The sequence below is a fragment of the Natronorubrum marinum genome, from assembly GCF_052040125.1.
Lineage (GTDB): Archaea > Halobacteriota > Halobacteria > Halobacteriales > Natrialbaceae > Natronorubrum.
Window position 1 is genome coordinate 115,344 of sequence record NZ_JBPPFV010000004.1, and the last position, 57,671, is coordinate 173,014.

Genomic DNA, 57,671 nt, shown 5'->3' on the forward strand with positions numbered 1-57,671 from the left:
CGCTGTTACAGGCGATCATGGCCGCACTGGGGAGCGATCAAGTCAGTCTCAAGGCCGACGCACAAGAGGGGCGCGCGGAGCTCGAGCTCGGTGACGAAACCTACCGACGAACGCTGCAGCGGCGAAACGGAACCATCGTCACCGACGGCGAACCCTACCTCGACGACCCCGAGCTCGCGGACCTCTTTGCGTTCCTGCTCGAATCGAACGAGGCGCGACGCGCCGTCGCTCGCGGCGACGATCTCCGCGAACTGATCATGCGCCCGGTCGATACCGACGCGATCAACGCCGAAATCGAGCAGTGTCAGCGACGGAAGCAGGAGATCGACGACCAGCTCGCGGAGCTGGACGAACTCGAAGGCAAGCTGCCCGACCTCGAAGCAAAGCGAACGCGAGTGACCGACGAGATCGAGACGCTCGAGGACGAACTCGAGGACGCACAGGCGGAGCTCGAAGAGACCAACGTCGACGTCGACGAACGACGGGAAGAGCAGTCCGAACTCGAAGCGAAACTCGAGGAACTCCGCGAGACTCGCTCCGATCTCGAACGCGTCCGAGACCGGATCGAAACCGAACGCGAGAGCATCGACGCGCTCGAGGAGGAGCGCGAGGAGGTCGAGGAGCGCCTCGACTCGCTCTCGACCGGCGACGAGTCCGAAATCAGCCGACTCGAGGCCGAGATCGAGACGCTCCAGGACGAGAAGGCGACGCTCTCGGACGAAATCTCGCAGCTCCAGAGCACGATCCAGTTTAACGAGCAGCTTCTCGACGAGCAGGAGTCGGTGCTTCCGGACGCCGAAGGGGACGACGGCCCAGTGACGGACGAGTTACTCGCCGACTCGGAGACGGTCACCTGCTGGACCTGCGGCTCGTCGGTCGCTCGCGACCAGATCGAAACGACGATCGAGCAGCTTCGAACCGCGCGCCAGGACCGACTCGAGGAACGATCGGGGATCAGCGCCGAACTCGACGAGAAACGGGAAACGCTATCCACGATCAACGAGAACCGCACCGAGTACCGCCAGACGCAGCGACGCCTCGATTCGATCGACGACGAGATCGAGCGGCGACGCGAACGCATCGAAGCGTCGACGGCCGACCGCGAGGAGCTCACCGACGAGGTCGACGACCTCGAGGCTACGATCGACGACCTCGAGACCGACGACTACAGCGGGGTCCTCGACCAGCACAAGGAGGTCAATCAGCTCGAGTTCAAACTGGAGCGGAAGGAACGCGAGCGCGACGATCTGGACGATCAAATGGCGTCGATCGAGGAGCGCCTTGACGAGCGAGAGACGCTCCAGGCCCGTCGCGACGACATCACCGACGAACTGACCGATCTACGCACGCGGATCGATCAGATCGAGGCCGACGCGGTCGAGGCCTTCAACGAGCACATGGAGAACCTCCTCGAGGTGCTCGAGTACGGTAACCTCGATCGGATCTGGATCGATCGGACCACCCGGGAAGTTCGCGAGGGACGACGGAAGGTTTCGCGCTCGTCGTTCGATCTCAAGATCGTCCGCAGCACCGACGACGGCGCGGCCTACGAGGACACGATCGACCACCTCAGCGAGAGCGAGCGAGAAGTAACGGGGCTCGTCTTCGCCCTCGCAGGCTACCTCGTCCACGACGTCTACGAGACGGTGCCGTTCATGGTTCTGGACTCGCTCGAGGCGATCGATTCCGAGCGGATCGCGATGCTCGTCGACTACTTCGAGTCCTACGTGCCGTATCTCGTCGTGGCGCTGCTCGACGAGGACGCACAGGCCGTCGAAGTGGATCACGGCGTAATCACGGAGATCGACTCGGCGTCGGCGGCCCAGTAACGGCGGATTCGGTTCCAGGCTGATTTTCACGTGTCGGCGGTCGGTTGGTGGGAGTGGAAACCGGAACCGTTCGTACCGTCGTCGGTACACCGAATGCGGCGGGTGACAGCTTCAATAGGTAGAATAGCTACAATAGCTACAATAGGTTAATATTTTGCAGTGGTTACAATAGGCGCAATGGAAACGATAGATAGAGGTGTTACGAGGCACTGTTTAGTTGAGCCAGTTTGAGACCTGAGCAGGCCGCTGAGTTACTCTAGAGTAATGCTCGCAGACCTGCTCAGCAAGAGCTACGATGCGGATTTAGAGGAAGCTTGGGAGAACGAACGGACGGCGACGCCCATCACGGGGTTCGCCGTCCGCCTCCATCAGACCGGTTGTTTGCTTCAAGAGACAACGACGATTCCCGCTGAATTAGGCGTCGGACGCTCTCATGGGGTGGTTTGAAATTGGGTACCTCGGCTGGCTGACAGCGTCTCAGACCTGCCGACGTCCACGAGAGCAGAGCTCTCGTGTGGCCCATCAGAACGCGTTGCGTTCTGAGGACGGCGAAGCCGATGCGGGTCGCGGTTGACGAGACCGCTGTCAAGATCAACGGCGAACGGTCTTGCTTGTACGCTGCAATAGATCTCGATACAAAGTTGAGTCTTGACGCCCAGTTATGCAGCCGCCACGGCACTGATCCGGCAGCTGCGTTCCTGTATGGACTCCGCGAGAAACACGATCTCTCCGAAGCAGTGTTTCTCGTCGAGCAATTTGGCTATCGGACTGCCTTTGCTCGGTTAGGACTGAACGGTCGGATTGACTATACCGATCGAAACCTGATCGAAAACTGGTTTCACACCTTCAAAATGCGCGTTGACCGTTTCCAAAACTCGTGAGTGGGCAGTCGGCGGAGTGCCCGTAAGTGGATTGATCAGTTTGTGCATGACTACAACCATCAAAGACCGCATCAATCGCTCGATAGAAAGACAAATGATTGTTTCTATCGTCCTTTATGTGTTCGCCTATAGAGAACAAACGCTCACTGCCGCTGAGACGCGAATGGCGCACATCAGTGACAGATATCCTCACGCGCTACAGCAAGCCGCGCTGGACACGGGTGGTCGGTTCCGCAGTCTCGAGCCACCAAAATTCTCGTCCGTGATTGCTGAACACCACTGGTCGGGACGATACCCTGATACCCGCTCGGATCGAGACTGTTCAGCGAAGAATCTCCCGAGGTCGGCGCGTGACAGGCGGTAATTTCAGTGAAACAATATTCAGCCACCACTTCGGAATCACAAGCGTAGAATCGAATTTCTCGCCGGAAGTGTGTGACAATTGACCCCTTCGTTCAGTATTAGATAACAGGAACCCGCTCGTGGAACACGTGGGTGCGTATCATCGAGTGTCGTCCAGCGGCTGATCACGCCGATTCGCGTGCGCAGCAGATTTCTTTCACCTTCACGGGTCGGCCGTTCAGTCGTCGCCGCTGACGGTAGTTATCTCCGTTCTCTCGCCGACCTGAAATCGGTACTCTCCCGCTTCCAGGACGTGTCCCCGGGCGGGAACGAAGTAGCCGAGCGCGGACGGATCGACCTCGATGTCGACCGACGCCGACTCTCCTGCATCCAGTTCGGTCCGTTCGAACCCGACAAGCGAGCGTTCGGGCCTCACACGCGAGGCGTGCGTCTGTGTCGCGTACACGTCTACGGTCTCCGTTCCGGGGCGGTCCCCGACGTTCGAGAGGGTGACGCTGACCGTCGCCGCCGGTTCGTCGTCGTCGGACGCGGTACCCGGACCGTCCGCGACCTCGACGTCGTCGACGTTGAACTCGGTGTAACTCAACCCGTGGCCGAACGGGAATAGCGGATCGGAGGAGTCGGGGTGTTCGCCTGCGCCGATCGGCGTCGGATGAGCGAGCGCGTCGTGGTGTTGGGGCAGGTCGCCGTGCGATTTCGGCACGGAGATCGGGAGCCGACCGCTCGGGTCGTTCTCACCGAACAGCGTGTCCGAGACGGCGACTCCTCCCTCCGTTCCGGGGAAGTACGCCATGAGGATCGCCGGGACGTGCTCGGCCATCCAGTCGACGATCAGCGGTCGGCCGGTCACGAGCACGCCGACGACGGGCGTCCCGGTCTCGTGAACCCGCCGGACGAGTTCGCGCTGGGCGTCCGACAGCCGGAGGTCGCCCCGCGTCGGCCACTCCCCGGTCTCGACGCCCGCCTCGGCCTGCGGGCCGAACTCGTGAAGGTACCAGCCCTCGCCGAGCGCGAGCACGGCGACGTCGGCGTCCGCCGCCTTCTCGACCGCCGCGTCGATATCGACCGGTTCGTTGAGCGTCGTCCCCGCTGCGTGGGTCACGGTGCCGTCGGTGCCCGCGGCGATCGCATCGCGGATCGTCGCCCCTGGCAGCCCATCATCGCGACTGACCGACCAGCCGCCGAGCTGGTGGACCATGTCGTCGGCGTTCGGCCCGCCGACGAAGACGTCCTCGTCGCCCTCGAGCGGGAGGACTCCCTCGTTTTTCAGCAGCGTCATCGACTCGCTGGCGACCTCACGCGCTGTCTCGCGGTGGTGCTCCGAGCCGAGCGTCTCCGTTACTGCCTCCCCATCGACGTACGGGTCCTCGAACAGTCCGAGTTCGAACTTGGCGCGGAGCACCCGTTTTACGCTCGCGTCGACGACAGATTCTTTGAGCCGCCCGGATTCGACGAGTTTCACGACGCGGTCCGCGTGGTCGACGTGACCGACCGACGCGACGTCGACGCCGGCCTCGCGGGCCTGTCGCACGCCGTCGGCGTGGTCGCGAGCCGTTCGGTGATCCTCGTGGAGGTGGCGGATCCCGTCCCAGTCCGAGACGACGTGGCCCTCGAAGCCGAGGTCGTCGCGGAGGAGGTCCGTGAGGGCGGCGGCCGACCCGTGGGAGGGTTCGCCGTTGATCGAGTTGTACGACGGCATCACGGAGTCCGCGCCGGCGGCGAGCGCCCGTTCGAACGCCGGGAGGAACGTGTTCCGGAGTTTGTATTCGGAGATGTCGACCGGCGACGCGTCCTCGCCGCGTTCGGGCTCCCCGTAGGCGGGGAAGTGTTTGAGGGTCGCAAGCACGCCCTCGGGATCGCCGATCCCGTCACCGCGGTATCCCCGGACTTTCGCGGCGGCTAGTTCGCCGACGAGGTGCGGGCTCTCGCCGAACGTCTCGAACACTCTCCCCCAGCGCGGCTCGCGACCGACGTCGACGGTCGGGCCGTAGTTCTGGTGAGCGCCGGTCGCGCGGATTTCTCGGGCGGTGATCGCGGCGCTGTCCTCGAGCAGCTCCGGGTCCCACGTCGCGGCTGCCCCGAGTCCGTTCGGAAACGACGTCGCACCGGTGATGTAGGCGTGGCCGTGGACCGCGTCGACGTTCAACAGCAGCGGGATGCCGAGTCGACTCTCCTCGACGGCGACGCGCTGGAGGCGATTGGCGATCCGCGCCGACTCGGTCGGATCGCTGGTGAGCGACCCGGCCCAGCCGAACGGCGCGACGGCGCCGACCCCGTCTTGAGCGACGGTCTCGACGAGGTCCTCAACATCGAGGTCCTCCCTGAAACTCCCGCCCCAGGTCCCCGTCACCTGGCCCGCCTTTTCGGCGAGCGTCATTCGCTCGAGCAAGTCCGCTACGCGCTCCGACGTCGGTGCCGACTCCCGGCGGTACGTCGGCGTCTTGGATCGATCGTCCATTGGCTGTGAGGTGTTATCGTAGCGCTATAAACGTTGTCAACCGTCTCACCAATGGTGACGCGGTAGTTTTACCGAGGAGTGTGACAATCCGGAGAGTAGATTGGCACTATGCCAGCGCACCTCACGATAGACGACGTCCCGTCGGGGGAGCTCTCCGAGAAGCTTAACGTGCTCGAGACGGTCGAGGTCTCTGCGCTCTTCTTCTGCGAAGGGCGTCGACTGGCGGAACATCCCGAACACGCACGGTGGGTCGTTGAATCCAGCTCCCATCTCGGCGTCGTTTCGCGCGCCCGCTCGAGCGAGATGATCCCGAGACGGGCGAGCACCGTCCCGATACCGAGCAGGAGCAACTGGAGCGGATTCGTGCGAAGTGCCAGCGTATACTCGCCGTCTTCGAGACCGCTAAAAGCTATCTCTTTCGTTCACCGCCTGACCGCCCGTTCGACGCGCTACTCGAAATCCGGTCCCTCGACGGCTTCGTCTTCGGCCTCGCGCCAGGTGTGTTCGGGTGTCCAGCCAAGGTCGCGTTCGGCCTTTGCGGTGGTGAACGCGGCTGCGTCCCCCTCGAGGTCAGAAGGCGGTGCGTCGTCGAAGAGCGCGTCGATGAGTCGTTCGGTCTCGATACCGAGATAGTTCTCCGCGGCGTGGCAGAGGTACGCGTCGTGGCCCTCGATGTCGGCGTCCAACGCCGCCGAAACCATCGACGCGAGATCGCGCACGTCGATGTACGACCAGAAGTTTCCCGCGCCGCCGCTCGGGGAGGTTCCCTCGGGGCGTTCGGCCAACTCCTCGAGGTTGAAGCGCTCCCGGTTTCCGCTGGTCTGGTACTCGCCGGGGTACTGCACCCACGACGGGCGGATAGAGACGACGGACACGTTGTGTCGTCTGGCGGTCGCCGCGGCGACGGCCTCGCCGGCCTCCTTCGAGGTGCCGTACGGATCTTCGGGGCGAAGCGGATGGACCTCGTCGATGGGGACGTACTCGGGGACGAGACAACTCTCGGCGAAGGGGAACCCGTACGCGGATTCCGAACTCGACCAGACGACGTTCGCGCCGGCCCGGCCGGCCGCCTCGAGGACGTTGTACGTACTCAGAACGTTGTTAGCGAACACCCGCGAACCGGCGTGGCTCGTCGGGTCGGGAATCGCGGCGAGGTGGACGACGGCGTCGGGCTCGGCGGCCGCGATGAGCTCAGCGGTCTCGCCCGAGTCGGTGAGGTCGACCTGAAAGAACTCCGCCCCTGTGGGTCCCCCGTCGGCGGGGAGTCGCCGGTCGAGGCCGACCACGTCGTAGCCGTCGGTGAGTAGTCTCTCTACGATCCACTGTCCGGCGCCACCGAGCGCACCGGTGACGACGATGCTCGCGGAGTCTGTGGTCACGGGCGGACAGTTGGCGGGTGCACTAATGAAACCCACGGAGAGCGTGTTTTCAGTCGGTTGACGTGAGCCACTGTTCAGAGAAGCTTCCCGCCAGCGGGGGTATTCATAGAAATGCATAAACCACCGGCGGCGGAACACGGCGGCATGGTCACTGAAACGGGGACGTCCGTGAGCGTCGACGGAAAGACAGCGGTCGTCATCGGCGGGACGCGAGGGATCGGTCGAGCGATCGCGCTCGGATTCGCCGAGGACGGCGCGGACGTCGTTGCGACGAGCAGGTCGCAGGACGCCGTCGAGGACGTGACGGCGGAACTCCACGAGCGCGGCGCGGCGACGACGGCGGTCACGTGCGACGTGACCGACACCGAATCGATCGAAGCGCTCCGAGACGCCACGATCGAGGCGGTCGGAGACGTCGATATTCTCGTCAACTCGGCGGGGACGGTCGCCCAGTCCGCCGTGACGGAGATGAGCGACGAGGAGTGGCAGCGGGACATTGACGTCTGCCTCACCGGCGTCTTTCGGGCGTGCCGGGCGTTCGGGCGGACGATGGACGACGGCAGCATCATCAACATCTCCTCGATGTCGGCCGATCAGGCCCGCGAGGAACGCGCGGCCTACTGCGCCGCGAAGAGCGGCGTCAACGGGCTGACCCGCGCGGCGTCCGCGGACCTCGCGCCGGACGTCCGCGTGAACGCCATCGCTCCCGGGTTCGTCAAGACGGAGATGGCCGGGCCGAAACTGGACGAGGGGTCGGCGTTCCGCGAGACCGTCGACGAACGGACACCGATGGGCCGCGTCGCCACGCCCGACGAGATGGTCAGCACGGCCATCTACCTCGCGAGCGACGCCACGTCGTTCACGACGGGCGAGGTCGTCACGGTCGACGGCGGCTACGACGACAGCGCACAGTAGCCCCTACCCCTACAGCCCGTAGAGCTTCTTCGGCCGATCGTACGCCACGTGCTCGACTAGCCGCTCGGCATTGCTATAGGGGATCCGTCCCCGCTCGACCAGCTCGCCGACGACGGTCGCGAGCGTTCGACGGAACATCTCGAACCGGGAGCCGTAGGAGACGAGCTTCCGGGAGTCGCTGACCATCCCGGCGTAGTTGGCGAGCAGGTCGACGGCCGCGACCCGCTCGAGTTGGTTCTCGATCCCGAGCGGACTGTCGTTGAACCACCACGCCGGCCCGATGCTCACGTTGGGGTAGGCGCGGGCGACGACCGTCGCGCTCGGGTAGTGGGTCGGATCGAGCGTGTAGAGGACGATCTCCATCTCCCCGTCGAAGGCGTCGAGGAAATGATCGAGTCCCGCGACCAGGTCGACGTCCTGCGTCGAGACGTCGCCGCCCGCGTTCGGCCCGACGTCCTCGGAGAGGGTGTCGCGGTAGTCGCGGACCGCGCCGACGTGGAGCTGGGTCACCCAGCCGGCCTCGCTGTTTAACTCGCCGATGAAGTCGAGCAGAAACGCTTTGTAATCGTGGATCTCGGCCTCCTCGAGGCTCGTTCCGCGCCGCGCTTTCGCGTAAATCTTGCCGGCGCGCTCCTCGCTGACCGGCCTCGAGACCGGATCGGTCCCCATCCCGATGTCGCACGCGACGCAGCCGCGGTCGACGAAGTAGTCGTGACTTTCCTCGAGGGCCTCGAGAAACCCCTCGAAGCGATCCACGCCACCGTCGGTCACCGCGTCGAGTTCCGAGACGAACGTCGCCCACTCGGAAGTCTCGATCTTCAGCGCCCTATCGGGTCGCCACGTAGGGCGGATATCGACGCCGTCGACCGCCGCCTCGGCCCGCTCGTGGTACTCGAGTCGCGAGGTCGGGTCGTCGCTGCTGCAGAGGACCTCGACGTTCATCTCGCGGAGCACCGCCTGCGGCCGCAGTTCCGGTTTGGCGAGTTGGCGCTTCGTCTCCGCCCAGATCTCGTCGGCCGTGTCAGCGTTCAGCGGTTTCTCGATGCCGAATCGTCGCTGCAGGTCGAGGTGGACCCAGTCGTAGGTGGGGTTGCCCGCGAAGTCCGGGAAGACCGCCGCGAGCGCGTTCCACTTCTCGCGGTTGTCGGCGTCGCCGGTGATCTTTTCCTCGGGGACGCCGCGCTTGCGCATGAGCTGCCAGACGTAGTGATCGGTCGCGCCCTCGACTTCCCAGACGTCGCTCCAGGGCTCGTTTTCGACGACTTCCTCGAGGTCGATGTGGTTGTGCGGGTCAACGACCGGGAGATCGGCGACGGCTTCGTAGAGTTCCGCAGCGGACTCCGAGTCGAGCAGATACCGCTCGTCCATGAATCCCATGGACGACTCTGCTTCGAGGGCGGCAATAAAACCTCGGAACGGAACCGCCGCCGGCGCGCTCAGGAGCGCGTCTGCTCCAGTAGCCCCTTCATGTACCCGACGGCGAACAGCCGACCCATGTCGGTGTAGCCGGCCTGGGTCTCCTCGCGATCGCCTTCGCCGAGCATCTTTGGGACGTGATCGGGTCGAATTGGGCCGTCGAATCCGACGTCGCGGTAGGCCGCCATCGCGGCGAGCATGTCGGTCTGTCCCTCCTCGTGCCACGTCTCGACGAACTCCTCGGCGGTCCCCTCCACGTCGCGGAAGTGGACGAAGTGGATCCGGTCGCCGAAGCGCCGGATCGTCTCGGGGACGTCCGCACCCATCGCCGAGAAGTTCCCCTGGCAGAATGTCAGCCCGTGATTCGGACTCTCGTGGAGGTCCAGAATCCGCTGGACGCTCTCGACGGAATTGACGAGTCGGGGGACCCCGCGGACGGACGCTACGGGCGGGTCGTCGGGATGGAGCGCGAGGTCGACGCCGGCCTCCTCGGCGACGGGAACGATCTCGTCGAGGAAGTACTCGAGGTTCTCCCAGAGTTCCGCCTCGGTGACGTCGACCGGGTACTCCGGCGCGCGTTCGGACTGTTCGTGATCGTAGGCGGTGGTCAGGGAGTCGCCCCGCAGCGGGACGGCGTCGGACGTGCGGATCACGCCGACCGGGTTCTCCGTCCACACCCAGGAGTAGACGTCGATACCGACCCGTCCCATGTTCCGGAGCAGCTGTTTGACCGTCTCGATCTCCTCGTCGCGGCCCTCCCGGCCCAGCACCGTCTTCGTCATCGGTGGCCGGTCCTCGACGACCTCGAGCGACAATCCGTGGTCGGCGAACCGGTTTCGCGTCCGGTGGAGCGAGTCGAACGTCCACCACTCGTCTTCGCCCCAGAAGCGGACGACGGCCGTCGACAATCCGAGCTGGTTGGCGAGCGTCCACCGCCGGTCAGGAGACGGCGGGAGCATCAGGGTCGTGTTCACACGTTTCCTTCGGAAAGCTCGATAATAGATGTTGTGCGACGCATCGACGATTATCTTCCGCAAGAAAGGGCGGGAAGGGGTCGAAGGGCCACGACTGGTCGTCACCGACCACGATTCTGCGCCCGCCGCAGCTACGTCGGCTGTCATCCTCCCCGACGTGTCTCGCGACGCGTGTTGTCACGTCCGGCAATCACTGTGAGACACGGCGTCCGGCACCGCCGGTGGGGCGAGCCAGCGGGATCAGTTCATCGATACCGTCACGTAGCCCGGGAAGTTCAGGATGAGCTTCTGGGTCGTGTCGCCGAACACGGCCTTCCCGGTCGGGGACCGCTGCTGTCCGAGCGTGAAGAGATGGTCGCAGCCGTGTTTCTCGGCGAGGTCGATGATGCGATTCGCGTCGAGTTCGTCGGTGACGTCAGTCGCGACGGACCACTCCACGTCGAAATCCTCGAGGGACTCAGCGGCGAGCGAATCGGCACTCTGTTCGGCGACGCCGATCGCTTCCTCGTCGCTGTAATCCTTGTTCTCGATGCGACCGATCTGATCCAGACTCGAGACCGATTCTTCGAACTGCGCCTCGCTGAGGGGAGAGTAGAGGACGAGGTCGGCGTCCGCGCCGGTCGCGTACGCTGCGGCTTCGCGGAGCAAGTCACTATCGCCGTCACGGTCGTTGAGCACGACTAATGCGTCTTCCATAGAGAGGGTCACGTTCTCGTTCCGTATAATACTAGGCTCGTCTGAAGATCAACAGGGGTGCACAGCCGGTCGGCGCCGCCGTTCTGCATCACGGGCAGTTCACTAGACTTTTGCTCATTGCGGCGAACTACCTCCCATGTCGATACGCGAGTACGTACAAACCGTGCGGGAACGCGACTGGGAGCAATTGGAATCGGGGACGCTTCGTCTCGCCGTGATCGGACTCGGCTGGTGGACGCGCGAACAGGCGATCCCCGCCATCGACGCCTCGGACTTCTGCGAGACGACCGTGGTCGTCAGCAGCACCCACGAGAAGGGCGCGGACGTCGCCGCGACGACGCCGAGCGTCGAGGTCGCGCTCACGTACGACGAGTTCACCGACGGCGACTCGGTCGACGAGTACGACGCCGTCTACATCTGTACGCCGAATGCGCTTCACCTGCCGTACGCGGAAGCGGCCGCCGAGCACGGGAAGGCGATCCTCTGTGAGAAACCGCTCGAGGCGACGGCCGAGCGCGCCGAGGAACTCGTCGCGGCAACCGAAGACGTCCCCCTGATGGTCGCCTATCGGATGCAGACCGATCCGGGGGTCCGGCGGATGCGCGAACTCGTCGCCGACGGGGCGATCGGCGATCCGGTGGCCGTCCACGGGCACATGGGTCAGCAGATGCTCGACGTCGTCTCCGGTGACCCCGACCAGTGGCGGCTCGACCCCGACCTCGCGGGGTACGGGGCGACGGTGATGGACCTCGGCATCTACCCGCTCAACACCGCACGGTTCGTCCTCGGCGCCGATCCCGTGAGCGTGACCGCACAGATGCGCTCCGACGACGAGGCGTTCCGGGAGGTTCCCGACCAGCACGCCACCTTCACAATCGAGTTGGACGACGGGACGTACGCCGCCTGCACGGCGAGCCAGCACGCCGCCCTCTCGGGACACCTCCGGATCGTCGGTACCGACGGCGAGTTGCTACTCGAGCCCACGTTCCTCGGCGAGTCGCCCCAGACGTTGACCCTCCGGATGGACGGCCGGGAACTGGAACTCGACGACGGTCGGCGCGACGTGTTCGGCGACGAAATGACCGAGGAGTTCGACTACTTCGCTGACCGCGTTCTCCGAGCAGAACCGATCTCGCCCGACGGCGACCACGCGCTCGTCGATATGCAGGCGCTCGAAGCGATCTACGAGGCGGCCGAGACCGGTCGCGAAGTGTCGGTTCGATAAGTAGAACGGGTCGGACTACTCGACCACAGCAGTCACTGCTATCCGTCGATAGGCGGCTCGTTCTCTCCCTGCTGTTCGAGGATCTCGACGAGCCGGTCCGCGAACTCGACGGTTCGCCTGGGAAGCCCGTAGCGTTCGGTTCCCATATCGTATTCGCGGAGCTCGGACACTGTTTCTTCGGTGTGGGGCAGCGTCGTTACCGTCTCGCGAACGTCTATCTCGAGCACGCCGTCGTCGGTTTCCAGCCACGGCTGCGTCCGCTGTTTCTGGTCGTACTCGATCGAGTGCGTCTCGTCACCGATCGCGTCGACGACGTCGTCGATCGCACCGATTTCGACCCGATCGTTCTCGGCAGTGAGGAAGAGCGTTCCGTCGATGGGATCCGGCTTGTACCGTGTCATAGTGGGGTGTAGAGCGGCTCGCGTAATAATAGTGGTGTCGTCGGTCAGGGCACCCTCGAGAACCGAGGGGATCGATCGCAATCGAACGCGAGGGGGACGGCGCGTCTCAGTGCTCCGCGAGCTCTTCGCGCGTCTCGACGGCCCCGTCGAGGGGTTCGCTGTCCCAGTACTCGTGATTCGGATCCTCGCGGAAGCAGGCGGCCTTCCCGTCCCCGTCAGCAACCGCCTGTAGGTCCGGGTGCTCCTTGCGACAGGCCTCTCGAGCGACGGGACATCGCGTGTGGAATCGGCAGCCAGAGGGCGGATCGACCGGATTCGGGACGTCGACCTCTCTGAGTGGCGGCTCGCTGGCCTCCATCGAATCGAGATCGAGGTCCGGCGTCGCCCACCGGAGCACTTCGGTGTACGGATGGCGCGGGTCGTGGATGAGGCGCTCGGCGGTGCCGATCTCCACGATCTCCCCCAGGTACATGACGGCGATTCGGCCGTCGCCGTGCTCGGCGAAGTACCGCGCGTTCGAGAGGTCGTGGGAGATGAAGAGGAACGAGGTTTCGAACTCCGCTTGCAGTTCCAGCATCAGGTCCATGATCTCGATACGCAACGAGACGTCGACCGCGCTGATGGCCTCGTCGGCGAGGATCGCGTCCGGGTTCATCAGCAGTGCGCGAGCGAGTGCGACGCGTTGCTTCTCGCCGCCCGAAAGCTGGTGGGGGTACCGATCGAGGAACTCGTCGGCCGGAGCCATGCCGATTCGCTCGAGGAGGGAGTGCATCCGACCCCGGCGCTCGGTCTGGTTGATGTTCGGATGCGTGTGCCTGAGCGGCTCCGAGAGGATGTTGACGATGCGTCGGTTGGGGTTGAGCGCACTCCCCGGGTCCTGATGGATAATCTGGAGCGCCGAGCGGATATCGTCGTACGGAATCTCGCCGCCGCCCTTTTTCGCTTCCCAGATATCCTGGCCGCGATACTCGATCGAGCCGCCGGTCGGCTGCTGGAGACCGATCATCGTCTTCCCCAGCGTCGTCTTCCCGCAGCCACTCTCACCGAGGAGACAGACGAGATCCTGTTCTTCGATATCGAGCGAGACGCCGTCGACCGCTCGGACGACGCGGGGATCTTCGGTGAAGCGCTCGAGCAGTCCTTGCTCCTCCTCAAAGTGAACCTCGACGTCGTTGAGCGAGAGGAGCGGCGTCCCGACCGGCTCCTCGTGACGTGTTTTCGCGACCGATTCCGCCGTCTCGGCGGGATCGGGACTCTCGAAGTCGTCGTTCGTCTTGCCGAAATTGAGCTCGATCTCTTCGCGGGCTTGCTCCCAGTGGTGACACGCCGACCGATGATCGCTGTTGTCCTGGTCGACCGAGGCTAACGGCGGATCGTCCGTCCGGCACTCTTCCGTTGCGAGCGGACACCGCGGTTCGAACCGGCAGCCGGACGGGAGGTTCACTGGAGCGGGACCTTCGCCCGGGATGGGCTGCATCTCCGCCAGCGGCGCATCGATGTTCGGCGTCGCGTTCAACAGCTTCCGCGTGTACGGATGTGCCGAGTTGCCGATAATCTCGTCGCGCGGCCCGATCTCGGCGAACTGGAACGCGTAAATAATCGCCATCCGGTCGGCAAGCGACGCGACCAGCGGCAGGTCGTGGGTGATGAAGACGATCGTCAGGTCGTACTCGCTCTGCAAGTCGTCGAGTAACGTCAGAATCGACCGCTGCATCAACAAGTCGAGCGCAGCCGTCGGCTCGTCCATCACCAGCACTTCCGGGTCCAGGACCATACTTAACGCGATCAGGGCCCGCTGTTGCATCCCGCCCGAGAGTTCGTGGGGATATGCATCGAGGACCCGTTCCGGCTCGAGATAGAGGTTCTCGAGGAGTTCGCGAGCGAACTCGAGCCCCTCCGAGACGTTCTTGTCGTGGGCCTTGAGCGTCTCCGTGAAGTGGGCCCCGACCTTCATCGTCGGGTTGAACGAACTCATCGCGCCCTGGAATACCATCGACACCTCCTCCCAGCGGAACTGCCGGAGTTCCTCGTCGCTCAACTCGAGGAGGTCGACCGACGAGCCGTCCTGCCGGTTGTACGTGATCTGCCCGGAAAGGACGCCGGGGTCGGGGATGGCATCGAGCAGTGCGGAGGCGAACATCGACTTGCCGCTTCCGCTCTCGCCGACGATACCGAGGACTTCGTTCCGCTCGATGCTGACGTTGACGTTCTCGAGGACGCGTGTTTTGCCCTCGTTGTAGGTAACGCTCGTGTTTCGGACCTCGAAGATCGGATCTTCGACGGCCTCCTGTGATACGACTCGATTGCTGGATGTGCTGTCGGTAGCCATTATATCATCTCCGTCGTCGTGTCGGTTTCCTCCTCCTCGATGGACTCGGATTCGCCGGTGAGACGGGTTCGGACACGGGGGTTGAAGATCCGGTCCATCCCCTGACTCAGCAGGACGAGGCCGAAGGCCAGTCCGACGATGGCGACGATCGGGACGAGGAGCCAGTGGAAGGCGTCCATCGTGAACAGGCCCCCTTGGCGGTAGCCGTTATTCAATGTAACGCCCCAGTTCTGTCCCGTGTAGGGCAACACGCCGATGAAGTACAATCCGACGGACGCGAAGATCGTGTAGCGTGCGGCGAACACGAAGTTGACCATCACGTACGGCATGATGTTCGGCAGCACGTCCTTGATGATGATGCGTATCGAACCCGTCCCCATCGTCCGGGACGCTTCGATGTAGCTCTCCTCTCGGATCGAGAGGACCTGTGACCGGATCGAACGACCCAGCCCGGCCCAGTAGTTGATCGTCAGAATGACCCCGAGGAGAAGCGGGTTCTCCGGGCTCAGCGCGATCGCCAGGACGATGACGAGCGGGAGTCCCGGAATCGCCATGAAGAAGTCGGAGATCGCCGTGATGACGGTGTCTATCGTGCCGCCCTTGTACCCCGAGACGGTGCCAACGATGACTGCGAGAGTGGTCGCCCACACCCCGCCCGCGAGCACCATCAGGAGGATGAACGGCGTCGAGTCGATGATCAGAGCCAGCAGATCGACCCCCGAGCGGGTCGTCCCGAGCGGATACGCCATGTTCTCGAACGGACCGAGTAATGCCCCGGCCTGATTCGGACTGGCGTCGCGCCAGAGCCCGAGCAGGTCGACGACCGCCATGAGAAGGTAGACGCTCAGGATGAGAACCCCGATTCGAGTTCGTCTGTCGGACCACGCGACGGTGGCGGGCACGTAGATTTTCTGTTCGTAGAACTCGTTCAGTCGGTCGCGGCGACTCATTTCGACGTCTGACGTTTCCGAGCGCCAGTCGATGCCGTCGGCCCTATCGGGTTCAGTACTCATCTGACTCACCTGCACTAATACGCGGATCGATCAGCCCGTACGTCAGGTCAGCGATGTAGACACCGACGACGAGCGTGACCGTGATGACCAGGAAACAACCCATCATCAGTGGGTAATCGTTCGCATTGACCGCTTCGATCATGCGGTAGCCGAGTCCGGGGTACGAGAATATCTCCTCGAGCACGACGGTTCCCCCAAGCCGGAACCCGATTATCAGAATGAACCCCGTATACATCGGGAGGATGGCGTTCTTGGCGACGTACCGAGTAGCGATCCGGCTGTCCGAGAGGCCACGCAGTCTGGCGACTTCGACGTATTCCTCGCCGAGCACCTGAATGCCGTTCCCGCGCATGTTGAGAGCCGTCGATCCAACGCCGCCGATCGTAAACGCCAGAATCGGAAGCGCAGCGTGGTAGAGCACGCTCGAGATGTACTGGATGCTGATCGAGGCGTCGAGGCCTCGAGCGACAGCATTCCCGGTCGGGAACCAACGGAGCTGGAACGCTAGGAAGAACAGGAGGATCACGGCGAAGATGTAGTAGGGGATCGACATCAGGAAGATCGATCCGCCCGATGCGATCTTGTCGAACCGCGAGCCTTCCCAGTACGCCTGGATCGAGCCGAGCAACACGCCGATGACGAACATGAGTATCGTGGACGTCACGACGAGGAAGACGGTCCAGGGGAGCGCTCGGGCGATCACCGCCATGACTGGCTCGTTGAGCGAGATCGACTGTCCCAGATCCAACTGGACGACGCCGATCATGTAGTCGATGTACTGTTGCCAGAGCGGTGCGTCAGGTCTGATGTTCTGCAGTGCTTCGATACGCGCGTCGACCTGCTCGGCGGGGATACCCCGCTGGAGGAGCTGAATCCGTAGCTGCGTGAACGGACCGCCGGGAAGCAGCCGGATCAGGCCAAAGGTAAGCGACGCCACTGCGAGGATAGTCAACGGAATCTGTAACGTCCGTTTGAGGTAGTAATTCATTTTGTCTGATAATAAAAGGACTCGTATTGCTGGCTCAACCGTCGTACTGCAGTTCGCCCTCGTGGGGCCACCAGAACTGTGGCCATTTAACCTGCCGGTTGGGGCTGTCCTCGTCGGCGATCGACCACTCGTCGTCCGTCACCCAGGACTGCTCGTGCTTGGACACGAGTCCGAGGAACGGAAGTTCGATGTGGTTGTGCCACGCCGCCTCTTGGACGTACGGCCGTGCCTCCTCGTCGTTCGGTTGCTGTGCGATCTGATCGACCGTGTCGAGCGGGGTAACCGACATCTCTCCGCCGTCTCTGCCGGGAATCGTTTGTTCGGATTGGGCCTTTTCCCGGTAGTTGTGACCGCCGCCGATCTCTTCGTCCCACAGCTGGTAGCGCAGCGGGAAGTACGGGAACGACGATCGCGATCCGCCAGGCAGCCAGTAGAGGCTCCCCATCGCGAAGTTGCTGTTGGAGTACTGGTTGAACCAGTCGTTCGTCGGTTTCGTGCTGACCGAGAAGTCGAAGCCGAAGTCGTTCAGCTGGCTGACGACGGTCTGGGACATGGTCGTCCAGTCCGTCCAGCCCGCGGGCGAGTAGTACTCCCCGCCGATAGTGTCCCCGCTGGAGTCCTGCCAGGTACCATCTTCCAGCGAGTATCCGGCGTCCTCGAGCAGCTGGGTCGCCTCGTCGGTCTGTTTCTCGTCGGCACCGTAGGTCTCGAAGTCACCCTGCCAGTCGTCGAGCCAGTACTCCTGATCCTTGGGTGCGATACCGCAGGGCGACGGCGTCACGAACTTCGACCGCGGACCGGCGTTATCGACGAGTTCTTGCCGATTGATGACGTGTGCGACCGCCTGTCGAACCGCCCGCTGTCCGAAGTGAGGATCGTCGTGATTGAACACGATACCGTAGCCCCACTTAGCCGGAATCTGAACCTCAACGACGTGGTCCGGGAACTGGTCGACGATCTCCGATGGTGCGAACAGGCTCGGTGAGCCGTCAACGTCCGTTCCCGACATGAGTGCCTGATGCTGGGCGGTGTTCCCACCGTAGCTCTCGATCAGGAACGTCTCGATGTTGACGTTGTCGGCGTTGTAGAACTCGGGGTTCCGCTCGAACTCGAACGCCTGTTGGTCCTTACTCACGAACGAGAACGCCCCACTGGCGACGGGGTCCTCCCAGGCCCACTGGAGGAACTCGGAGACGTCCTGGTCCAGGAACTGTTCGTGGACATCCGCTTTCGTATCGACGAGGAAGTTCGTGAGTTCGAACTTGAGGATCCGCGGGTTCGTCGGCCCGGAGAGTATCAGACGCGCGGTCTTATCGTCGACGATCTCGTAGTCCTCGAGATACCCCCAGAGCGAACTGCCGGACATCTCCGCCAGCTCGAGCTGGACGTCGAGGTCCTCGGTCGTCCACTCGTCCCCGTCGTCCCACGTCAGATCGTCGCGGAACGTGAGCGTCACTTCCTCCTCTTCGACCTGTAGGTCGTCGAGCGCCCCGAGAAGGAACTCGTCCTCGCCGAACGAGTACTTCATGAACGGAGCGAATACCGATCGCCCCGCGGGCCAGCGGTAGTTTTGTATGCCCGACGTGTTGAAGTGAAGATCGGCCGGATTGCCAGTGTACGCGTTGACAAACGTGCCGTCCTCCGATCCACTGCCACCCATACAGCCAGCGAGCGCGGCCGCCCCCGACGCTCCTGCCACCGTTAACATTTTCCGGCGACTGATCGCATCGCTGTAGTCACCGGGACTGCTATCTGTTCCCATACCCGTGAACGATACCCATAGTTAGTAATAAACATTGTGATGTACCGTTGGCATGATTCGTCTCCGAGAATGAATTAAGCGACTGCATCGCTGTTGTTCTCTTAGACGACACGCTGGAACCGGAAGCGAACGATCCGCGATCAGACGACCGATCGACCACTATCGTTTTACCAGTCGCCGACGACGATTTGACTATCTCTCGATGAATCAGTACGACGATTGCTGGCTTCGGTACGAGGGCGTGGCGGGCGAGAGCCGACGTGAATCGTACCGACGCCGGTGTAGACACGCGTACGTCGCCGAAAAGTCACCTGAATGCGGCGCGGTCCGGGATGAGCTCCGACGGGCACTGCCCGGGCTTCTCGGAGCGGACCCTCACCTCTGGCAGCATCCGCCGACGACGGCCGACGGATTCCTTGCCATCGGCACGCCGGACGACATGGCGATGATCGCCGAATCGGTTCCGGCCGATGACGTCGCCGGTCTCGAGGACGGAGGATATCTCATCCGGTCGGTCACCTGGAACGGCGCGGACTGTCTCGTCGTCACCGGCCCCACCGATCGGGGGCTGGTGTACGGCACGTTCCACCTCCTCCGGCTGCTCAGCACCGGTGAGCCGATCGACGTCCTCGACGTGTGCGAGGAGCCGGCGTACGCGAACCGGCTGCTCAACCAGTGGGACACGCCGTTCCGTCGCTCGGTCGAACGGGGGTACGCCGGCGAGTCGATCTTCGACTGGGAACGACTGCCCGACCTCCGGAAGCGATACGAAGATTACGCTCGTCTGCTGGCCTCCGTTGGAATCAACGGTATCGTCCTCAACAACGTCAACACGACGAAGCCGCAGCGAGCGAGCGCGAACGCCGCGTTCGACGCGTTCGAGGGATGGCAACTGCTCGAGTCGCGGCGACTCGAGGACCTCACCGGGCTCGCGTCGCTGTTTCGCCGGTACGGTATCCGAACGTACCTCTCGGTCAACTTCGCAGCGCCGATGCTCGTCGGCGACCTCGACACCGCCGACCCGCTCGAGGAAGACGTCCGGGAGTGGTGGCGACGGAAGGCCGATGAAATCTACGACCTCGTGCCGGACTTCGGCGGCTTTCTCGTCAAGGCCGACTCGGAGGGGCAGGCCGGCCCGTACGACTACGACCGCGATCACGTGGACGGCGCGAACGCGATCGCGCAGGCGCTCGAGCCACACGGCGGGCGCGTCTGGTGGCGTGCCTTCGTCTACGGTTCACACGAGGACCGGGCGGTACAGGCCTACGACACGTTCGAACCGCTCGACGGCGAGTTCGCCGACAACGTCACCGTCCAGATCAAGAACGGACCCGTAGACTTCCAGCCCCGCGAGCCAGTGTCGACGCTGTTCGGCGCAATGCCGGAGACGGACCTCGGACTCGAGTTACAGATCACTCAGGAGTACACCGGGCAGAGCGTCCACGCGACCTACCACCTCCCGATGTGGAAGGAAGTCTTCGAGTTCGACACGCACGCCGACGGCGAGGGGACGCCGGTGAGTTCGCTCTTCCGCGGCGACGGGGAGGGCCTTGTCGGCGTCGGCAACGTCGGTGAGGACTACAACTGGACGGGTCACTATCTCGCCCAGGCGAACCTCTACGCTTTCGGTCGCGCGGCTTGGGATCCCGACCGCTCCGCCGAGGCGATTACTCGCGAGTGGTCCCGACAGACGTTCGGTGCCGACGAGGACGTCGTCGACACCGTTACCGAGATCCTCCGCGGCTCGTTGGCGGCCTGCATCGACTACCAGACCGGCGGCCTCGGACTCATGCATATGATGCACAACGGCGAAGAGTACCTCGAGAACCACTACTACCCGTCGCCGGCAGAGTGGCCCGGCTATCACGGCGCGAGAGAGGACGGCATCGGCGTTGACCGAACCGAGAGCGGAAGCGGCTACGTCACGCAGTACCGCGATCCGGTCGCCGAGCGCTACGGCTCCGTCGAGACCTGCCCCGAGGAATTGCTTCTCTTCTTCCACCACCTCCCCTGGGACCACGAACTCGCGGACGGGACGACCGTCGTCCAGCGACTCTACGACAACTGCTTCGCAGGCGTCGAGGAGGTCGAACGGCTCCGGGACCTGTGGCACTCGCTCGAGGGGCGCGTCGACGACCGGCGTTATCGCCACGTCGCCGAACGGTTCGACGAACAGGTCGCACAGGCCGAGCGGTGGCGGGACGTGCTCACGTCGACCGTCAGGGAGTACTCGGGCATTCCCGACGAGCGAGGCCGCGCTCGAGACGAATAGCCCGCGCCGCGATCACCGATAATTTTTTCACATGTGTTCGCCACTCACACACCATGTCGAAAATGTCGATGCTGCTCGACCTCATCGCCGCTCAGCGCGAGCAGATGAAGGTTATCCTCGCCCTGCTGATCATGTCGGGGCTCCTCCTCGCGCTCTCGGCCGCGTTCGTCGAGCCCGGTGACCAGGCGTATCCCATCCTCATTATCGATATCGTCCTCGTGGTCGTCGCGTTCATTTTCTTCAGCAGCGCGTACTGGTACTGCACGAAGCGCGCGATGGACGACTGAGTCCGCTCGCTCTGTACCAGTTCTCGTCCCGGACCCGAACGACGACGCGTTCGTGCTGTTCGTGAGAAGGCGTGATTACGACGCGTCAGCGAGGAAGTTCGCGGTCTCGTCTGCGAGTTCCCGAACGTCCTGGTTGGCGTCCGTCGCAGCCACGTCCCGAAGTTTCGGTACGGCGGCGTCGTCCCCGAGGTAGCCGACCGCTCGAACGGTACGCGCACGCACGACGACGCTGTCGTCGTCGAGACGGTCGATCAGGCGGTCGCTCACCGGGGCGACGACCGCCGGTTTCGCCGCCGCAAGTTGGGCGAGCGCGTCGATCGCGCCGCCGGAGATGGCCGGATACGTATCGTCCAACAGCGTGATGAGCGCATCGACGGCGTCGAACGCCGACTGGGGCTCCGATTCAACGGTAGCAACGACGACGTTGCTCAGCGTCTGACGGGCGGAGAGTCGCCGCTTGCGCTCTTCGTCCTCGTGATCCTGTATCGTACGCCGGGTCACCTCGTCGGTTACCACGTCGCTGAGGTCTTCGCCCTGCGGATCGGGCTCGGTGACTCGAATTCCCTCGAGCAACTGCCGAACGAATGGCGCAACGAGATCGGGGCGCTCGACGACGAGCGTGGCGAGGACGTTCGAGCCGGTCAGCTGCACGTCCACGATATCGGCGCCAGCGGTGTCGACGAGGCCGGTCAGCCGCCCCTCGAGCGATGCCGGATCGCGTTTGGCGACGGTCCTGAGGACGGTGATCGCGCGCAGAGCGATCGCGGCGTTGTCGTCGTTGGCGAGCGACGCGACCTCGTCGAGGACCGGGCGCACGGCGTCGACCCCCTCCTCGACGAGCGTTTCACAGACTTCGACGCCTCGCTGCCGGACCAGCGGATCCGATGACGAGAGAGCGGCGCGTACCTCCGCGTCGTCGATGTCATCCCGGGCTATCGACTCGGGATCGATTCCGTCGAGCGGCACTGACGAGTCCAGCGTCATACCCGTGTGATACGTATCGACCGATAAATACGTGCGGGTTGTGCTACCAGACGCCTCGACAGTCACCAGACGTCCCGATAGGCGACCCGACAGTCCGCGTCGTTACTCGACATTCGCGACGTCAGTTTCAGTGAAGTACGTTCGACTGGTCCGCGGTACTTCCTTCGTCTCGGTCACTTCGAAGGCGGCAGTCGCGGCCACCTCGGCGGCCGAGTGACCGATGCGGAACTCGTAGGGCCCCTTCTCGACGGCCAGGTCGAAGTCGCGGTCGTGGTACGCGAGTTGTGACGCGTCGACCTCGAAACTGACCCGCTTCGTCTCGCCCGGCTCGAGGGAGACGCGCTCGAACCCGACGAGTTCCTGCACCGGACGGGCTTGGTCGGGGTTCTCCGCGCTCGCGTACAGCTGAACGACGTCGTCGCCCGCGGTGTCGCCGGTGTTTTCGACGGTCATAGTCGCGGTGATCGTGCCGGCCGGCGGGAGTTCGTCGGTCGACAGCGAGAGGTCTCCGTACTCGAAGTTGGTGTAGCTCAGGCCGTGACCGAAGGGGTAGAGCGGGTCGCTTTCCGTGTAGACGTACTCCTCGTTCGCGGTGTTTGGCTTCCGATTATAGTGGACCGGGAGCTGTCCGACCGTGCGCGGGATGGAGACGGGCAAGTGGCCACAGGGATTGTGTTCGCCGAACAGGGTGGCGGCGACGCCCTCGCCGCCGCGTTCACCGGGGAGCCACGCCTGCACGACGGCCGGGACCTCCCGTGCGATCCACTCGAGGGAGTGTGGCTTGCCGCTCACGACGACGACTACGACCGGCGTCCCCGTCTCGTGAACGCGTTCGACGAGGTCGCGCTGGACGCCGGGGAGCCCCAGATCGACCACGTCACAGCCCTCGCCGCTGGTGGCGACGCTAGGCTTGTTGACCCGATCCCTGTCCGAGTCTGAGAAGTCGACGGCGGAGCGCGCGCCGACGAACGCGAGGGCGACGTCTGCGTCCGCGGCGGCGTCCGCGGCCGCATCGAACTCGTCCGTCTTGGGACCGGTCGTCGTACAGCCCTGCTCGTGGCTAACCTCGAACCCGTACTCGTCGCCTTGTTCGCGGACGGCATCGAGTGGCGTCGTCGCCTCGAGTTCGACCTCCTCCTCGGGGTAGTGGGCGGGGTAGGCGTAGTCGCCCATGAGCTCTTGGACGTCGTCGGCTTTCGGGCCGACGACCGCGACGGAGTCGGTTTCCTCGCTGACGAGGGGGAGCAGGTCGTCCTCGTTTTTCAGGAGCGTCATCGACTCGCGGGCAGCGCGCTCGGTGACCGCTCTGGCCTCGTCGGTGCCGAACGGCTCCGCCGCTGCGTCGGAGTCGACCGTCGAGTCGTCGAGGAGTCCCTTCTGGGCCTTCGCACTGAGGACGCGCCGAGCCGCCTCGGTGACCGTCTCCTCGGCGAGTTCGCCGGCCTCGACGGCCTCGACGAGGTGTTCGCCGTAGTAGTCCGTGTACGGGAGTTCGACGTCGATGCCGGCCTCGACCGCCTGGACGCCGGCCTCGCGTTTCGTGTCCGCCGTACCGTGTTCGGTCACGAGGTGGCGAACGCTGTAGTAGTCGGAGACGACGGTCCCGTCGAATCCCCACTCGCCGCGGAGCACGTCGGTCAGGAGCCACTCGTCGCTGGCACAGGGGATCCCGTCGATGTCGTGATAGGCGTTCATCACCGACTCGGCGTTCGCCGTGCGGACGACCGCTTCGAAGGGGAACAGATGCGTCTCGCGGAGTTCGCGCCGTCCGAGGTTGACTGAACTCCGATTCTTCCCGCCCGCGCCGGCGCCGTGGGCGACGAAGTGCTTGAGCGTCGCGGTGACACCGTCGCCGTCGGCCTGCAGTCCCTCGACGTAGCTATGCGCCATCGCCGCGACCAGATAGGGGTCCTCGCCGAACGTCTCCTCGACGCGTCCCCATCGAAGGTCGCGGGCGACGTCGAGAACCGGCGAGAGCGCGTGCGCGGTTCCGATGGCCTCCAACTGGTCACGGATAGTGTCGGTGACCGACTCGAGAAGCTCGGGCGACCACGTACTCGCTATCCCGATCATCTGCGGGAACGTCGTCCCCTCCGGACCCATGTACCCGCTGAGACACTCCTCGTGGGGGATTGCGGGAACGCCGAGTCGCGTCTCGTCTCGGAGATACGCCTGGAGCTCGTTCGTCCGTTCAGCCGCTTCAGTCGGGGAGAGACTCCCCTCGCCGCCGATACGGGTTAGATGGCCGATACCGTTCGAAAGGTGTTCGCTGACGGCTTCCCCGTCGAGTTCTCCGTTCTCGTCTATGAGTTTGTCAGCGTTTACGGACCCGAGCTGCGCCGCCGTTTCCTCGAGCGTCATCTCTTCGAGGAGGGCCCCAACGCGCCGCTCGATCGACGTCCCGATGACGTCACGGTCTGAACTAGCTTGCATCATCTCTACTCTCCCAATCCACTGTCTTAATGATTCGGACTCGGATTCGATCCGGCGGGTCGGTGCAGTCGAACGGATCGCTACTGAACGTCGTCGGTGGGAGTCGTCCCGGGAGCCGAGCAGCCGACGGTGAGACGTCGATTGACTCTGGCTTCCCGTCCGCATGTTCTCGAGCGGACAGTCACTGGTCAATTGGCAGCTTTGGACCGTCAGAGTCCCGATTTCGTTCCTGCACGATATGCGCGTTCACTGCCGCATCCATCGTCTGTGCACCGATAGCCTCCGCTGTCGGCCTGTTTCCCACCGCCGAACTGAGCATCACTCCTGCTAACCGCCTGTTCATCTATGGGAAACGTGGTTTCGCTATCGTTGAGACGCCGGTATCGGCCCCCGTTTATTGAGAGATGCGCACACCCCACAAGAAGCGGTTCCACGCTTGAATCCTCGAGCAGGAAGTTTCAGGCCGCCACTATTTCCGTCCATGATTGCTGAACAGCACCTGTCTCGAATAAGTGCCGGCAACAGACCGTCACGTCACCGTTTACCGACGAACGGCTTCAATACAATCCGGAAGCGGCGTCCGTTTCACCTCAGAGGCGTTTCGGCCATCGTGGGAATCCTTACAATAGTATGGTTGTAAAATCTGGGGTGCGATATGGAATATTGCCGGTACCTGTTCGTCATTAGATAACGGCAGTCTGGTCTTGAAAAACGAGGGGCGACGCTATGACGGTTCGGTCCCAGGTTGGCGCTTCCTGCACTCGACAGTCACTCCCGAGTATCGGCGGATCGGCGGCACTAAAAAATCGCGTTGCGTCGGAATCGCGCTCGAGCGGGCCGTCAGTTCCTCAGTAGTTGTCGTAGACCGTCTTGGTGATACTGTAGAAGTCGAGACCGGCGTCGCCCTGCTCGCGGTAGGTCTCGCTCGAGGAGTCCTTCATGCCGCCGAAGGGGACGTGGAGTTCGAGACCGGTCGTCTTCTCGTTGATCTTGACGACGCCGGCGTCGACCTCCTCGACGAAGCGGTTCGCCTCGGTGTGGTCGTCAGTGACGACGCTCGCCGAAAGCCCGTAGTCGACGTCGTTGGCGACGTGAATCGCCTCGTCGTAGCTGCCAACGGGGATGATCGCGAGCACCGGGCCGAAGACCTCCTCCTGAGCGATGCGCATCTCGGAGTCGACGTCCGAGAAGACCGCGGGTTCGACGAAGTAGCCTTCGCGATCGAGCGCCGACCCGCCGAACTCGAGGGTCGCTCCCTCTTCCTGGGCAATGTCGACGTACTCGAGCGTGCTCTCGAGTTCGGATTCGCTGACGTGGGGACCCATGCCGGGGTCATCGAGTCCGTGGCCGTGGTCGATCGCGTCGGCGCGGTCGACGACGGCATCGACGAACTCGTCGTAGACGCCCTCGTGGACGATCGCGCGCGAGGCGGCCGTACACGCCTGCCCGGTCACGCCGAACGCGCCGTTGGCGACGATTTCGGCCGCTTCCTCGACGTCCGCCGTGTCGCTGACGACCGTCGGGTTCTTCCCGCCCATCTCGAGTTGGACGCGCTTGCCGTCCTCGGTCGCCGTGTCGTAGACGGTGTTGCCGACCGCCGTGCTGCCGGTGAAGGAGATGGCGTCGACAGCTTCGTGACTGGCGATGGTGCCGCCGACCTCGCTGCCGGGACCGGTGACAACGTTGAGGACGCCGGCGGGGAGGCCCGCTTCCTCGAGCGCGTCAGCCATCTCGTGGACGACACCGGGCGCGAGCGAGGCGGGCTTAATGACGACGGCGTTACCCGCGGCCAGCGCCGGTGCGATCTTCCAGGCCGGGATCGCGATGGGGTAGTTCCACGGCGTTATGAGCCCCGCGACGCCCAGGGGCTCCGTCTTCGTGTAAAGGTTCGTATCGCGTGCGCTCGAACTCTTGACCGTGCCGCCGATGTCGCTGGCCTTCGAGCCGTAGTAATGGAAGATATCGATCGCGCGCTGTACCTCGCCGGCGGCCTCGCTCCAGGTCTTGCCCTCCTCGCGTACGAGCAGTTCGGTCAGTTCGTCCTTGCGCTCATCGAGGAGCGATCCCGTCTTCGCGAGGATCCGTCCTCGCTCGGGGCCGGGGGTCGATCCCCAGTTGTCGCTCGCGTCGCGTGCCGCTTCGATCGCTTGTTCCGCGTCTTCGGCATCGGACTGCGGATAGGTCGCGATAGCTTCCTCCGGGCTCGCGGGATCCGTCGTTTCGAACGTCTCTCCGGTACGTGATTCGATCCGCTCGCCGTTAACGTAGTTCAGCCGCTGGTCTGCCATACGTGTGACCGATGGCTCCGTCCGCTGATAATTCTTGCCGTTCCAACGCTTCCGGCCGATGAAATCGTCCGGGGACGAGACATTTATAACGGATTAGGTAGTTGATGCGTGCATGCGGTATCAACGCCTATCGGCTGGCGGCCAGCATAGACTCATCGCTGTCGACGACGAGACAGCGTACGATCTGACTGCCGTGAAACCACGACTGGACGGTTTCGGGGAGCTCGCAGCGACGGCGGATATCGCGGGCCTCGAGATCGACGAGATGGCGAGCGATCTCACGGACGAGGCCCCGACTGTCTCTCTCGACTCGCTTACCGACGGTACGCTCCCCCTCGTCCCCCAGGAAGTCTGGGCGGCGGGCGTCACCTACGAGATCAGCGAGGAGGCGCGCGAGGCCGAAAGCGGGATGCCGGAGATGTACCTTCACGCCTACGAGGCCGAACGGCCGGAGATCTTCTTCAAAGCGACGCCGAGCCGAACGGTCGGGCCGGGCGAGGCAGTCGGTATCCGAGCGGACTCCGCGTGGGACGTTCCCGAACCGGAGCTCGGCATCGTCCTCTACGACGGCTCGACCGTCGGCTACACGATCGGCAACGATATGAGCAGCCGGGAGATCGAGGGCGAGAACCCGCTGTACCTGCCCCAGGCGAAGATGTACGAGCGCTGCTGTTCGATCGGTCCCTGCGTCGCCTCCGCCGCCGAGGTCGGCGACCCCCACGAGCTGACGATGGCAATGGAGATCACTCGCGACGACGAGATCCTCTACGAGGGCGAGACCTCGATTGGCAACATGGCTCGCACCTGCGACGAACTCGTCAAGTACTGGCGCGACCACGACGTCGTTCCCGAACTCGGCGTCCTGCTCACCGGCACCTCGCTGGTACCCGACGACGGCTTCACGCTCCAGCCCGACGACGAGGTCCGTATCACTATCGACGAGATCGGCGAACTCACGAATCCGGTCATCGAAGTCTGACCGATATCGACAGTCCAGGGACGCAACCTCCCTGCGGAGCCACTTGAGCGAAGATTTTTCGGGAGACGGTGCTGTCGGCTTCTCGTGAACGAAGATCTCTCTCAGCACGTTCGTTGTCGCAACGTCGCGAGCCGATTGCCGTGGTCGTACCGAATGAGAAGAATCGGGTGGGACAGACCGTCTATGGGACGGTACGACCGGGGTTATACTGGCAGGAACGACCTGCTGGCTTCGGCTCGACGACGCTCACGCCTCGTCAAACGACGCAAATCGACGATTTGCGAGCCCGGTGCGCCTCACGCCGCAGCGAACATTTCAACACCGTCGGCCAGATGCTCCTCGATGGCGTCGTCGTCGAGCGTGAGTCCGAGTCCGGGCTTTTCGGGGACTTCGGCGTACCCGTCCTCGATGATGTCCTCCTCGACGAGGTCCGACCACCAGCCGAGTTCGTAGGAGTGGTACTCCACTGCCAGCGAGTTCGGGATCGCCGCACCGACGTGGATGCTGGCCATCGTCCCGATCGGCGAGGAGACGTTGTGCATCGCGACCGGCACGTAGTACATGTCCGCGAGGTCGGTGGTCTTCCGCGTTTGGCGCATCCCGCCGACGCGGGGTACGTCCGGCGCGACGATATCGACCGCCTGATTCTCGAGCAACTGGCGGTTGCCATGATTCCGGTAGCCATTCTCGCCGACCGTGATCGGCGTCGAGGTCCGCTTGGTGACCTCCTCTTGCACGTCGTGGTTCTCCGGCGAGATCGGGTCCTCGAGCCACCAGACGTCGTACTCCTCGAGCCGTCGGCTCGGTCGTCGAGGAACGTCGCCGGACGTGGTCGGCCGCAATGAGTGCGCGTGTCGAACGTTCGCCATTAATGAACGAACGTGCGGGCCAGAGTGACGAACCGACTGAGCGATCCGTTCAGGAGTAGGTGAGGTTGAGTTCGATCACGTTCGTCGCGCTCTTCAGGAGCTCGGGTAGCTCGGACGTGAATCGCTCTCCTTGCATGCGACTCTTCGGTCCGGCGACGCTGAGCGCACCGATCGGTTGCTCGTCGCGGTCCAAAATCGGGACGGCGACACAGCAGAGGCCATCGATTCGCTCCTCGTGATCGAACGCGACGCCTCGGTCACGTACGTCCGACAGCTCGGCCTCGAACGCGTCGCGGCCGGTGATCGAGTGCTCAGTGTCGGACGACATCCCGTGTTCATCGAGAATCTCGTCGACGCGGTCCTTCGGCTGGTAGGCGAGAATGGCCTTCCCGAGACCGGTGTTGTGCAGGGGGACGCGGTGACCCGTACTCGCCTCGACGTTGACGGCCTGTTCGCCGCGGATACGACAGACGTAGACGCCTTGTCCGTGTTCTTCGACGAGCAAGTTGACGAGTTCACCGGTTTCCTCGGCGATCGCCTCCATCTCGGGACGGGCTGTCTCGTAGAGGTCGTCGCGCTGTCTGACGTACCGTCCGAAATCGAGAAATCGGAGCCCCAGGTAATATTTCCCGTCATCTTTGACGACGTACTCCTCCTGCTCGAGGGTGCTGAGGTAGTTGTAAACGCTACTTTTCGGGAGGTCGAGTTCGGTAGCGAGTTCGGTGACGCCGGCACCGTCGAGTCGTCGTAACGTCTGGAGAATGCTGAACGTCGTCACCACCGATTTGACCGGGTTGGTCGCTGGTTTACCCATATCATCCCTAGCATGTGTTTCGCATAAATATCTATGTGTTCAGTATTTACGAACAACGTCGCTATTCGGTGGTCGGTTCCGAAATCGCATAGGTCAGGGTGTACAGGGCGCTACCCCATCGTTATCGCGGTCCAGTGTCTCACGTTGTCGGTAAACACCACGCACGGGGCGATCGGCGATTCGAATATTCGTTTCGTATTACTGTCCAGTTCGGTGATTCAGTGCGACCACCGGTCAAGACGGGTTGCGCGAGAATTTCGGCCCTACCGGAACAGCGACCGTAACTGTGCTACTGTCACGCCCCTATCTTCTTTCAGCGCGTCGTACACGGGAGAATACTGGTCGTTCGTCTCACCGACGACGCTGTTCGGTATTACATAACGGGATCCCTGTGACTGACAGTCGAGAGCGTGCGGGCATCGAACGTTCGGACCAGGTAGCGACCGCGAGAACGACCGGAGCTGTCCATTACATACGTACAAATGTAATCAAACTGAGCTGCCCCTTATCGAACAGGAACTCATCAGGAATGGGACCCCGTGTCGACTGGTCGATAACTTCTGAGCGTAGTGGTCGGTCACGGAGTAACCGCTCGCGATCGCCGTCCCGAAATATGACTGAAAGAATAGTCTGCTCTGAAAATGACTTGAATGGTGGTGTCTTCCGATCCACTTAGCTCACCAGAGACCGTTATGAGATGCAATACCGAAGACCCCTTCGAACGAACCACTGATATCCGTCGAGGGACACAGACCGAACTTGCCGAGTGGCACGACACCGGTCGAAGAACGATCTACAGCTGGCTCAAGCGACTCGTCGGCGTCGAGTCGCTTGAACAGGCTGTGACTGATGCTCACCGATCTGGGAGAAAACGGGCACTGTTTAGTTGAGCCAGTTTGAGACCTGAGCAGGCCGCTGAGTTACTCTAGAGTAATGCTCGCAGACCTGCTCAGCAAGAGCTACGATGCGGATTTAGAGGAAGCTTGGGAGAACGAACGGACGGCGACGCCCATCACGGGGTTCGCCGTCCGCCTCCATCAGACTGGTTGTTCGCTTCGAGAGACAACAACGATTCTCGCTGAATTAGGCGTTGAACGCTCTCATGGAGTGGTTTGGAATTGGGTACATCGGCTGTCTGACAGCGTTCCTAACCCGCCGACGTCCACGAGAGCAGAGCTCTCGTGTGGCCCATCAGAACGCGTTGCGTTCTGAGGACGGCGCAGCCGACGCGGGTCGCGGTTGGCGAGACCGCTGTCAAGATCAACGGCGAACGGTCTTGCTTGTACGCTGCAATATATCTCGATACAAAGTTGAGTCTTGACGCCCAGTTATGCAGCCGCCACGGCACTGATCCGGCAGCTGCGTTCCTGTATGGACTCCGCGAGAAACACGATCTCTCCGAAGCAGTGTTTCTCGTCGAGCAATTTGGCTATCGGACTGCCCTTGCTCGGTTAGGACTGAACGGTCGGATTGACTATACCGATCGAAACCTGATCGAAAACTGGTTTCACACCTTCAAAATGCGCGTTGACCGTTTCCAAAACTCGTGAGTGGGCAGTCGGCGGAGTGCCCGTAAGTGGATTGATCAGTTTGTGCATGACTACAACCATCAAAGACCGCATCAATCGCTCGATAGAAAGACGCCAGCTGACGAGGTGCTAAACTAGACAGTGCCGGTTACGAGTATATGTCTTTCCAATATACATTACTGTCGGCTTGAATACTTCCTATGGCGGGTATTATCCGATAGTAGATTTATACTGATATATCCTATCTTTCCAATATCGGTCTCGAATCAGACTGCTGCCGGCGTCCACGAATACCGACGAGATCGATCTCCGTCCGCGAATGTAACTCACTCTTGATCATGTTGTACGTATCGACGATACGTCCAGCAGAAGGTCACGCACACAGCTAAAGCGTCCGAAACTGCTGGAAGACTGCGTAGTACACCCTGTATGAAAGATAGGGCGTTCGTTCGAGGCCGTATCGTTAACTGACGGTTGGAACGACGATACCGTCATATTCGACGCGGGTTGAAAGGTACTCGTTGGTTGAGTTTTCCGTTCACTGACTCATCCAAAATGAGTATTTGAGCGCGTTCGACAACGGAATTGACTGATTCCGGAGTAGTATTCGAAACCGATACTACGCCGAGTCGGAATCGAACGCGGGGTTCGACGGGGGTCCCTCGACGACGCTCCGAATCGTGTCAAGTCGGTTTGTCGAGGGTGATCGATCCTGACTCGGTCGCACACGTCGACTCGATTTCGATCTCAGTCGCTTCACGAGTCGGTCTCCCGCACGACCCGTTCGAGGAGGTAGAGCTAAATGCTCGCTACACACAGTGTGCACTGATGACGGCTACCGCAATTGCGATCGAGTCAGTGACCAAATCGTTTCGCAGCGAGACGGTGCTTCGGGATATCGAACTGGAGGTCGAGAACGGCGAGTTCTGCGTCGTGCTCGGCCCGAGTGGCTGCGGGAAGAGTACGCTCCTCAAGTGCATCGCCGGATTGATCGAGTCCGATGACGGGACGATCACGCTCGATGGTCGTGACGCGGCCGACCTCTCCGTCCAAGATCGGAATCTCGGCTACGTATTCCAGGAGTTCGAAGAGACGTTGTTCCCCCACAAGACCGTCGCGGAGAACATCGCGTTCGGTCTCGAGCAACGGGACGACCCGCCCACACAGTCGGAGATCGACGAGACGATCGACGAGATGTTGACCCTGTTAGCGATCGAGGAGACGCGGGACGATCTCCCGGGGGCGCTCTCGGGCGGACAACAACAGCGCGTGGAGTTAGCGCGACAGCTCTGTCGCAACTGCGAGGTAATGCTCTTCGACGATCCGCTGGCCGACCTCGACTACAAACTCCAGAAACGCATGGAACTCGAGATGCGGAGTCTCCACGCGGACCTCGGGAGCACGTTCCTCTACATCACGCACAATCAGGATCAGGCGCTCAAACTCGCCGACAAGCTGGTCGTGATGAACCGCGGCATGATCGAACAGATCGGCACCCCAGAAACGGTGTATCACAACCCGCGGAACGCGTTCGTCTGCCGGTTCGTCGGCGACTCGAACGCGCTCATTACGGAGGGCAAGCCGACCGAGGTCGGCGACGGCGTCGTGGAGGTCCAGACGGAGATCGGTCCGATGCGGGCGACCGCCCAGAACGGGGCCGAAACGGAGACGGGACTGTTGATCGTCCGACCGGAAGCCGTCTCGCTCGAGACGGACGACTGTGACGTGACACTCACGGGCGTTCTCGAAGGCCGAACGTACACCGGCGAAACTACCGAGTTCGCGGTGTCGCTCGATGGAACCGACCGCGAGTTCTACGTCGTCGTTCCGGACAACCCCGAGATCGGTGCGATCGGCGATTCGATCGATCTCGGCTGGAACGTCGACGACGCGCTCTACTTCGACGAACTCAGCGTAACCGACACCGTTACCATCGCGGATCTCATTGAAGAATGACAATGTCTGACATAGAATCCACCGAGGCGGACGTATCGCCGCCCGAACCGGCAGTCGACGAATCGCAACCGGTCGCGCTCGAAGTCGACGAACTAACGAAGATCTACCCCGACGGGACCGTTGCCGTCGAAGAGATCAGCTTCAGCATCAGGGAGGGAGATTTCTGCGTGCTGATCGGTCCCAGCGGCTGTGGAAAGTCGACGACGCTGCACTCGCTCGTCGGCAAAATCCCGGTGACGGAGGGGAGAATACGGCTCGGGGGCCAAGACATCACCGACGAGCCGACCTACGAGCGCGACATCGGGCTCGTCTTTCAGGACTTCCAGCTGTTTCCACACCTGACGGTCGCGGAGAACATCGGCTACGGACTGGAACGTCTTCAGGTCGAGGCAGACGAACGGGAAGCCCGCGTCGACGACGTGGTCGAGATGATGCGTCTCGAGGAGCTCGTCGATCGTCACCCCGAGGAACTCTCGGCCGGGCAGAAACAGCGCGTCGCGCTCGCCCGGAGCATGGTCCTCAAGCCGAAACTCCTCTTGCTGGACGAACCGCTGGGGGACATGGACTACAAGCTTCAGAAACACATGGAGCGAGAGTTGCTCCGGCTCCACCGCCAGCTCGATACGACGTTCGTCTACGTCACGCACGACCAGACGCAGGCGATGCGGCTGGCAGATCAGATCGTCGTCATGAACGACGGCAAGATCGAGCAATCCGACTCCGTCGAACGCGTCTACAACGATCCGTCGACGGCGTTCGTCTCGGCGTTCGTCGGCGACTCGAACATCTTTACGGGCGAACTGACCGACGTCAGCGACGACGGCAGTTACGCACACATTGAAACGCCGCTCGGAACGTTTCTCGCGACGACGACGAACCTGCGATCCGAACCGACCTCTCTCATCGGGGAACAGATCCCCTTCTCGGTCCGGCCGCAGTATATCGAGGTTACCGACGACCTGGACAACAGCGTCAGCTGTCGAGTCGACGACGTTATTCACCAGCCAGGATCGGGGACGCAAGTGATCCTCGAGGCGACCACGTCCGAGGGGGCAACCCACGAAATACAGCTGAAGTCGTTCGACCGAATCGAACCAACGGGGACCGTCTCCATCGGGTGGAGCGCGGATCACGCGACGCTACTCGAGCGGACGAGTATCGTCGACGGAATCGATCTCGAGACGGATATTCTCGGCGAATGAGCGGTCGGTCGCAGGGTCGTCCCCGTCCCTGCCACTGCGACCTTTCCGTTACGATCGGTCCGCGTTCGACTCCCGAATTCGTGCGGTAACCGGCTGAACGCCGTCCCTGAGCGTCAGTTCTTCCAGTGCAGTGAGTTCCTCGCGCGTTGTCTCGAGCGTGCCGACGTGGTTGCCGGCGAGTTCGCCGGCTGGGCTCTTGAAGCAGGTCGGCCCGCAGGCGACCAGAATTTCCTGTTCGTTTCTGTAGCCGGGGTACAGCAGAATGTCGCCGCGGGAGGGGTAGACGGTGTGGTTCTCCCGGGGGAGCTCCGGGAGGTCGATCTCGTCGATGTTGATCCACGTCGCGTGGCCGCTCCAGCGAACGTGCATCAGCTCCGAGGTCAGCGGGAGAATGTCTTGTAGCGCACGAACCGACTCGGGGGCCTCCGACTCGAGGAGCGGTGCGACGTACGTGTTCTCGCCGACGGTGAGATGGAGTTCGCTCACGACGATCACCACGCCGTCCAGCCGCCGTCGACGCGCAGGACGTGACCGGTGACGAACTCGCTCTCGTCGCCCGCCAGAAACAGCGCGGCGTCCGCGACGTCGTCGGGAGTCCCGAATCGAGGCCACGGCGTCGACGCCTGCCAGTCGGCGAGGAGTTCCTCGTCAGTCTCCCGCCACTCGGCGTTCTGTGCGGTCTCGATGATGCCCGGTGCCAGCGCGTTGACGTTGATCTCGTCGGCCGCGTAGTCGAGGGCCATCTGACGCGTTAGGTTGGAGACGCCCCCTTTCGATGCACAGTAAGCCGCGCTGTTCTCCCCGCCGACCAGCCCGTAGATCGACGAGAGATTGATGATCTTCCCGTGATCGCTCGCTTTCAAGAGCGGGAGCGCGTGTTTACTCGCGAGGAACACTCCCCGGAGGTTGACGTCCATGATGGCGTCGTACTCGTCCGCGGGTGCTTCGTGGGCCTGATTCTGGAAATAGATCCCCGCGTTGTTCACGAGGATATCGAGCCCACCGAACTCGTCGGTCGCCGTCTCGAGCGCCGCCTCGATGTCGTCCTCGTCGGTCACGTCCAGTTCGACGAACTCGTAGTCGGCGTCGACCGCGTCGAGTCGGTCGAAGACGGACTCCTCGTCCTCGAGTTTCGGTTCGCGTCTGACGTCAGTGACGACGACGCTCGCGCCCTCGGCGCCGAACGTCGCTGCAATCGCGTTTCCGATGCCCGAACTCGCACCCGTGACGAGTGCGACACGGCCGTCTAGGCGTCCTTGTGTCATACGTCACCAACATCCATGGCCGGGGAGAAATAGCTACCGTTTGGCTCACTCGCCGGCGTACAGCCGCCGTCGCTTCTCGAGGTCGTCGGCGACCGAACAGACGACGGCCAGTTTGATCCGCGCCTTGTGAGCCGGCAGATCGTCGCCGTGGATCGCCCCGTGCGAACGCAGGGTGCTTCCGCCGCCGTCGCCGCCGTACACCGGGGCCGTCGTCCCGGCCTGACAGCGCGACGTGACGACCACTGGAATGTCGTCGGCAACGGCATCGGCGATCGCGTCGCCGAGCGCGCTCGTCGCGTTGCCGAGGCCCGTCCCGTCGACGACGAGTCCGTCGACGCCGTCCTCGAGCGCCCGATCGATCGGCCGGCGACCCACGCCGGCCCCACTGGCGACGATCGCGACGTCGCTCGTCACCTCCCCCACGTCGAACGTCGGCGAGTAACTCCTCGGCTCGCGGACGATTCGAATCTCGGACCGCGTCAGGGAGGCGACCGGCGCCGCGCTCGGCGAGTCGAACGTCTCGAGCGCGCTGGTGTGGGTCTTCGTCACGTCGCGTGCGGCGTGAATTTCGTCGTTCGTGACCACGTAGACGCCGTCGTCGAACCGGTCGTGAGTGACGGTTCTCACCGCCGCCAGCAGATTTGCCGGCCCGTCGGGGCTAACCTCGTCTGGTCGTCGCTGTGCACCCGTGAACGCGACCGGAATCTCATCGTCGAGGACGAGATCGAGGAAGTACGCCGACTCCTCGATCGTATCGGTTCCGTGGGTGACGACGACGCCGTCCGCGCCGTCGGCCGCGACGTGCCGGACGGCCGCCGCCAGTTTCGTCATCGTCTCGAACCCCATATCGTAGCTCGGGATCTGGGCGACCTCCTCGACCTCGATCTCGGCGTGGCTCTCGAGGTCCGGGACGGCATCGACCAGTTCCGCCCCGCGCTTGCTCGGCGTCGCACCGCCGGACGCACTCGTGCTCGCGATGGTTCCGCCCGTGCTGAGGACGGCAACAGTTGGTGGCATACACCACGATCGTCCGGAGATTGGTTATCTCTTTCGCACGACCGATTGTCGCTACAGAATGTTCAACTAAATACCGTCTTATCGTGTAATATCTCCGCTTCTGCTGTTCCTAAGAGGAACGTTTAATACGGCACGGTGTGTGTGACAGCCTGTAATGCCAGACGGTATCAGTAGACGAAACTTTGTTGCGTACGGTGGAGCAGCAGCGGGTGCCGCGCTCGCGGGATGTGTGGGTGGCGACGACGGACCGGCACGACCGCTCGAATGGATCGGCCCGGACTGGGCGGTCAGCGACGAACAGGCCGCGAAGATGGAAGAGATGTCCGACGTCGAAGTGAACACGACGATCGCGACGATCGGTGACACCCAGGCACAACTCCTCGGCGGCGGCTCCGAGAACACGGACGTGTTCACCTCGGACACGACCGGTTCCGGGGCGCTCACTCGAGACAACCCGGTAACGATTCCGATGCCGGTCGAGGATCTGGACAACTGGGACGAAGAGCAGATTTCAGATCTGTTCACGAACCCCGAAGAGCGGCTGAGCCACCTCGGCGAGCAGGTCGAGACGGTCAATCGAGAGCTGTGGGTCGACGGCGACAGCCGGGATGAGATCCTGTTCTCGCCGTACGCCTACAACTTCGACGCGATGGGGTACAACCCGTCGTACGTCGACGACGTCTCCCTGTGGAGTGCGCAGTTCGACGAACAGTACGAAGGCGAGGTGATCGTCGGGGAAACGGCGGCGATCACCATTCCGCAGGCGATCATGCACCTGCTCGACAACGACATGATCGACGGAGATATCGGCGAGTTGAACGACCCGACGCAGGACCAACTCGACACGGCGATCGACTTCCTCATCGAGCAGAAAGAGGCCGGCCAGTTCCGCTCGACCTGGGAAGCGTACGGCGAATCCGTGACGCTCATGGCCGGCGAGGAAGCGGTCATCGGCGACATCTGGCAGCCGGCGGCGATGGACGTTCGCCGTGAGGGGACGCCGTGTACCTACGCGACGATGAGCGAAGGTATCCAGGGCTACCGGTACTGGTACGGCGGGATGGCGACGCTCGAGGGTGCAGAGGAGCGCCAGAACGTCGATCAAGTCACATTCCTGTACGACAAGGTCCACCTCGGCGCGTGGTTCCCCGGCTTCGTGCAGGGTCGCGGCTACTCGGTTCCCCACTACGAGAACGAGGAACTCGTCCGCGACGGCTCGGACGACTCCGGCGAAGGAATGGGCCCCGAGTACTACGACTGGGCGTACCGCGGCGAGGCCACGTACGAGGAGATCGACGAACCGGCACTGTTCGATCCGCTCGACTACGACTGGTCGATGGAAGAGGGCGACCCCGACTCGAACGGCGGCACCCGCGACAGCGGACCGATCGAGGAGCGGATCGACCGCATCGGCTTCTTCCAGATCTGGCCCAGCGAGGCGGACTACATGGTCTCGCGCTGGGAAGACTTCCAGGCCGCCTGAACAGAACATGCTTTCGATATTTTCGACACAACCAGCGAGACGAATCAAATGAGTTCAGAATCAAAAACCGGAGTGTTGAGTCGCTTGCGCATCGACAAAGAGGACCTGAACAACGAGGTAACCGGCCTGATAGCACCGACGGTCATCTGGTTTACCGTCTTCTTGCTCCTGCCGTTGCTGGTTATCTTCTACTACAGCTTCCTCACCTACTCGTCGTTCAACGTGATCCACGAGTTCACGCTCGCGGCCTGGATCGACGACGTGTTCGCCTCCGGTGCGGTCCGCGGCGCGTTCGTCCGAACGATCGGGGTCGGAATCGTCGTCACCTTCATCACGCTCGTGTTCGGCTACCCGCTCGCGTACTATCTTCGATTCCACACCACGCCCATGGTCGGACTCGTCTTGCTGTTGTTCCTCGTCATCCCGTTCTGGACGTCGGAACTGATCCGGACGTTCGGCTGGTTCCCGATCCTGGGTCGAAACGGGGTCATCAACGGGCTGTTGATGAATCTCGGGATCATCGACGGGGCGATCGGCTGGCTCCTGTTTTCGTCGTTCTCGCAGGCGGTCGGCTACCTGCAGAACTACGTGGTGTTCATGGCGGCACCGATCTACATCTCGCTCTCACAGATCGACGAAGGGCTGCTCAACGCTTCGGAAACGCTTCGGGGCAATCCCATCGAGACGTTCCGGAACGTCACGTGGCCGCTGAGCTTACCCGGCGTCGCGATCGGCTGTATGTTCACGTTCGTCCTCACGATCGGGAACTTCACCGTTCCGTCGTTCCTCAGCGGCGGTGCCAACACCGTTCCCACCCTGATCTACAGCCGCTACAGCCAGGGTCTGAACTACCCCTCGGCCGCGGCGCTCTCGATCACGCTGCTTGTCGTGATCTTCGCGTTCGTGTTCCTCCTGTTCCGCGTCGTCGACATCACCGAGATCGCGAGCCAGGAGTAACTCGAGACGGACTTTTTTGACGGATTTCACCCAACAGTCGGCGACTCGGCAATCGAGCCGTACCGACCGACATTCGCCCGCAAAAACGCTCACTCGTGCCAGATCGTATCGTCCTGCTCGTCGAGATACGCCTGATGGTTCTCCGCGTGTTCGTCGTAGATCGCCTCGCCCGGTTGCGTCGGCTCCTCGCTGAAGGTCGCATCGAGCGCGTCGTCGACACGGAGCACGAGCGACGCGACGTCGACCGCGTGCTGATAACACCGGAGCCGGATCGCCGTCGGATCGAGCAGGCCGGCCTCGAGCACGTCGTCGATCTCGCCGGCTGGGAAGACGAGTCCCGGCGCGGTGCCGTTCGTCGCGCTCGTCGTCGCCTCCCGGAGCGACGCGAGCGTCGTCAGCGTATCCATTCCCGCATTCCGGGCGAGCGTCGAAACGAATCGGTCCGTCGCGTCGGCGAACGCCTGGACGGCGAGCTGTTCCCGTCCATCCGCCTCGAGCGCGGCGTCGCGGAGCGCGCTCGCGAGTTCGAGCTCCGTCGCGCCGCCGCCGGGGAGAACCCCCGCCGGGCCGGTCGTCTCGCCCATCGCCGTCGCGACCGCCGCGACGGCCTTCCGGATCTCCGTCGCCGCCTGCGCGCCGAGCTGGCCGTGGACGCCGCGGAGGAGGAACGTGACCGACGCCGGGTCGGAACACTTGTCGAACACTACCATCCGTCGACGCTTTCGCCGCCCCTGGCGCTTGTCGATCGTCTGCTGTTCGACCAGCCCCGCGTGGCCGAGGTCCGCCGGCGTCACGTCGGTCGGGTCGACGACCGGCGTCGCGCCGGTCGCACTCGCCAACTGCGCGAGTTTGAGGCGGTTGACCCCGCGGATCCCCACGATCCCGTGTTCGACGAGGAGCTCCTGGTACGCGTCGTTGATGCCAGTTCTGGTCACGACGACGTCGACGCCGGCCTCGACGAGACCCGCGACGACCTGCTCGCGGCGGTCCGCGAACACGTCGTCGAACGCGTCGATATCGTCGGGCGAGTCGATGACGAGCCGCTCGCCGTCCTGCTGGAAGTCCGGGTCCTGCAAGCCGCCGGTCTTGCCGTCGTTGGCCTTGCCGCGCTTGAACCCGCTAATGATGAGGACGTTCGCGTCCGTCACCTGGCTCGGCATTCGGTCGTCACAGATATCGTTTCGGTCGAGCACCGTCCCGAAGACGAGCCGCGAGTCGTCGATCGAGCCCGAACGAATCTGGCGGACGGCGAGCGTCTCCTCGTCCGGCATCCCGATCTGTCTCGCGGCCTCGACGGCGCCGCTCGCCCACGTCTCCCGCCCGTTTCCGACGTCGTTTCCCGTCATCGCCGATCGAGCGACCATCTCCGCGGCAGCCGTCGGATCGTCGAACGACTCGAGCGGCCGCGAGAGCGACCCCACCGTTTGCTCGATACAGTCGAGTGCGGCGCTGTAGCCGTCCTCGATAGTCGTCGGGTGGACACCCATCTCGAGCAGGCGCTCCCCCTCGTCGAGCAGCGCGCCGAGCAGTACTACGGTGGTCGAGATGCCGTCGGGAACGAGCTCCCCCTCGACGTCCGTCGTTCCCGGGCGTTCCGGGGCGACGAGCCGTCGGATAATCGGGCCCATCGGGTGTTCGACCGGCAGTTCCTCGAGAATGGTCGCCCCGTCGCTGCTGACCGTGTCGACCCGCGTTTCGGGCTCCCCCGGCTCCCGTTCGGTCTTCCCCGAGCGGCTCTCGATCAGCGTATCGTGGGAGAGCGGCCCCAGCGAGCTCTCGAGGACGCCGCGGATCGCTCGAGCGGCGACGATATTTGCGTGTGGAAACTGTATTTCCGCCTCCGAATCGGTTGTGTCTCCCATCTTCGATACTGTCATTCCGTCGGCCAGCAGGTAAAAACCTATCCCGCGTCGCCACCGGTGGCGATCACGCGCGGTCGCGTCTCACGGCCCCAGCGCAGCATCTTTATATAATATGCCACCAGTACTCAAGGTAGATGGCGACAAAGCACACTTCGGTCGAGAAGCAGATGGATCGATCTGCGCTCACGCGGCTCGTGCAGTGGGTCGATATGAAACGCCTGTTGGCAGCGTACTTCGTCCTGATCTCACTGTATATTTACGCGCCGATGCTCGCGCTGATCGTCTTTTCGTTCAACTCGGGCGGGATCTCGCCGCCGTATCAGGGGTTCACGCTGGCGTGGTACAGCGAACTGGCGGCGAACCAGGGGATCATCAACTCGGTCCTGCGATCGATCCAACTCGCACTCGTCGTGACGGTGATCACGACGGTGCTGGGGACGGCTGCGGCGCTCGCGTACCGCTTTGACTTCCGCGGCCGGAAGCTGTTCCTCTACCTGATCGTGCTCGGGATCATCACCCCGGGGATCGCGTTCAGCGTCGGTTCGACGCTGTTGCTCAACGAGGTACTCGGTCTGTCGCGGTCGATGTGGGTTGCCCTGCCGGCACACGTCGTCTGGACGCTCCCGTTCGCGGTGATCGTGCTGCTCGCCGGCTTCCCGCCAAATCTGGCCCAGAACGAGGAGGCCGCACGAGTGATGGGAGCGAGTCGAGTAACCACGTTCCGCGAGATCGTGTTGCCACAGATCGCGCCGACCGTTCTCGGTGCGGCCGTCTTCGCGTTCACGCTCTCGTACAACGAGGCCGAACGCGGGCTGCTTCTCGTCGGTCGCGACCGAACGATGCCCATGGAAGTGTTCAGCATCGCGTCCGCCGAGCGGGCGACCCCGGAGCTGTTCGCCCTCGGGAGCGTGACGACGGTGTTCTCGACGATTCTCCTCCTCGTCGCGGGGGGCCTCGTCGTCTACGGCGCCAGACAGTCCTGACGGAGTGCTCCCGAAGCGACGTTTCCGGGGATTGAATATGCGTGTTACTATCAACCAACCACAAGAAAAGGCTTTTTAGGTACCCCTCGAACCTCAATTCGCAATGACGTCCAAAGTCTGCCTTTCGTACGACTTCGACGCAGTATCGACGTGGCTCTGGTCATACGACTCCTGGGATATGCCGACGCGACACTCCCGGGGCGTGTACGGAGCCAACATCGGCGCACCACGATTGCTCGACCTCCACGACAAACACGACATCCCGGCGACGTGGTTCGTTCCCGGCCACACGATCGACAGCTTTCCGGAGATCAGCGCCGAGGTCTGGGACCGCGGCTACGACATCCAACACCACGGCTGGAGCCACACCGGACCCGCAACCTACGAGACCAAAGAAGACGAGAAAGCCGACGTCGAGCGGGCGATCGACTCGATCGTCGACCTCACCGGGCGCGAACCCACCGGCTACCGCTCTCCCGCGTGGGACTACTCCGAGAACACCCTCGACATCTTAGACGAGGTCGGCATCGAGTGGGACTCGAGCAAGATGGCCTCCGACTTCGAACCCCACTGGCTCTACGGGGGCTGGAGCGCCCCCGAGGACGGCGCGTACGACCGCGGCGAACCCACCGATATCGTCGAACTCCCCGTCTCCTGGCAGCGCGACGACTGGCCCGCGCTGACGTTCACCTGGGCGCGGCCACACCGCATGGGCTACGTGAGCGAGGACTCGCTGTTCCAGCGCTACTACGACCAGTTCGACTGGATGCACGAGAACGTCGATGACGGCGTCTTTATCTTGACCCTCCACCCGCAGGTCATCGGCCAGGCCCACCGCATCTCGCGACTCGAGGAACTGATCGAGCACATGAAGAGCAAGGACGACGTCGAGTTCGAAGAGATGGACGCCGTCGCCACCGAGTTCCGCGAGAACAACTGAGACGGATTACTGTACCGATTTACCGGCATAACCACGCTCCGGGCGGCGGTTGCGCCGGAAATGACTGACAGTAACCCGTATGAGACGGCGGTCCCGTACCGGGTTTTCGAACCGCCTGCCGACCACTCTACTCCAGCAACTCCCGTTTCATCGCCTCGAACTCGCGTTCCGTGAGGTGGCCCTGTTCGAATAAGGCCTCGAGTCGCTCGAGCGAATCGAACGAGTCGTCGTCCGATTCGGCCGCTATCTGCTGGCGAATCGTCGAACAGGCTGCGGTTGCGTCGTCGGTGGCACTCCGCCCGACGTCGATGTAGTACCGTTTGGGTCCGCGGAGCACGAGCCGTTGGTTGCCGTTCGCCGTCTCCAGCGTCGCTCCCGTCAGTTCGTTGGAGGGTATCGATCGGTACTCGTGATCGGCGGGCACCTCGCGTTGAATCACGACCATCAGCCGTCGGTCCGTCACGAGCGTCAGCAGGTCGCGGCCGCGACTCGCCATCTTGCGGGTTCGGCTCTCCTCGCGACGGTCGCGGTCGTCGTCGTTCGTCTCGTAATCCATGATTCGCCCGCGGAGTGCGTGCTGGATCCGCTCGTCGTCGTCCAGTCGCTCGCGGAGTTGCTGACGTTCCAGTTCCCCGATCTCGAGTCCGTCCACCCCCTCGTCGTCGATCGCTCGAGCGTCGCCCTGTCGGCCCGTTTGCTCGTCGAATGGCATACGAATCGATGATCGCGGACACGTATATACGTTCTCGAGCGACCAGCCGACACTGGGTCAGCGACCGTCTCCGGACGCCACGTTGCAGTTCGTAGCGATAACAGCTATGACGATCCGCCGAGAACGAGTATTACTCTCAGAACTCGGCGTCCAGCCACCGACGAACCGTCGGAACGGTCAGGACCGCCGCCGAACACCGCCTCGAGAGGACCCCTATGACAACAGACGACCAACCGAACGGAGAGACGCGCATCGTCGAGGGATGGCACGGCCGATACTACGAGGACTTCGAGGTCGGCGATATCTACAAGCATCCCTTCGGACGCACCGTCACCGAGACCGATAACGTCTGGCTGACGAACGTGACGATGAACCTCAACCCGATGCACTTCAACGAAGCGTACGCCGCCGAAACGGAGTTCGGCGAACGGCTCGTCGACGGCACGTTCGTCATCGCGCTGGTCGTCGGGATGAGCGTGATCGACATCTCGGTCAACGCCACGGCCAACCTCGGCTACGACGATATTCGCCATCACGGCCCCGTCTATCACGGCGATACGCTCTTTGCCGAAAGCGAGGTGATCGACAAACGCGAGAGCGGCTCCCGAGACCACGTCGGGATCGTCACGACCGAACTGCGCGGCTACAACCAAGAGGGCGACCTCGTGATCTCCCTCGAGCGAACGCCGATGGTGCTCAAACGCAAGCACGCACAACCCAGCGCGGCGAAACCCCCTGGATGGCCGGAGGGGATCGGAACGCAACCGGAGACCGACTCATGAGCGGCCGACTCGAGAAGACGGACGCGCCGGTCGACGCCGCGACGGCCGCCGCCCACGTCGACGCCGATGCGGTCGTCGCCGTAAGCGGGTTCGGCGCGGTCGGCTACCCGAAAGCCCTTCCGCTGGCCCTCGCGGCCGACGATCGCGACCTCTCGCTGACGATCATCAGCGGGGGCAGCGTCGGTAAAGAGATCGACACGGCACTCGTCGAAGCGGACGCGATCGCTCGTCGCTATCCCTACCAGGCGAGGGCCGCGGCGCGGGAGGCGGTCAACGACGAAACGATCGCCTTTCAGGATCGGTTCATCTCGAAACTGGGCGACGAGGTCGAACTCGGCCACGTCCCGACGCCTGACGTCGCGATCGTCGAGGCGGTAGCCGTCGGCGACGGCTGGTTCGTCCCCTCGCTCTCGATCGGCCACACCGTCGCGTACGTCAGGGCCGCGGAGAAGCTGATCGTCGAGGTGAACGATTCGATTCCGCGCGACGTCGGTCGATTTCACGACGTCTACGAGCGCTCGCTGCCGCCGAATCGAGAGTCCATCCCGCTCGAGGGGCCGGCGGACCGAATCGGCGACTCGCGGATCGAGTTCGATCCCGCGCATCTCCTCGCCGTCGTCGAGACCGAGGCGGCCGACGATCCGTACGATTTCCGCGAGCCCTCGACGACCGACCGGGAGATCGCCGCGAACCTCGCGACCTTTCTCGAGTCCGAACTCGAGCGCTGCTCGATGTTCGACGACCGTATTGCCCTCCAGTTCGGCGTCGGAAGCCTCGGAAATGCGCTCATGGGCGCGCTGTCGTCGATCGACTTCGGCGACCGAGACGTCTACTACTTCGGCGAGGTGTTTCAGGACGGTCTGCTCGAGATGATCGAGAACGGGACGCTCGCGGGCGCCAGCGCGACGGCGTTCGCCCTTAGCTCGGCTGGCCAACAGCGGCTGTTCGACGATATCGACGGCTACAGCGAGTCGATCGTCCTTCGGCCCGCCGACCTCTCGAACAACCCGGCGCTGATCGATCGGTTCGGCGTCGTCGGGATCAATAGCGCCATCGAGGTCGATCTCTACGGCCACGCGAACTCGACGCACGTCGACGGCTCGCGCGTGCTAAACGGGGTCGGTGGCAGCGGCGATTTCAACCGAAACGCCGCCCTCTCGATTACGACGCTTCCCTCGAGACACGGCGCGGAGACGTCGTGTATCGTCCCGATGTGTCCCCACGTCGACCACTCGGAGCACGACATCTCGGTCGTGATCACCGAACAGGGCGTCGCCGACCTCCGCGGGCGTTCGCCTCGCGAGCGCAGCCGGCTGCTCATCGAGCACTGCGGCCACCCGCAGTTCGTCGACGACCTCGAGGCGTACGTCACCCGTGGCGAAACGGCGGGCGGTCACATCCCGCATCACCTCGAGTCGGTGTTCTCCTGGCGGTCCTGACGCCGGGCCGCCGATACCGATAGCGCCGTATCGGTGCGGCGCGGTTCGATCGGAGAAACAGCTTTGCCCGTCCCCGTCCACCTCTCCCCGTGGCGCGAGACTATGAAGATCAAAGCTATCAATCCGAACACCACCCTCGAGATGACCGAGAACATCGGCGCGGTCGCGAACGAGTACACGAGCGACGACACTGAAGTCGTCGCCGCCTCCCCCGACCGCGGGCCGATCAGTATCGAATCCTACTACGACGACTACCTCGCCGTCCCCGGTATCCTCGACGAGATCCTCAAGGACGAGGACGACGAGTTCGACGCGTTCGTCAACTCCTGCTGGGGCGATCCGGGGCTCGACGCCTGCAGGGAGGTCACCGACAAACCGGTCGTCGGCATCGCCGAGGGCTCGATGTACGTCGCGAACATGCTGGGGGCGAACTTCTCGGTCGTCACGATCCTCCCTCGAGCGCGCGATTTCATCGAGGAAGCGGTGAGAAAGACGGGGCTGGACGGCCACTGCGCGTCGGTCCGCTGTACGGAGCTGACCGTCGTCGAAACCGAAAGCACGCGTGACGCGGCGGCAGAGGCGCTTCTCGAGGCGAGCTGGGAGGCCGTCGAGGAGGACGACGCCGAAGTGATCTGTCTCGGCTGCGCCGGAATGGGCGGTCTCGACGGCCCGCTCGAAGCGGAACTCCCGGTGCCCGTCATCGACAGCGTCGGCGCGGGTGCCGTGCTCGCGGAGAGTCTCGTCCAACTCGGCAAGCGTACGAGCGCGGTCAGGACCTACAAACGGCCGGAGTCGAAGGAGATCGTCGGCTACCCCGAGCGCTACCAGCTGTAGGGACGGACTCGAGCGGTCGATCTCCCTTCCGTTCTCGATTCGACGCAGCCCCATGAGCACCCGCTCTCTAGAAGATTCGAGCGGTGAACGTGTGGAACGAAGAGCAACACAATCGGCCATCGTTCGTTGTTACCGAACCTTATATGTGAGCGAGCAGCGTTCGCCGGGCGGATCGAAACTCGAGAACGTTTCCGACTCTTTCCGTCGGAAATTACACAGGTACTTTTGTAAATATGAGGGAGTGTGATCGCTATCAGAGATGATCATTTGCATGCGTGACGGTATTGGAATCTATCTATTACAGACGTACTTCTGTAAACAGTCGTGGAGAACCAGCCGTCAACGGAAAGACACGACCGGCGGGTCGATCGGGTACTCCAAGGGTCTATAGCACTGCAGTACTGTGGTTTTCACACTGATTGACGGTGGCGCGTTCGTTCGGTAACGTCGACTTTTATATGCTACTAATCACCGAGGGATCATGATTACGAGAAACGCCTCTCTGCAGTCTATATTCATTATATCCGCCCATATTGCACCAAATCACTATTTATTCTCTCAAATAGTTCCGATACAGTTTCTAAGGTCGGAAATTTATCTGTAGTTCGTATATTCGAGGCTCTGTGGTTTGAAAGGGAGATCCATGGTAGGTAAACCCACCCACGATTTCGACGTCAGGAATCGACCACTCGGATCGATTCCTGACAAACACGTCACAGAAGAACGATGTCGTTCGGCACCAACGAACGTTTTATACTCAAACGGCGAGAGTCGCCGTCGACCTGACAGTGGTTCGTCGCTCTGAGACGGGTACGACGCCGGCTACAGCAAAACAGTCGGAAGGGAATCGGATGCCCGAGCGGTTCACTTCGATAGCGCGTCAATACTAACAATCAATACCGGAGTCGCACCGGTCAGAAGTGGACGACTCAGCGATCAGTACGATCGCGGTAGCCCAAGCACGTTTTCCCCCACGTAGTTGAGAACGAGTTCTTGCGTGATCGGTACGAGTCGAGTGAGGCGCGCTTCCCGAAAGTAGCGTTCGACATCGTACTCCCGTGCGACGCCGAATCCGCCGTGGGCCTGGACTGCGGCGTCGGCGGCCGCGAAGGCGGCTTCGGCAGCCAGATACTTCGCCATGTTCGCCTGCGCGCCGACGGCTCTTCCCGACTCTCCGTCGACCGCGCTCGCGGCACTGTAGGTCAGTTGCTTCGCGGCCTGTAGTTCGGCGTACGCCTTCGCCAGCGGGTGCTGGATGGCCTGGTTCATTCCGATCGGCCGGTCGAATACCACGCGTTCGTTGGCGTAGTCGACGCCCGTTCGGACCGCCAGTTCGCCGAGCCCGAGACACTCGGCCGCGATCACCAGCCGCTCCTCGTTGAGACCGTCAAGCAGCTGATAGAAGCCATTTCCGCGCTCGCCGACGAGATTGTCGGCGGGGACGTGCAGGTCGTCGAACCAGAGTTCGTAGGCGCCGACGGCGTTGCTGGCAGATTTCGGAATCGATCGCATCGTCAGCGTTCCGGCGTCGACGGCGTCGTCGATGTCGACGAGAAACATCGAGATCCCCTTCGTTCGCTTTTCGGCCGCCGATTTCGGTGTCGTCCGGGCCACGACGAGCAGGTAGTCGCTGGCGTCGACCCGCGAGATCCAGATCTTCTGCCCGTTGATAACGTATTCCCCTTCCTGCTCTTCAGCGACCGTCTCGATGGACGTCGAGTCCGAACCCGCGTTCGGTTCGGTAAGCCCGAGCGACTGAATCGCGACGTCCCCCGCTGCAACGTCCGGGAGCAACCGTTCTTTGAGTTCGTCGCTGCCGTGGCGGACGATCGGAACGGAGTTGTAAATCCCGCCGTGGATCGCTTGTGCGGCGGCGAACCCGCCGCCGCTCGCCGCGATCTCTTCCATCATCACGACGACCTCTGCGGTCCCCATTCCTGCCCCGCCGTACGCTTCAGGAACGAGAATTCCCAGCCAGCCGTGATCTGCCAGTTCCGTCACGAACTCCGTCGGGTATTCGGCCGCGCGGTCTTTCTCCCGCCAGTACTCGTCGTCGAACTCGCTGCAGATGTCGCGAATGCCGTCCCTGACGAGTTCCTGCTGCGCAGTCAGCGCTACGGTATCCGTCGCTACTGTGGCCATCACTATTCCTTGTATGGTTGTCGAGATAAACTTACGCGTGGCTGGTGTCCGGCGGTCGTCACATCGTCGCCAGCGGTCGACGAGGGGGAACTCATCGTGAGTCCCCTGCTAGCAAACCGCTATCCGCCGAGGGAAACGGTTAACTCCTCCAGCGGAGAGCTATTGATTGTGCATGACTAGCAAGAGTAGTTCCAGCGGTAGTGAGATCCGCGTCGGCGTCGACGTTGGTGGGACGAACACCGACGTAATCCTCGTCACCGACGAGGACGAGTTCACATTCAAAACGCCGTCGACGGCGGATCCGTCGGAGTCGACGATCACCGGGACCGTGGAGGTGTGTCGTCATGCCGGTATCGATCCGGGCGCGGTCGACCAGATCCTCCACGGAACGACGGTAGCGACGAACGCCCTCATCGAACACGAAGGGGCGCGAACTGGACTCCTTACAACGGAGGGATTTCGGGACGTCCTCCACATCGGTCGCCACCGAAAGCCCCACAGCTTCTCCCTCCAGCAGACGATCCCCTGGCAGGAACACCCGATCGTCGAACGGCGACACCGAAAGGAGGTCACGGAGCGCGTCTACCCGCCCGGCGATGTCATTACGCCGTTAGACGAGGAGGAAGTGCTGGAACGCGCCGGTGAGCTCGTCGACGACGGTGTCGAGTCGATCGCGGTCTGTTATCTCCACTCCTACCTGAACCGCGATCATGAAGATCGGACGAAAGAACTCCTCCGAGAGGAGTTTCCCGACGTCAGCGTTTCGACCTCGAGCGACGTCGTCGCCCAGTTCCGGGAGTTCGAGCGGTTCACGACGACGGCGATCAACGCGCGGTTAGAACCCGTGCTGTCGACGTACCTCACCCGACTCAGCGACGGACTCGCCGACGAAGGGTTCGACGCGGAGGTGCTCATCATGCAGTCCAACGGCGGGATGGCGAGCGTCCGGAACGTGGCCGAACGGCCCGTCACGACGCTCGTCTCCGGACCGGCCGCCGGAGTGCTCTCGGCGGAGTTCGAGGGGAACCACGTCGACGAACCGAATCTAGTCATGCTGGACATGGGCGGCACCAGCGCCGACATCTCCGTGATTCCGGGGCGCGTGCTCGAGCGCGACCCCCGCGACAGCACCGTCGGCGGCTACCCCACGATCACCCCGATGCTCGACATCGAGACCATCGGCGCGGGCGGCGGCTCGATCGCCTGGTTCGACGACGCGATGGGCTTTAACGTCGGGCCGAAGAGCGCCGGCGCGGACCCCGGTCCGGCGTGTTACGCCCGCGGCAACGACCGGCCGACGACGACCGACGCACAGGTCGTCCTCGGACGGATCGATCCCGACAGCTTCCTCGGTGGCGAACTCGACCTCGAGCCGGAACGCTCGCGGGAGGCCCTGCAGACGAAGCTCTGCGATCGCACCGATCAGGCGCAGTTCGAGACGCCCGAAACGGCCGCGCTCGCGGCGCTCGAGGTCGCGAACACGAACATGTACCGAGCGATCCGCGAACAGACCGTCCAGCGTGGGTACGACCCGCGCGAGTACACGATGGTGGCCTTCGGCGGCGCCGGGCCGATGCACGGCGCGAGCATCGCCGAGAAGCTGGACGTGTCGACGGTCCTGGTTCCACCGTCGCCCGGGATCGCGTCCGCTCGCGGGCTCCTGACGGGGAACGTCAAGTACGACTACCAGCAGACGGTCAGCAGTCGGCTCGAGGAGGTCGACGGCGCGTTCATCGAGGAGGCGTTCGATCGGCTCGAGGCCCGCGGACGCGAGCAGTTAGAGCGAGACGAGATCGACGCCTCGAACTGGACGTTCAGGTCGTCGGTCGACTGCCTCTACGACGGGCAGGGATACGAACTGAACATCGACTTCGACGGGACGGACGGCGACTGGCACGCCAGACTCCGCGAGCAGTTCGAGGCCAGACACGAGGCTGAGTACGGCCATTACTTCGAGGACGACCCCGTTGAACTCCTCAACGTGCGCGTGACCGCGGTCGGTGAGGTACAGTCCTATGCACCCCCCGAAATCCCGGCGACGGGAGATCTCTCCGCGGCCCAGACGACGGAATCGACGGTCGTCTTCGGAACGGCCGACGACCCCGAGGAGATGACCGTGCCGCGGTACGACCGCGCGAAACTGGCGGCCGAACACGTGATCGGCGGGCCGGCCGTCATCGACGAGTTCGACAGCACGGTCGTCGTCAACCCCGGCTGGGAGGCGACCATCGGCGAGAACGGATCGATCAAACTGCGGACGGAGTGAGCACCAATGACTAACAACCCCACGAACACGAACCAGACGGACGCAACGGACGACGAGCGCGCGGAGACGACGGCGGCGGACGTCCTCCGCGAACGGAACATCGACCCGGTGACGATGCAGGTCATCGGCGGCGAACTCGACACGATCGCCCAGGAGATGGGCTACAAACTCATCCGCTCGTCGTACTCCTCGATCATCCGCGAGAGCGAGGACATGGGCGCGGGGATCTTCACCACCGACTGTCGCGAACTGTGCGAGAGCGACTCCACGCCGATGCACGTCGGCTCGCTCATCGGTTATCTCGACGGCATGTACAAGACGTTCGAGGAGCGCGGCGTCGATCGCGAGGACGTCATCAACGAGGGCGACGTCTTCATCCACAACCACCCTCACTACGGCGCGAGCCACTCGCCGGACATCGCCGTCGCGGTGCCGATCTTCTACGAGGGCGAACACATCGCTTGGGCGGCGAACACGGCTCACCACCTCGATATCGGTTCCGCGACGCCCGGGCTGGCGATCGACCTCGAGGACATGTACGCCGAGGGGAGCCTGTTCCGGGCGACGAAGGTGTACGAGGAGGGCGAGCGGGTCGACGGCATCTGGGACTTCATCGAGGACAACGTTCGAACCCCACGAGAGGTCATCGGCGACCTCCAGGCCCAGATCTCCTCGTGCAACGTCGGGAAGGATCGCTACCTCGACCTCGTCGAAAAGTACGGGCTCGAGGAGATCCAACACGCCGGCGAGGCGCTCATGGACTACGCCGAGGCGCTGTTGCGCAACGAGATCAGGACGATCCCCGACGGCACCTACTACGCCGAGGACTACCTCGACGACGACGGCCGCAACCGGGACGTCCCCCTGAAGATCGCCGCGGAGGTGACCGTCGACGGCAGCGACATCACCGTCGACATGAGCAAGTCCGCCGACCAGACGCCGACGGGGTACAACGTTCCGTTCCACGGCTCGACGGACGTCTGCATCTACTTCACGATTCGGTCGCTGCTGATGGACACGTTCGTTCGCGACGAGTACCTGCCACAGAACTCGGGGACGTTCGCGCCGGTCCACCCGAAGGCCCGACCGGGCTGTATGTTCAACCCGACGCCGCCGACGTCGGCGTTCGCCCGCATCAACCAGGTCGACAAGATGAGCGACCTCATCATCAAGGCGCTCGCGGACGCGATTCCCGAGCGGGTCTGTGCGGGCACCTGCGGACAGGTGTACTTCGTGAGCTACGGCGGGACGAACGACGCGGGCGAGTACTGGGTCTACCTCGAGGTGAACGAGGGCTCCTACGGCGGCCGACCCGGGGCTGACGGCCTCGACGCGGTCGACGCGCTCGTCCACAACACGAAGAACCGGCCCGTCGAGGACATCGAGCTCTCGCACCCGATGCGCCTCGAGCGCTACGGGCTCCGCGAGGATGGTCACGGCGCCGGTCGGACTCGAGGCGGCCACGGCATCGTCCGGGAGTCTCGCTTCCTGACGGACGCCGTGATGACGATGGAAGGCGACGGGAACAGCTACCGCCCGCACGGACTGTTCGGCGGCGGCGAAGGGACCCATGGCGACCTCCAGCACATCAAAGCTGATGGCGAAGTGCTCGACCTGCACTCGAAGGAGTCCGGCTACAAGTTCGAAGCCGATGACCGCGTGCTCATCAAGACGGCGAGCGGCGGCGGCTACGGCGATCCCCACGAGCGGCCGGCAGATACCGTCTACGAGGACTACCTCGACGGGTTGGTGTCGGCGACCGACGCCCGCGAGGAGTACGGCGTCGTCATCGAAGATGGGACACTCGATACGGCGGCGACGGCGGAACTGCGCGGCGAATAGTCGAAATCTCTTCTTCGGTTTTCACTCGCGAACGTCAGCACGGCGAACAGCAGAAGGGCGCATCGACCGGTCAGTCGGCGACGCGCTCGAGTGCCCGCGCTACACGGAGCGCTCGAGCGTCCTCGAACTGCGGGGCGACCGCCTGCGCGCTCACCGGCAGGCCGTCGACCGAGGTCACCGAGACCGTCACGGCTGGCGTCCCGGCGATGTTGAAGGGGGCGGTGTTGCCGAGGATCGGGAGCAGATCCGCTCGAGTCGTGACCGTCTCGACTGCCGGCGGCCGAACGCGAAGCGTCGGCGTGACGAGGGCATCGACGGCGTCGAACGCCGTCTCGAGTCGAGCGGAGAAGGCGAGGCCCTCCTCGCGAGCGGCGGCGTAGGAGGCCCCGCCGCTGGTCATGTCGAGGAACGCGGGTGGCAGGATACGCCTCGCAACGTGTTCGCCGAGTCCCGCCTCCCGGGCCGACTCGAACGCCTGACGGAGGGTTTCGTCGTAGCCGGTCCCCTGCCCTCTGGTGACGCCGTTGCCCGAGACGAGCCAGGAGAACTCCGCCGCGCCGATGTTCAGGTAGGCCGCTTCGGTGTCGCCGAGATCGAGTTCGACGGGCACCGTCTCGATCCCGAGCGTCGAGAGCCGATCGGTGATCGTCCGAACGGCGTCGGCGACCTCGTCCGATGCTCGCTCGAACGGCGTGTCGGGGATGCCGACGGTCAGCCCGTCGACGTCGTCGAGATCGTCGGACGTCTCGAACGCGAGCGAGCGGTCGGCCGAGGTCGGGTCGCGGGGGTCCCGTCCGGCCATCGCCGCGAGCGCGCTGGCGGCCGTCGAGACGTCCCGCGTCATCGGTCCGATCGTATCCAGCGAGGGAGCGAAGTCGACGAAGCCGTTCCGCGGCACGAGCCGGTGAGACGGCTTGACGCCGACGATGCCACAGCAGGCCGACGGAATGCGGATACTGCCGCCCGTGTCGGAGCCGAGTGCGACGTCGACGGTGCCGGCCGCGACGGCCGCCGCGCTGCCGCTCGAGGAGCCGCCGGCGACGATATCGGGGTCGAGCGGATTCGTGACGTGCCCGAAGTCGCTGAACTCGCCCGTGGGTCCCATCGCGAACGGCTCCATGTTGGCCTTACCGACGAGTCCGGCGCCGGCCTCGAGGAGGCGGTCGACCGACGGGGCGGTGAACGACGGGACCACCGAGTAGGCCGCGGAGCCGCAGGTCATCTCGAGGTCAGCGACGGCGATGTTGTCCTTGACCACGAGCGTTTTGCCGGCGAGCGGACCCGAATCAGTGCGGACTCGCGGCTCGTCGAAAACGGCCAGCAGCGCGTTCTCCTCGTCCTCGGAGCGGCGGCCGACGCCCTCAGTGGTCCGTACGGCGGCCGTCGCGCGCTCCTCGCCGGCGTCCGCCGTCTCGAGGATCTCCTCGAGGATTGAATCCGGGAGGTCGAACCCGAGGCGGTCCGCCTGGGTTCGCATCTCGGCGAGACCGGATTCGCTCATCGTCGCTCACCCTCCACTCGGACCGCTCCCTCGATACGACGCCATCGTTTACCGCACAGGTACTCGTTCACGATTCGAGGCAGTCGATCGTTCTCGCTTCGAGTCCGTCGGCCGTGCTGTCCGTGACACTGGAAACCCAGGCTCATGAGTTCGACTCTCCCCCGTCGGTCTTAGTCGTATCGACGTCAGCCACATCGGTCGTGTCGGTCGGGTTAGCCGTCCGTTCCCGCCGTTCCGACTAAAACGTTATATACCACATCGGTGTCCTACTACGTGAGATGATATCATGACTCGAGCCGGTATCGATATCGGCGGGACGTTCACCGACCTCATCGTCTTCGACGAGGAGACCGGCACGATCGAGATTACGAAGACGCCGTCGACGCCGGAGAACTCCGCGAAGGGAGTGATCAACGGGCTGACGAAGGCGGAGACGGAGATCGCCGACCTGGACTTCTTCTCGCACGGCTCGACCGTCGGGACCAACGCGCTGATCGAGCGAGAACTGCCGCGAACGGGACTGATAACGACGGCGGGCTTTCGCGACGTCCACGAAATCCGTGACGCGACCAAGGAGGACGTCTGGGACGCCTACACCGACGTCGCAGAGCCCTACGTGACTCGCCGGGATCGACTCGAGGTGACGGAGCGAATCGATTACAACGGTGAGGTCGTGGCGCCGCTCGACGAGGACGACGTTCGCGAGGCCGTCCGAATCTTCGAGAAACGGGGCATCGAAACCATCGCGATCTCGCTGGTCAACGCCTACGTCAACGGCGATCACGAGCGTCGAGTCAAGGAAATCGTCGAGGCGGAACACCCCGACGCGTTCGTCTGTTGCTCCCACGAGATCCTCCCCGAGATGTTCGAGCACGAGCGGACGAGCACGACCATCGTCAACGCGGCGCTGGTGCCCGTCGTCAGGGAGTACCTGACCGATCTCGCACGCCAACTCGGCGACCGCGGCTACGACAACGACGTGCTCGCGATGCACTCCGGCGGAGGCGTGATGACCACCGACGCGATCGCCTACTACGCGGCCCGGATCGCCAACTCCGGCCCGACGGCGGGAGCGATCGCGGGACAGTACATCGCCGAACAGTGCGGGTTCGATAACGCCATCGGCTTCGACATGGGCGGCACCAGCGTCGACGTCTCGCTCACCTACGGCGGCGACATCGAGATGACCGACGAGTGGGCCGTCGAGTACGGCTATCCGATCATGTTCCCCTCGACGGACATCAAGACGATCGGTGCGGGCGGCGGCTCGATCGCCTGGATCGACGAGGGCGGCTCGCTGCGCGTCGGGCCGCGCAGCCAAGGTGCAGACCCCGGCCCCGCCTGCTACATGCGCGGCGGCGACAAGCCGACGATCACCGACGCGAACGTGTTGCTGGGCTGGGTCGACCCCGACAAGTTCCTCGGCGGAGACATGGACGCGACCGCCGGCCCGTCTCGAGACGTCATCGAACGCGAGATCGCGGACCCGCTCGATCTCGGCGTCACCGAGGCGGCCTCCGCGATCGAGCAGATCGCCATCGCGAACATGTGCAACGCCGTCAGGCTCGTCTCGACGAGCAAGGGGTACGATCCCCGCGACTTCGCGATCGTCGCCTTCGGCGGCGCCGGGCCGATGCACGCCGCCCACGTGGCCAAGGAAATGAACATTCCGAACGTGATCGTTCCGCCGTACCCCGGAATCAACTCCGCGCTGGGATGTCTGCTCGTCGACGTCGAACACGACCTCTCGAAGACGTTCGTCGCGAACGCGACCGAGGAGATCGTCGACGACCTCGAGGAGACGCTTAGAGAGGTCGAGGCGGAGATTCTCGACCGCCTGCGCGCCGAAGAGATCGCGGACGACCAGATCCGGCTCGAGCACGAGGTGAAGATGCGGTACGCGGGCCAGTGGCGGTCGCTGGCCGTGCCGTGTTCGTTACCGATCGAGAGCGTCGAGGCAATCCGCGAGCGGTTCCACGAGGAACACGAGCGCGTCTACGCCTACTCGGATCGCGACGCGACCGTCGAGATCTACGGCATCCGCGTCACGGGACGCGGCGTCGTCGAGAAGCCGTCGTTCCCGGAGATCGATTCGGGGGGTCTCGAGGACGCCCACCTCGGCACGCGAGAAGTGTACTTCGAGTCGGCTGGCGAGTTCGTCGAGACCGACCTCTACCAACGCAAGCGACTGGGCGCGGGCGAGACGGTTAGCGGCCCCGCGATCGTCGAACAGATGGACTCCACTGTGGTTGTCCCGCCGGAGGCCACCGCAGAAGTCGAAGCGACGGGGAACCTGATCATCGAGATATAACTATGTCACAATCCAACGCACACACCGATATCGACCTCGACCCGGTCACATTCGAGGTCCTGCGGAGTTCGTTTACGAACCTCGTCGACCGAATGGCCGAACAGATTCAGCGAACGTGTTACTCCTTCGTCATCTACAACCGCGACTTCAGTAACTGCCTGAACGACGCGGAGGGAAACACCGTAATGCAGGGTTCACAGGACATCGCCGTCCACGTCGGAACCCTCCACTACACCTGCAAGGAAACGCTCGAGTACTTCGAGGGGGACATCAATCCCGGCGACGTCTACATCGTCAACGATCCCTACCTCGGCGCGACGCACATCAACGACGTCCGCATCATGCGGCCGGTGTTCTACGACGACGAACTCATCGCCGTCACGCAGTCGAACGGCCATTGGGCAGACGTCGGCGGGCCGTCGCCGGGTTCGTTCAACATCGAGGCGAGCAGCTACTTCGCGGAGGGACTTCGCATCCCGCCGCTGAAGATCTGGGACCGCGGCGAGTTCCAAGAGGACGTCGCCAACCTGCTGGTGTCGAACATGCGCCTCTCCGAGGATCGCCTGGGCGACATGCGCGCACAGACCGAGGCGACCAGGATCGCCGAGGAGCGCCTGCTCGAACTCGTCGATAAGTACGGGATCGACACCGTGAAGACCGCGTTCGACGAGTCGAAGAACTACGTCGAGCGGATCATGCGCGAACGGATCCGGGAGCTTCCGAACGGCACGTGGCGAACCCAGGACTACATCGACGGCGACCCCACCGAGGAGGAGGGGTTCGTCACGATCGACGTCGAGATGACGATCGACGACGACGAGGTCCACTACGACCTCTCTGGGTCGGACGAGTACATCGGCAACTTCCTCAACTCCACGTACGGGACGTCGTTCTCCGCGGTGATCGCCGGGACGAAGATGTTCTTCCCCGACGTGCCGCTCAACTCGGGGATGTACCGGGTCGTCGACGCGACGCTCCCCGAAGGGACCGTGGTCAACGCGCCGGAGCCCGTCCCCGTCACCGGCTCCGTCGCTGGGGCCTACGAGAAGGTGATGAACGCCATCTTCGAGATGTGGTCGGAGGTGCTCCCCGA

General features: G+C 63.3%; 40 protein-coding genes and 4 pseudogenes (2 of these 44 cut by a window edge). 22 read left to right on the forward strand and 22 right to left on the reverse strand.

Features of this window, described 5'->3' with window-relative positions; all coding sequences use genetic code 11:
- Both ACSFC5_RS20565 and ACSFC5_RS20570 read left to right on the forward strand, forming a co-directional pair.
- Positions 1-1,829: the 3' portion of an archaea-specific SMC-related protein gene (locus ACSFC5_RS20565; protein WP_440767092.1), read on the forward strand. Its footprint begins 148 nt before the window's first position; 1,829 of the gene's 1,977 nt are visible here — the last part of the coding sequence; the start codon falls outside the window, past its left edge; its stop codon occupies positions 1,827-1,829.
- Between the two features lie 264 nt (positions 1,830-2,093).
- Positions 2,094-2,842 (forward strand): annotated as a pseudogene (locus ACSFC5_RS20570) (IS6 family transposase).
- 448 nt (positions 2,843-3,290) lie between these two features.
- Here the strand turns inward: ACSFC5_RS20570 and ACSFC5_RS20575 are convergent.
- Positions 3,291-5,531, reverse strand: a complete 2,241-nt coding sequence (locus ACSFC5_RS20575; RefSeq protein ID WP_440767093.1) for a glycoside hydrolase family 3 N-terminal domain-containing protein — start codon at positions 5,529-5,531, stop codon at positions 3,291-3,293.
- Between the two features lie 449 nt (positions 5,532-5,980).
- Entirely contained in the window at positions 5,981-6,910 is a 930-nt protein-coding gene (locus ACSFC5_RS20580; protein ID WP_440767094.1) for an NAD-dependent epimerase/dehydratase family protein, read from the reverse strand.
- A 144-nt stretch (positions 6,911-7,054) separates the two neighbouring features.
- Between ACSFC5_RS20580 and ACSFC5_RS20585 the strand changes: the two genes are divergently transcribed.
- Entirely contained in the window at positions 7,055-7,825 is a 771-nt protein-coding gene (locus ACSFC5_RS20585) for an SDR family NAD(P)-dependent oxidoreductase (RefSeq protein WP_440767095.1), read from the forward strand.
- Between the two features lie 9 nt (positions 7,826-7,834).
- Here ACSFC5_RS20585 and uxaC read toward each other — a convergent pair whose 3' ends face one another.
- The 3 genes from uxaC to ACSFC5_RS20600 all read right to left on the reverse strand — a co-directional run bounded on the left by uxaC (position 7,835) and on the right by ACSFC5_RS20600 (position 10,911).
- Positions 7,835-9,202, reverse strand: coding sequence for a glucuronate isomerase (gene uxaC / locus ACSFC5_RS20590; protein WP_440767096.1), 1,368 nt, complete (start codon positions 9,200-9,202; stop codon positions 7,835-7,837).
- Positions 9,203-9,261: 59 nt separating this feature from the next.
- Positions 9,262-10,200 carry a mannonate dehydratase gene (locus tag ACSFC5_RS20595; protein WP_440767270.1) on the reverse strand — a complete coding sequence of 313 codons (939 nt, stop codon included), beginning with the start codon at positions 10,198-10,200 and terminating at the stop codon, positions 9,262-9,264.
- A gap of 255 nt (positions 10,201-10,455) precedes the next feature.
- Entirely contained in the window at positions 10,456-10,911 is a 456-nt protein-coding gene (locus ACSFC5_RS20600; protein ID WP_440767097.1) for a universal stress protein, read from the reverse strand.
- 136 nt (positions 10,912-11,047) lie between these two features.
- On the opposite strand from ACSFC5_RS20600, the gene gfo6 reads away from it, so the two are divergent.
- On the forward strand, positions 11,048-12,136 hold the full coding sequence (gene gfo6, locus ACSFC5_RS20605; protein ID WP_440767098.1) for a D-xylose 1-dehydrogenase Gfo6: 1,089 nt from the start codon (positions 11,048-11,050) through the stop codon (positions 12,134-12,136).
- 38 nt (positions 12,137-12,174) lie between these two features.
- On the opposite strand, the gene ACSFC5_RS20610 is transcribed toward gfo6, so the two are convergent.
- The 5 genes from ACSFC5_RS20610 to ACSFC5_RS20630 all read right to left on the reverse strand — a co-directional run bounded on the left by ACSFC5_RS20610 (position 12,175) and on the right by ACSFC5_RS20630 (position 18,575).
- Positions 12,175-12,537, reverse strand: a complete 363-nt coding sequence (locus tag ACSFC5_RS20610; protein ID WP_440767099.1) for a hypothetical protein — start codon at positions 12,535-12,537, stop codon at positions 12,175-12,177.
- Positions 12,538-12,643: 106 nt separating this feature from the next.
- Positions 12,644-14,866, reverse strand: a complete 2,223-nt coding sequence (locus ACSFC5_RS20615; protein ID WP_440767100.1) for an ABC transporter ATP-binding protein — start codon at positions 14,864-14,866, stop codon at positions 12,644-12,646.
- Positions 14,866-15,879 carry an ABC transporter permease gene (locus ACSFC5_RS20620; RefSeq protein WP_440767101.1) on the reverse strand — a complete coding sequence of 338 codons (1,014 nt, stop codon included), beginning with the start codon at positions 15,877-15,879 and terminating at the stop codon, positions 14,866-14,868. Before ACSFC5_RS20620 ends, ACSFC5_RS20615 begins: the two co-directional genes overlap by 1 nt.
- Entirely contained in the window at positions 15,869-16,867 is a 999-nt protein-coding gene (locus ACSFC5_RS20625) for an ABC transporter permease (RefSeq protein WP_440767102.1), read from the reverse strand. The genes ACSFC5_RS20620 and ACSFC5_RS20625 overlap by 11 nt, the downstream gene beginning before the upstream one ends.
- Before the next feature lie 34 nt (positions 16,868-16,901).
- Positions 16,902-18,575 carry an ABC transporter substrate-binding protein gene (locus ACSFC5_RS20630; RefSeq protein WP_440767271.1) on the reverse strand — a complete coding sequence of 558 codons (1,674 nt, stop codon included), beginning with the start codon at positions 18,573-18,575 and terminating at the stop codon, positions 16,902-16,904.
- Positions 18,576-18,831: 256 nt separating this feature from the next.
- Here ACSFC5_RS20630 and ACSFC5_RS20635 point away from each other — a divergent pair, with 256 nt between their 5' ends.
- On the forward strand, positions 18,832-20,901 hold the full coding sequence (locus ACSFC5_RS20635) for an alpha-glucuronidase family glycosyl hydrolase (protein ID WP_440767103.1): 2,070 nt from the start codon (positions 18,832-18,834) through the stop codon (positions 20,899-20,901).
- 53 nt (positions 20,902-20,954) lie between these two features.
- The gene (locus ACSFC5_RS20640; RefSeq protein ID WP_440767104.1) at positions 20,955-21,188 is read left to right on the forward strand and encodes a hypothetical protein; all 234 of its coding nucleotides are present in this window, start codon (positions 20,955-20,957) and stop codon (positions 21,186-21,188) included.
- 75 nt (positions 21,189-21,263) lie between these two features.
- Here ACSFC5_RS20640 and ACSFC5_RS20645 read toward each other — a convergent pair whose 3' ends face one another.
- The 3 genes from ACSFC5_RS20645 to xacF all read right to left on the reverse strand — a co-directional run bounded on the left by ACSFC5_RS20645 (position 21,264) and on the right by xacF (position 26,893).
- Positions 21,264-22,172 (reverse strand): HEAT repeat domain-containing protein, encoded by a 909-nt coding sequence (locus tag ACSFC5_RS20645; RefSeq protein ID WP_440767105.1) that lies wholly within the window; start codon positions 22,170-22,172, stop codon positions 21,264-21,266.
- A 102-nt stretch (positions 22,173-22,274) separates the two neighbouring features.
- Entirely contained in the window at positions 22,275-24,605 is a 2,331-nt protein-coding gene (locus tag ACSFC5_RS20650; RefSeq protein WP_440767106.1) for a glycoside hydrolase family 3 N-terminal domain-containing protein, read from the reverse strand.
- An 848-nt stretch (positions 24,606-25,453) separates the two neighbouring features.
- Entirely contained in the window at positions 25,454-26,893 is a 1,440-nt protein-coding gene (gene xacF / locus ACSFC5_RS20655; protein WP_440767107.1) for a 2,5-dioxovalerate dehydrogenase, read from the reverse strand.
- Positions 26,894-27,005: 112 nt separating this feature from the next.
- On the opposite strand from xacF, the gene ACSFC5_RS20660 reads away from it, so the two are divergent.
- Positions 27,006-27,872 carry a fumarylacetoacetate hydrolase family protein gene (locus tag ACSFC5_RS20660; RefSeq protein ID WP_440767108.1) on the forward strand — a complete coding sequence of 289 codons (867 nt, stop codon included), beginning with the start codon at positions 27,006-27,008 and terminating at the stop codon, positions 27,870-27,872.
- Between the two features lie 296 nt (positions 27,873-28,168).
- Here the strand turns inward: ACSFC5_RS20660 and ACSFC5_RS20665 are convergent.
- Both ACSFC5_RS20665 and ACSFC5_RS20670 read right to left on the reverse strand, forming a co-directional pair.
- Positions 28,169-28,672: pseudogene (locus ACSFC5_RS20665) on the reverse strand (enolase C-terminal domain-like protein); the annotation flags it as partial.
- A gap of 118 nt (positions 28,673-28,790) precedes the next feature.
- Positions 28,791-29,555, reverse strand: coding sequence for an IclR family transcriptional regulator (locus tag ACSFC5_RS20670; protein WP_440767109.1), 765 nt, complete (start codon positions 29,553-29,555; stop codon positions 28,791-28,793).
- 746 nt (positions 29,556-30,301) lie between these two features.
- On the opposite strand from ACSFC5_RS20670, the pseudogene ACSFC5_RS20675 reads away from it, so the two are divergent.
- The 4 genes and pseudogenes from ACSFC5_RS20675 to ACSFC5_RS20690 all read left to right on the forward strand — a co-directional run.
- A pseudogene (locus ACSFC5_RS20675) lies at positions 30,302-30,436 on the forward strand (IS630 family transposase); the annotation flags it as partial.
- Between the two features lie 52 nt (positions 30,437-30,488).
- Positions 30,489-31,222: pseudogene (locus ACSFC5_RS20680) on the forward strand (IS6 family transposase).
- A gap of 690 nt (positions 31,223-31,912) precedes the next feature.
- Positions 31,913-33,040: an ABC transporter ATP-binding protein gene (locus ACSFC5_RS20685; protein WP_440767110.1), complete on the forward strand. Its 1,128-nt coding sequence runs from the start codon at positions 31,913-31,915 to the stop codon at positions 33,038-33,040.
- Positions 33,041-33,042: 2 nt separating this feature from the next.
- Positions 33,043-34,242 (forward strand): ABC transporter ATP-binding protein, encoded by a 1,200-nt coding sequence (locus ACSFC5_RS20690; RefSeq protein ID WP_440767111.1) that lies wholly within the window; start codon positions 33,043-33,045, stop codon positions 34,240-34,242.
- Between the two features lie 48 nt (positions 34,243-34,290).
- On the opposite strand, the gene ACSFC5_RS20695 is transcribed toward ACSFC5_RS20690, so the two are convergent.
- Genes ACSFC5_RS20695 through ACSFC5_RS20705 form a run of 3 tightly spaced genes read right to left on the reverse strand, consistent with a single transcriptional unit; the run spans position 34,291 to position 36,524 of the window.
- Positions 34,291-34,737, reverse strand: a complete 447-nt coding sequence (locus tag ACSFC5_RS20695) for a DUF3830 family protein (protein ID WP_440767112.1) — start codon at positions 34,735-34,737, stop codon at positions 34,291-34,293.
- The gene (locus ACSFC5_RS20700) at positions 34,734-35,507 is read right to left on the reverse strand and encodes an SDR family NAD(P)-dependent oxidoreductase (RefSeq protein WP_440767113.1); all 774 of its coding nucleotides are present in this window, start codon (positions 35,505-35,507) and stop codon (positions 34,734-34,736) included. The genes ACSFC5_RS20695 and ACSFC5_RS20700 overlap by 4 nt, the downstream gene beginning before the upstream one ends.
- A 45-nt stretch (positions 35,508-35,552) precedes the next feature.
- Complete coding sequence (locus ACSFC5_RS20705) at positions 35,553-36,524, reverse strand: asparaginase (RefSeq protein ID WP_440767114.1); 972 nt, start codon at positions 36,522-36,524, stop codon at positions 35,553-35,555.
- A 154-nt stretch (positions 36,525-36,678) separates the two neighbouring features.
- Between ACSFC5_RS20705 and ACSFC5_RS20710 the strand changes: the two genes are divergently transcribed.
- Positions 36,679-38,007, forward strand: a complete 1,329-nt coding sequence (locus ACSFC5_RS20710; RefSeq protein ID WP_440767115.1) for an extracellular solute-binding protein — start codon at positions 36,679-36,681, stop codon at positions 38,005-38,007.
- 48 nt (positions 38,008-38,055) lie between these two features.
- The gene (locus ACSFC5_RS20715) at positions 38,056-38,964 is read left to right on the forward strand and encodes an ABC transporter permease (RefSeq protein ID WP_440767116.1); all 909 of its coding nucleotides are present in this window, start codon (positions 38,056-38,058) and stop codon (positions 38,962-38,964) included.
- A gap of 89 nt (positions 38,965-39,053) precedes the next feature.
- On the opposite strand, the gene ACSFC5_RS20720 is transcribed toward ACSFC5_RS20715, so the two are convergent.
- Positions 39,054-40,826: a TCP-1/cpn60 chaperonin family protein gene (locus ACSFC5_RS20720; protein WP_440767117.1), complete on the reverse strand. Its 1,773-nt coding sequence runs from the start codon at positions 40,824-40,826 to the stop codon at positions 39,054-39,056.
- Positions 40,827-40,993: 167 nt separating this feature from the next.
- Here ACSFC5_RS20720 and ACSFC5_RS20725 point away from each other — a divergent pair, with 167 nt between their 5' ends.
- Both ACSFC5_RS20725 and ACSFC5_RS20730 read left to right on the forward strand, forming a co-directional pair.
- Entirely contained in the window at positions 40,994-41,809 is an 816-nt protein-coding gene (locus ACSFC5_RS20725; RefSeq protein ID WP_440767272.1) for an ABC transporter permease, read from the forward strand.
- Positions 41,810-41,987: 178 nt separating this feature from the next.
- Entirely contained in the window at positions 41,988-42,749 is a 762-nt protein-coding gene (locus ACSFC5_RS20730) for a polysaccharide deacetylase family protein (protein WP_440767273.1), read from the forward strand.
- Positions 42,750-42,876: 127 nt separating this feature from the next.
- Here the strand turns inward: ACSFC5_RS20730 and ACSFC5_RS20735 are convergent, their stop codons facing one another.
- On the reverse strand, positions 42,877-43,461 hold the full coding sequence (locus tag ACSFC5_RS20735) for an SHOCT domain-containing protein (RefSeq protein ID WP_440767118.1): 585 nt from the start codon (positions 43,459-43,461) through the stop codon (positions 42,877-42,879).
- Between the two features lie 215 nt (positions 43,462-43,676).
- On the opposite strand from ACSFC5_RS20735, the gene ACSFC5_RS20740 reads away from it, so the two are divergent.
- The 3 genes from ACSFC5_RS20740 (at position 43,677) to ACSFC5_RS20750 (ending at position 46,516) form a co-directional block, all read left to right on the forward strand.
- Positions 43,677-44,243 carry a MaoC family dehydratase gene (locus ACSFC5_RS20740; RefSeq protein WP_440767119.1) on the forward strand — a complete coding sequence of 189 codons (567 nt, stop codon included), beginning with the start codon at positions 43,677-43,679 and terminating at the stop codon, positions 44,241-44,243.
- The gene (locus ACSFC5_RS20745; protein ID WP_440767120.1) at positions 44,240-45,682 is read left to right on the forward strand and encodes an acetyl-CoA hydrolase/transferase C-terminal domain-containing protein; all 1,443 of its coding nucleotides are present in this window, start codon (positions 44,240-44,242) and stop codon (positions 45,680-45,682) included. The genes ACSFC5_RS20740 and ACSFC5_RS20745 overlap by 4 nt, the downstream gene beginning before the upstream one ends.
- A 102-nt stretch (positions 45,683-45,784) precedes the next feature.
- The gene (locus tag ACSFC5_RS20750; RefSeq protein ID WP_440767121.1) at positions 45,785-46,516 is read left to right on the forward strand and encodes an aspartate/glutamate racemase family protein; all 732 of its coding nucleotides are present in this window, start codon (positions 45,785-45,787) and stop codon (positions 46,514-46,516) included.
- 936 nt (positions 46,517-47,452) lie between these two features.
- Here ACSFC5_RS20750 and ACSFC5_RS20755 read toward each other — a convergent pair.
- Positions 47,453-48,658, reverse strand: a complete 1,206-nt coding sequence (locus ACSFC5_RS20755; protein ID WP_440767122.1) for an acyl-CoA dehydrogenase family protein — start codon at positions 48,656-48,658, stop codon at positions 47,453-47,455.
- A 172-nt stretch (positions 48,659-48,830) separates the two neighbouring features.
- Between ACSFC5_RS20755 and ACSFC5_RS20760 the strand changes: the two genes are divergently transcribed.
- Complete coding sequence (locus ACSFC5_RS20760) at positions 48,831-50,924, forward strand: hydantoinase/oxoprolinase family protein (RefSeq protein ID WP_440767123.1); 2,094 nt, start codon at positions 48,831-48,833, stop codon at positions 50,922-50,924.
- 6 nt (positions 50,925-50,930) lie between these two features.
- Positions 50,931-52,766 carry a hydantoinase B/oxoprolinase family protein gene (locus ACSFC5_RS20765; RefSeq protein WP_440767124.1) on the forward strand — a complete coding sequence of 612 codons (1,836 nt, stop codon included), beginning with the start codon at positions 50,931-50,933 and terminating at the stop codon, positions 52,764-52,766.
- 70 nt (positions 52,767-52,836) lie between these two features.
- Here the strand turns inward: ACSFC5_RS20765 and ACSFC5_RS20770 are convergent, their stop codons facing one another.
- A complete protein-coding gene (locus ACSFC5_RS20770) occupies positions 52,837-54,267 on the reverse strand; it encodes an amidase (protein ID WP_440767125.1) in 1,431 nt (476 codons plus the stop codon).
- Between the two features lie 286 nt (positions 54,268-54,553).
- Between ACSFC5_RS20770 and ACSFC5_RS20775 the strand changes: the two genes are divergently transcribed.
- Both ACSFC5_RS20775 and ACSFC5_RS20780 read left to right on the forward strand, forming a co-directional pair.
- On the forward strand, positions 54,554-56,578 hold the full coding sequence (locus ACSFC5_RS20775; RefSeq protein ID WP_440767126.1) for a hydantoinase/oxoprolinase family protein: 2,025 nt from the start codon (positions 54,554-54,556) through the stop codon (positions 56,576-56,578).
- A 2-nt stretch (positions 56,579-56,580) separates the two neighbouring features.
- Positions 56,581-57,671 carry the 5' portion of a hydantoinase B/oxoprolinase family protein gene (locus tag ACSFC5_RS20780; RefSeq protein WP_440767127.1) on the forward strand. It continues 880 nt past the right edge of the window, so the window shows 1,091 of its 1,971 coding nt (coding positions 1-1,091); its start codon is at positions 56,581-56,583; the stop codon falls past the right edge of the window.

Bases quoted from the DNA above. Each gene is read 5' to 3' on its own strand.
- ACSFC5_RS20575 (WP_440767093.1), bottom strand. From the start codon at position 5,531: ATGGACGATCGATCCAAGACGCCGACGTACCGCCGGGAGTCGGCACCG.
- ACSFC5_RS20585 (WP_440767095.1), top strand. From the start codon at position 7,055: ATGGTCACTGAAACGGGGACGTCCGTGAGCGTCGACGGAAAGACAGCG.
- uxaC (WP_440767096.1), bottom strand. From the start codon at position 9,202: ATGGGATTCATGGACGAGCGGTATCTGCTCGACTCGGAGTCCGCTGCG.
- ACSFC5_RS20595 (WP_440767270.1), bottom strand. From the start codon at position 10,200: ATGCTCCCGCCGTCTCCTGACCGGCGGTGGACGCTCGCCAACCAGCTC.
- ACSFC5_RS20600 (WP_440767097.1), bottom strand. From the start codon at position 10,911: ATGGAAGACGCATTAGTCGTGCTCAACGACCGTGACGGCGATAGTGAC.
- gfo6 (WP_440767098.1), top strand. From the start codon at position 11,048: ATGTCGATACGCGAGTACGTACAAACCGTGCGGGAACGCGACTGGGAG.
- ACSFC5_RS20610 (WP_440767099.1), bottom strand. From the start codon at position 12,537: ATGACACGGTACAAGCCGGATCCCATCGACGGAACGCTCTTCCTCACT.
- ACSFC5_RS20615 (WP_440767100.1), bottom strand. From the start codon at position 14,866: ATGGCTACCGACAGCACATCCAGCAATCGAGTCGTATCACAGGAGGCC.
- ACSFC5_RS20620 (WP_440767101.1), bottom strand. From the start codon at position 15,879: ATGAGTACTGAACCCGATAGGGCCGACGGCATCGACTGGCGCTCGGAA.
- ACSFC5_RS20625 (WP_440767102.1), bottom strand. From the start codon at position 16,867: ATGAATTACTACCTCAAACGGACGTTACAGATTCCGTTGACTATCCTC.
- ACSFC5_RS20630 (WP_440767271.1), bottom strand. From the start codon at position 18,575: ATGTTAACGGTGGCAGGAGCGTCGGGGGCGGCCGCGCTCGCTGGCTGT.
- ACSFC5_RS20635 (WP_440767103.1), top strand. From the start codon at position 18,832: ATGAATCAGTACGACGATTGCTGGCTTCGGTACGAGGGCGTGGCGGGC.
- ACSFC5_RS20640 (WP_440767104.1), top strand. From the start codon at position 20,955: ATGTCGAAAATGTCGATGCTGCTCGACCTCATCGCCGCTCAGCGCGAG.
- ACSFC5_RS20645 (WP_440767105.1), bottom strand. From the start codon at position 22,172: ATGACGCTGGACTCGTCAGTGCCGCTCGACGGAATCGATCCCGAGTCG.
- ACSFC5_RS20650 (WP_440767106.1), bottom strand. From the start codon at position 24,605: ATGCAAGCTAGTTCAGACCGTGACGTCATCGGGACGTCGATCGAGCGG.
- xacF (WP_440767107.1), bottom strand. From the start codon at position 26,893: ATGGCAGACCAGCGGCTGAACTACGTTAACGGCGAGCGGATCGAATCA.
- ACSFC5_RS20660 (WP_440767108.1), top strand. From the start codon at position 27,006: ATGCGGTATCAACGCCTATCGGCTGGCGGCCAGCATAGACTCATCGCT.
- ACSFC5_RS20670 (WP_440767109.1), bottom strand. From the start codon at position 29,555: ATGGGTAAACCAGCGACCAACCCGGTCAAATCGGTGGTGACGACGTTC.
- ACSFC5_RS20685 (WP_440767110.1), top strand. From the start codon at position 31,913: ATGACGGCTACCGCAATTGCGATCGAGTCAGTGACCAAATCGTTTCGC.
- ACSFC5_RS20690 (WP_440767111.1), top strand. From the start codon at position 33,043: ATGTCTGACATAGAATCCACCGAGGCGGACGTATCGCCGCCCGAACCG.
- ACSFC5_RS20700 (WP_440767113.1), bottom strand. From the start codon at position 35,507: ATGACACAAGGACGCCTAGACGGCCGTGTCGCACTCGTCACGGGTGCG.
- ACSFC5_RS20705 (WP_440767114.1), bottom strand. From the start codon at position 36,524: ATGCCACCAACTGTTGCCGTCCTCAGCACGGGCGGAACCATCGCGAGC.
- ACSFC5_RS20710 (WP_440767115.1), top strand. From the start codon at position 36,679: ATGCCAGACGGTATCAGTAGACGAAACTTTGTTGCGTACGGTGGAGCA.
- ACSFC5_RS20715 (WP_440767116.1), top strand. From the start codon at position 38,056: ATGAGTTCAGAATCAAAAACCGGAGTGTTGAGTCGCTTGCGCATCGAC.
- ACSFC5_RS20720 (WP_440767117.1), bottom strand. From the start codon at position 40,826: ATGGGAGACACAACCGATTCGGAGGCGGAAATACAGTTTCCACACGCA.
- ACSFC5_RS20725 (WP_440767272.1), top strand. From the start codon at position 40,994: ATGGATCGATCTGCGCTCACGCGGCTCGTGCAGTGGGTCGATATGAAA.
- ACSFC5_RS20730 (WP_440767273.1), top strand. From the start codon at position 41,988: ATGCCGACGCGACACTCCCGGGGCGTGTACGGAGCCAACATCGGCGCA.
- ACSFC5_RS20735 (WP_440767118.1), bottom strand. From the start codon at position 43,461: ATGCCATTCGACGAGCAAACGGGCCGACAGGGCGACGCTCGAGCGATC.
- ACSFC5_RS20740 (WP_440767119.1), top strand. From the start codon at position 43,677: ATGACAACAGACGACCAACCGAACGGAGAGACGCGCATCGTCGAGGGA.
- ACSFC5_RS20745 (WP_440767120.1), top strand. From the start codon at position 44,240: ATGAGCGGCCGACTCGAGAAGACGGACGCGCCGGTCGACGCCGCGACG.
- ACSFC5_RS20750 (WP_440767121.1), top strand. From the start codon at position 45,785: ATGAAGATCAAAGCTATCAATCCGAACACCACCCTCGAGATGACCGAG.
- ACSFC5_RS20755 (WP_440767122.1), bottom strand. From the start codon at position 48,658: ATGGCCACAGTAGCGACGGATACCGTAGCGCTGACTGCGCAGCAGGAA.
- ACSFC5_RS20760 (WP_440767123.1), top strand. From the start codon at position 48,831: ATGACTAGCAAGAGTAGTTCCAGCGGTAGTGAGATCCGCGTCGGCGTC.
- ACSFC5_RS20765 (WP_440767124.1), top strand. From the start codon at position 50,931: ATGACTAACAACCCCACGAACACGAACCAGACGGACGCAACGGACGAC.
- ACSFC5_RS20770 (WP_440767125.1), bottom strand. From the start codon at position 54,267: ATGAGCGAATCCGGTCTCGCCGAGATGCGAACCCAGGCGGACCGCCTC.
- ACSFC5_RS20775 (WP_440767126.1), top strand. From the start codon at position 54,554: ATGACTCGAGCCGGTATCGATATCGGCGGGACGTTCACCGACCTCATC.